The following is a 57,065-nucleotide window of genomic DNA, read 5'->3' on the forward strand; positions in this document are numbered from 1 at the left end:
TTTTCAGATGTTCCTTGAGGATCATGTCGCTCGGCAGGTAGACTTCCCCGTCGGCGATGAAGCGAACCGCCCGGCCGACGGATCGTATGTGCATCGTCTTCGGGATGAAGCCGCTCGCGCCCATCTTGACGGCGCGCTCCACCACCGCGGCGTTCGCCACGCCCGAGAACAGCGCGACGCTGCCCTCGTTGGCTTCGGACACCCGCGCCAGCCCCTTGAGTCCGTCCATGCCCGGGCCGTCGAAATCGACGAGCACCGCGTCGAAGCGCCCGTCGCGGCGGATCAGATCGACCGCGGCGTCCACGCTGGTCGCCGACGCGACGTCGAACCCTTCGTTGCCGGCGAGCGCGGCGGTCAGCATCTCGTTCAACAGCGCATGGTCGTCGACGATGAGAACACGGTACTGGGACACCGCGCCACCATCCATCTGCATCGCTTTGTGCATTTTTCGGGCTCCAAACAACTCAGCGTCAATTTATGACCCGATCAGGCACCTGCAAAGCCGAAAGCAGTTCATCTATCCTTTGCGCTCTTATTGGCCGATAGTTGACAGCAGCGGCGCATCTGCTCCCGCACCCAACACGCCGGTCACTCATGCCCGGCGTTGGCCCGCCTTGCGTCCGGTGGGGAGCAGGCACGAGCGACCGCCCACCACCCGCGGTGTCTGCCGCGGCAGGTCGCCCGAGAGGGCTGGCGGGCGGGCTGCCACCGACGACCCGCAAGCTCGCGCAGGGTGTCGCGGCAATGGTAGGCTGTGCCGGCTGAGCATGGGCTTCGTGACCGGTCCAGCGGGCCGTCAGCCGGCGCCCATGTGCCCGGTGATTGCGCAGGAGACATGTCACGCCCCCCCTGCCCCGCGACGGCCTCCGTGGCGGCGCGCTGCGGGCCCGCCCGTCAGCTCGCGAGTTCGTTTATGCCGCAGAACCGCGTATGGTAATACCGGAAATCCTCGGCCAGGGCGTTGCACGGCGTCAGGGTTTTCCGGCTTCTCTTCTCGCCTCGAACGATATGGAAATCCCCGCAGTCGATCCTGTCGCGTAGGAACTTGTACAGCGTCAAACGGCTGCACCGCGCCGTTTTCGTCATGTCGATATAATCGTTTATACCGTAGCGCCGATCACCCTGGAGAGAGACGATGATGCAAAGAAGCTCCCAAGTCTCGGCGCGCGCCGCATACGCCTTGAGGTAGTCCGTTTCCGCGAGAAAGCGGATCCTGTCGATCTCGTAATGGATCACACTATTCTCGACCAGCTTGCTCAATTCGACCAAAAGACCTTGCTCCAGCATTATAACGGAAAGCACCGGCGTCTCCGCGAGAGCCGTGCAATTTTCGTGAAGAGCGACCACATCGCTAAGCTATATATATTCCAGGACACCTTCCGGGATGGGCGTAGAAATCAATAGATGGGAATGGAAATCCTAGGATGGTTATGACAACAAACGATTTTCGTCCGCGCTCGGAATGGCTTGGCCAGGCTCGGCACCCCCGAAGGTGGCGCAGCAACCGGCGAGTGCCCGCGTCCTCACCGCCCGTGTCGCTCGTTCACCGGCCCGCGATAACGGTCGCCGCGTGCGCTTCGTCGCAGGCGCGTCAGCGTTTCCGCCGCCATGACCCCGCCGGAGACACGCCGGTCGTGCCCCCCGTCCAGCCCGAGCGCACCGGCGCACCACGCGACGGCCTCGCAGGTCGGACGTAACCGCATCGCCTGCGGTTGCGTCGTCGATGGCGTGAATGGCCCGCCCCCGCTCCCGTCCAATGCGCGCGCTTCAGGGCGCCTGATATCGGTGACCACATCCGCCGAAACGTCCCGGCACAGTTCGCCCCGGCGCGACGGGGATCGGTGGCGCGGTGCGCGACCGGCACCGGGCGGCTTTTCGCGCAGTCCGATTTTTTTTCCCCTTTCGACAGTTCGACCAACGATTTAGAGTGTGCAGCCTGCGCCGCCGTGCCCGATCCTGCGCGGGGCCCGTCCCGGCGATGCGCCGGCCTCGCGGGGAGGCCGATGTCGCGCCGGGAGCGCCGCAGCCGCAGGATGCAGGAGGGTCCGTCATCACCGTTCGCATGCCCTTCGCGCTGGCGCGCTACGCGGCCGCCCTGGCGCCGGTCGCCGCGATGCTCACGGTCGGGGCGCTCATCGACCGTCAGCAGGCGATGGAGCGGGGCGCCGACGCCGTCCGGCGGGCGGCGCGGCTCGCTGCGTCGAGCGTGGACCTGCGCCTCGCGGACCTGACCAGCGTCACCCGCTTCTGCGCGACCTCGCCCGCCCTGACCCGGTCGGTCGATATGGCGGCGCTCACGGCGACCTGCGGGCGCTACGCGGCGCAGCTCGGGGCGTGGGTGGTCGTCGTCGAGACGGGCGAGACCCACCGGCAGATCCTCAACACCCGCGCGGACGCTCCGGCGACGCTGCCGGCCTATCCGCGCGACGCGGAGTATCCCGAGCTCCTGCGGCTGGAGGCGGAGACCCGCGCGCGCGGCGAGCCGCAGATCGCGGATGTTTTCATGGGCCCGGTGCTGGACGGCGCCGTCGTTTCGGCGGGGCAGTTCGTGCGGCTCGTCGACGGACGCCGGGCGGTGGTCTATGTCTCCATGGCGGCGCGCGATCTCTCGGCCCAGCTGGACGAACTCGCCGGCGACGAGGGGCTGATCCTCGCGGTGCTCGACACGTCGCGCCGGATCGTGGCGCTGAGCGCGGAGAGCCAATCCTACATGTTCGTCGAGGTGCCGGGATGGCTCGACGACGCCCTCGGCACGGGCGCGGGCGCGGGCGCCGACCTCGAAAGGCCGGGCCCGCCGGAGATCGGCGGCCTGTGGGACGTCGGGCACATGCCGCTGCGCAACGACGGCTGGACCGCGCTCGCCGTGCGCGCCTCCGCCGGCATGGCGCCGTCCTGGGGGCTCGTGTCGATCCCGTCGGGCCTCGCCGTCGTGGGGGTCCTGATCTCGGGCCTCCTCGTCTGGCTCGCCGCCGCGCGGGACCGGGCCGCGACGCGCATGGCGGCGGCGGAGGCCGCGCGGCGCGAGGCCGAGGAGAGCGACCGGCAGAAGTCGCGCCTGCTGGCCTCCGTCGCGCATGACATCCGGGCCCCGCTCGTGAGCCTGATCGGCGCCCTCGACCAGGAGGCGCCCTCGGCGGCGGCCCCGGAGAAGATCGCCGCCGCGCGCGGATCGGCGGAGGCGCTCCTGCAACTGGTCGACGACATTCTGGAACTGTCGTTCCTCGGCGCCGGCGAGTTCACGCTCACCCCCACCCCCAGCGATGTGCGGGAGGTGGCGGAGGCCGTTCTGGTGCCCGCCCGGGCGGCGGCGGAGGCGAAGGGGCTCGACCTGCGCCTCGAGGCGGCGCCGGGGCTGCCCGAAGCGGTGCGCGTCGATCGCGTCCGGCTTCAGCAGGTTCTGGCCAACCTGATCTCGAACGCGATCAAGTACAGCGACCACGGGCGGGTCACGCTGCGGATCACGCAGGAGCGCGCGCGGGGCGACGAGGTCACGCTGCGCTTCGCCGTGGAGGACACGGGCGTCGGCCTCGCCCCCGAGGACATACCGAAGACCCTGCGGGAGTTCGGGCGCCTCGACCGCGACCCGGGGCAGGGCGGCGACGGAACGGGGCTCGGGCTGGCCATCGTGCAGCGCATCCTCGCCGCGATGGGCGCACGGCTCTCGGTCGAGAGCACGCCGGGCGAAGGCTCGACCTTCGCCTTCCGCCTGACGGTCCCGCGGCTCGAGGCGCAGCACATGCCGGACGCGCTCCGCCCGTTCGAGGGCGTCACGATTCTCTATGCCGAGGACGAGCCGGTCATCCGCGACGTCACGACCCGGCGCCTGCAGGACGCCGGCGCGACGGTCGTCGTCGCCAAGGACGGCGTCGAGGCGCTCGCCCGACTCGCGGAGCGGACACCCGATCTGCTGCTTCTGGATCTCCAGATGCCGGAGCTCGACGGGGTCGAGGTGCTGCGGCGGGCGCAGCGCATGACGCAGGCCCGCGCCATCGTCCGTTTCGTGCTGACCTCGCACATCGCCGGGCCGCAGGCGGCGGATGCGCGCGCGGCCGGGGCCGACCTGATCTTCACGAAGCCGGTGCAGGTCCGCGCGATGGCGGCCGCCTTCGACATGCTGCGCGACGCTGCCCCGCGCCCGGCGCCCGCGCCGGAGGTGCAGGCCGCGCCCCCACCCGCGCCGGCGGACGCGCCGGTGCTGGACACGCTCACCTTCCGCGACGTCGTGGGGGATGCAGAGGCGGGCGCCGCGCTACTGGACGAACTGAGCCGGAGCCTGCGCGCGGATATCGCTGCGATCGGGGCCGCGCTCGACGATGGCGACCTGCCCGCGGCGGCGGCGCGCGCGCATCGGGCCTGCGGCGTCTGTCAGGTCACGGGCGCGGTGAAGCTGGCCGGGGCGCTCGGACGTGCCGAACGCGAGGCGCGCGCGGGCGAGCCCACGGCGCTGCGCGCGACGCTCGCCGGGCTTCCGGATCTGCTGGACGCGACGCTCCTGCACATGCGCGGTACGCTGCGGGACGCCGACGGCCGTGGAGAACCGACGGCCTCGTGACTTTTGGACAATGGCGCGATTCGAATCGAAGCGCCCGGCCCTGCCGCCACGTCGCCTGCGTCAGGCGGCGTCGGGCGCCTCGGCCTCGGCGAGGCGCGCGCGCCAGGCCGCGTTGTTGCGCAGGCCGGCGAACAGGGCGAGGTCGAGGTCCTCTCCGGCCGGTGTCCCGCCCAGCGTGGCATCGCAGATCGCCAGCCGCGTGCGCCCGAAGTCCTGCGCGCCCGCGTTCGGCGCGACGAGCACGACGGCCACCTGCGGGTAGAGCGTGCGAAGGCCGCGCAGCGTCTCGTACGCCGCGCCGATGCCGCCCATCGCCTCGAGATCGAGGATCAGGAGGGTCCGCGACAGCATATCCGGCTGGCGCGCGAGCTCGGCCAGCACCTGCGTGGTCGACGTGACGGTTTCGACCGCGCCGAACCGCTCCGCCAGTTCCTCTCGCGCGATGCGAAGAGCGTCCACTGACGGCGCCAGGACGAGAGCGCGCATGTCCCCGGTCGCCGCGGGCCGTGCCGCGGCATCCTCCGTGTCGAGCGTGACGATCCTGTTCATGGCGGTGCTCCACTTCGTGCCCGCGTTCAACGCGGACCTGTGCTCCCGAGTTCACACTCTGACGTAGAAAGGCGCGCAACTCACCTGTGCATAAGTCGCTTCGGCGCGCGTTCGGGGCGGGGTGTATCCTTCGATAGCCGCCACCCCCGAGAGACACGGCCGTCGGGCGCCCGCGTCAGTCGATCGGCAGAAGAACCTCGACGCTCGCGCCCTGCCCGGGCTGCGTGCTCACGCAGACCGCCCCGCCGTGGCCCCGCGCGACCTCGGCGACGACGAACATGCCGAGCCCCGTCCCCGCCGACCCCTTGCCGGACACGTATGGGGTGAACATCGTCCGCTGGAGCGCGGGCGCGATGCCCGGCCCGTTGTCGCGGACGGCGATCCGCGCGTAGCGCCGCGCCGGGTCCAGCGCGCCGACCTGGGGCGGCCCGGCCCCCGCACCCGGCACGGTGTCGAGGGTGAGCACGATCCGCCCCTTGGCGGGATCGACGGCATCGCTGGCGTTTAGCAGCAGATTGAGCGCCACCTGCACGATATCCACCTGCGCGGCGCGAAGGGTGACCGCGGTCTCCGGCAGGTCCAGACGGTGCGTGATCCCCGGCGGCAGCGTCGCGGCGACGAGCTCGATCGCCTTCGCGAGCGGCGCGCGCAGGTCGATCGGCTCCTCGCTCTCGGTCCCCGCCTTGCCGAAGTCCAGCCGCGCGTCGAGGAGCCCGACCGCCTCCTGCACGGTTGCGGTGATGGCGCCCGCGGCGTCGGCCGGGTCGTCCTCGACCCCGGCCTCGATCGCGCTCACGCGCTGCTGGATCAGCCCGAGGAGGTTCTTCAGGTCGTGCGCCGCGCCCGCGGTGAGGGCGTGCACCACCTCGGTCCGCTGCGCGACGCGGAGCCGCTCGCGCAGGCGCGCGCGCTCGGCCTCCGCGCGCAGGCGGTCGGCGATGTCCCACGTGGCGCAGATGATGCCGCCGCCCGACGCAAGGGTGAGCGAGACCTCCTGCAGGACGGGCGTGCCGTCGTCTAGGCGCCGGCCGCGGGCCTCCCCGGTCGAGGACCCGTGGCGCATCAGCACCGGGAAGACCTCGGCCTCGATGCTGGCGACGACCTCGGGCGCGTAGAGGTCGGACCAGTGCAGCCGCGTGACGTCGGCCGCCTCGGCGATGCCGAACATGCGCCGATGGGCCGCGTTCATGAAGGTGTAGCGCCCCTGCGCATCGGTGATCGCGATGCCGTCGCGAGTCTCGCGCAGGGCGATCGCCTTCGCGTCGCGCCGCGTCGCACCCTCGATGATCTCGTCCGGCGCGACCGCCATGCCGCCGATCCGCGTCGGCATTCCGTCATGATCCCGCGCCGTGACCTGCCCGCAAAGCGTAACCGCGACATCCCCGCCAGAGACGTGGCGCAGGTTCAGCGTCACCGCGACCGTCGCGACCCGGCCCGAGAAGAGGCGTGCGCGCGCCCGCTCCGCCGCCGCGAGATCCTCCGCATGGATGAGACCGCGCCAGACCTCCGGCGCGAGGGAGACCGCCTGTGCGTCCCGGCCGAGCAGCTCCATGAAGCGCCCCGAGAGATGCGCCACGTCGGCGCGGTCGATTTCCCAAGTGGCGAAGCCGCTCCGCGCGGGGCGAGCGAGATCGTCGGAGCCGCCCCGGGCGGCGAGATCGGTGTCGGACATGGTGCGCGACTCGTCGATAAGCGGTCATTTGGCACTTCGGTCGGGCACGGCGACCCTTCCGCCACGTTCCGACTTTTTGCGAGCTTAGTCGCGCGATCGATGCGGCACCATACGAAAGGCGTATGTCGTTCGTTTTTCCAGGTTCTATTTTATTTCACGTTTAACTTTCGCTATCTTTTGCCGTCTTTCGCGTGCCGCCCGCCTCCCCATCCCCGACGCCGGCAGCCGCGATCTCCGCCAGGTCGGCCTGCACGAGCGCCTGCACCCGCGGGAGCGCCGCGTCGTGCCCGGCCTCCAGTTCGCGCTGCGCGTGCCGGAAAAGCGCACCGAGCCGCCCGAGGCCGATCATCGCGGCCGCGCCGGCGGCGCGGTGGACGATATCGACCCGCGCCTCCCGCTCGAGGGCCGTGTCGCCCAGCGCGGCGCAGGCGCGCTCCGCCTCCGCGAGCGCCGCCGCGATCATCTTCGCGGCGACGTCGGGGCCCAGCAGCGCGTCGAGTTCGGCGCGGTCGAGCGTGTTCGTCACCCCGTCGAGCTCCGCATCGAGGGCGTCCGGGGCCGCCAAGGGCGCGCCGCTGGTGACCTCCTCGAGCGCCGCGGCGAGGGCCGCGCCGTCCAGCGGCTTCGACAGCATCGCGTCGACGGCCGCGTCGGCCAGCGCGTCCGGCGGGAGCAGGTCCGCGACAGCAGAGACGCAGAGGATCACCGCCGCGCCGGAGCGCTCCGAGGCGCGCATGCGCTGCGCGACCTCGACGCCGGTGAGACCGGGCATCCGGTAATCGAGCACGGCGAGCGCATAGGACCGCCGGTCGGCCATCTCCGCGGCCGTCGCGCCGTCGGCCGCCGTGTCGACGGTGAAGCCCAGCTGCTCCACCATGCGGCGCATCAGCGCCACGTTCACCGGGGCATCGTCGGCCACGAGCGCGGCACCGCCCGCCGGCAGGGCGCGTGCCGGGCGGGCGGAGGGCGCCGCCGGGGACGCGGGGCGCGCGCCCGGGTCGGCGTCGGCCTCGGCCTCGACCAGCGGCAGCGTCGCGCGAAAGCGCGCGCCGCCGTCGGGCGGACGCTCGGCCGTCACCGTCCCGCCGAGCGCGGCCACGATCGCGCGCGCCACCACGAGGCCGAGGCCGTCCTCGCCGTCGTACGGGACGCGCCGGTCGGCGTCGCCGAAGGGGGCGAAGACCTGCTCGTGCGCGACGCGCGCATTGGGCGGGCCGTCGTCGGCCACTTCGAGCGTGAGCACCGTGCGCCCGTCCGCCGCGCGCGCACCGTGATGCAGGGCCACCGTGACCGTGCCGCCCGGCGCGGCCGCGACCGCCTGCCCGACGAGCCCGGAGACGACGCGCGCGAGGGCCGACGCGCAGCCGCGATAGTGGCGCGGCGTGGCCTCTCCGGTGATCTCGAACCGCAGGTCGGTGCGCTGTGCGGCCGCCCGCGACGCCTGCGCGGCGATGGCGTCGCGCGCGATGCCGCTCGGCGCGATGACCGGCGCGTCGCCGGGCGCGTCGGACAGCCGGGTGAAGAGGAGCGCGTCCTCCACCATGGCGCGCAGCCGCGCGCCCGACCCGCGCGCCATGGCGAACAGATGGTCGCGATCCGCCGCGGTCGCCGCCTCGGGCAGCAGGTCCAGCGCGGCGAGCAGCGCGTGCAGCGGGGTCCGCATCTCATGACTGACCGCGGCGACGGCCTGTTCCCGGGCCGGGGGATCGCCCCCGCCGGGCTGGTGCCGGGCCGGCGGCACCGGCTCGCCCTCGACCTCCGCGTCTCCGGCGCGCAGGAACACGGCGAGCAGGCGTTCGCCGCCCGCGCCCTCGATCGGCGTCACCGTCAGGGCCACGCGCCGCCGCCCGGTGGCGCCGTCGCGCATACGGCTGCGCACGGCACCCGCGCCGATCATCGGTGCGATGCGATCCTCGAGAAGGTCGTCCAGCGCGACGGCGCCGCGCGGCGCCCCCTCGCCGTGCGCCGCGACCGGGCGCAGCGCCGGCGCGAGCGCCGCCGCCGCCGGGTTCGCCCGCAGGACCCGGCCCTGCGAATCGGTCACCACGATCCCGTCCGGGGCCGCGTCGACCAGTTGCGCGAGCGCCTCTTCGGATCGACGCGTCCGCCCGCTTCGGCGGGGCACACCCCACCGGGTCGCCGCGGCCAGCAGGCCACCGAGGCCCACGACGCCGGCCAAGACGAGCGGGGCGGCCATCGACGCCGCGACGACGGCCGTCGCCGGCGCGCGGGACCGAGACGGCACGGCCCGCGGCGCAGCGATCGCGGCCCGGGATGCGTCATGCAGGACCGCGCGCCCGTCGCGCACGGGGGCTGAGGCCAGCGCCGCTCCGCCGGCGACGGCGAGAGCCAGCGCGCAGACCAGCGGCGCCGCCCTCCTGTTGCGGCCGGAAGCCCCTGTTTTCCAAGGCATCACGGGCTCACTCTGCCTGAACGATGATGCGCACGGGCGGGCGACTGCCTGCCCCATCCGGGCGGAACGCGACGCAGCGACCTTCGGCCGGACCGGGGGCGGGCCACGGCGGACCGCTGCCGTCGTCGAGCGGCCGCCCCCGACAAGGGGCGTCCGCCCCCGCCGTCACGGGATGTGCGGCCGGCGCGGGGTCTGGCCCCTCTGCACCACGGAGGACCGGGTCATCGCCCGTCCGACCGCCGGAAATCGAGAAAGGAGCGGGCCGGGCCCATGCCGGCGCAGGCGCGAAAATCACCCGGTTCACCGAAAAAAATGTTTGTTGCATGGCTCAATTTCATTGTCGAAAATGGAGGATGCAGATCACGGAACTTCGGACGCCTTGAAGAATTATCTTTAGATAAATTCACTACCAAAGAGTGCTTTCGCTGCAGAAAACCGCGTGCCAGAGATCGTATGCGTTCGTACGGTCCAACCGGCGCAGATCGCAGCGACGACACGGAGCAGACGAGGGCGTCGGCATGGCCGCTTCCACCCCCAAGACACGAGACAGAACTGCGGCCACGGACGCGGAGGCGGCGGGCCGTATCCTGATCGCCGACGACCACCGGATGATCACCGAGGCCGTCGCCCGCCTTCTGGAGCGCACCGGCGGATTCGAGACCACCGTCGTCGGATCGCTGCCCGAGGCGATCCAGACGCTGACCGAGGACACGGGCTACGACCTGCTGCTGCTGGACGTGCGCATGCCCGGGATGAGCGGCCTCGACAGCGTGGAGCGCGTGCTCGCGCGTGCGGGCGACACGAAGGTCGTGCTGTTTTCCGGCGAGGCGGACCGCCGCTTCGTCGCCGGGGCCGTGGAGCTCGGCGTACGGGGCCTCATCCCCAAGACGATGCCGCTCAAGGCGCTGACCAGCGCGCTGCACCTCGTGCTCTCGGGGGAGGTCTTCATGCCCGTCGAGGGCGCCGCGACGGCCGGGTCGATCGACGCCGGCGAGGCCGGGCTGACGCAACTCGAGACGACGATCCTGCGGCTCGCCTCCGACGGGCACACCAATAAGGAGATCGCGCTTCACGTCAATCTCGGCGAAGTCGCCGTGAAGATGCACATGCGCGCGATCTGCCGGAAGCTCGACGCGCGGAACCGCACGCATGCCGCCATGATGGCGCGGAGCCTCGGCATCATCTGACGCACCGCCTCACGCGGCGAGCGCCGCGCGGATCGCGTCGAGCCCGTCGGTCAGCGCCGCGGGGCCCGGTTGCAGGATCAGGGGCGACTTGATCTCGTGGATGCGCCCCGCGGCCACCGCCGGCACCGCGTCGAAGCCGGGACGCGCGGCGATCTTTTCCGGGCGGACCTTCTTGCCGCACCAGGAGGCGAGGATCACCTCCGGCGCGGCGGCGATCACCCGCTCCGGCGTCACGATCCGGTCGCGCGCCGCGCCTTCGGCGGCGAGCTCCGGCAGCGCTTCCTGCCCGCCGGCGATCCCGATCAGCTCCGAGACCCACTTGAGGCCGGAGATCATCGGCTCGTCCCATTCCTCGAAATAGACGACCGGGCGTGGGCGTTCGCGCGCCTCGGCCGCCACCGCCTCCAGCCGGCGCTCGTAGTCGGACGCGAGCCGCTCGGCGCGGGCGCCCTCCCCCACCGTCGCGCCGAGATGGCGGATCATGGCGAGGATGCCGGCCACGTCGCGCTGGTTGTAGCCCATCACCGTGACGCCGGCGCGCAGAAGCTCGGCGGCGATCTCGGCCTGAAGGTCGGAGAAGGTGAGCACCAGATCCGGCTCGAGCGCGAGAATCTTCGGGATATCCGCCGAGGTGAAGGCCGAGACGCGCGGCTTCTCGCGGCGCACGCGCTTCGGCCGGACGGCGTAGCCCGAGACGCCCACGATCCGGTCCTCCGCGCCGAGGAGGTAGAGCGTCTCGACCGTCTCCTCGGTCAGGCAGACGATGCGGTCTGGCGGGAAACGTCGCATCGCCCGCTCACCCGGTCGTGCGCCGCGCCCGCGCGCCGCCGCGGCGGCGGCGCGGCGGCAGGGCGAGCGGCAGGGGCCGCGGCGGCATCCGGGTGGAGGCCACCAGCAGATCGCAGAACACCGCCACCGCGGGCGAGCGCCGTGCGCGCGGCGCGGCGCGGGTGTAGGCCTGCATCGCCTCGCGGCGGTAGTCGCCGTCGCCGGGCAGCGCGCCGAGCCATTGCATGTAGCCGAGCCGGGCCAAATCCGCCGCCCGGTCCGGCGGCAGGGGGCCCACGTCGAGTTGCGAGATCGTCCGGTCCAGAAGCATCGCGCCCTCCGCGCACATGGGGGCGGATGCACCGAAGTCGGGGAGGCCGCCGGCGGGTGTGCCGTCCATCCCGGTCTCTCCGCTCCGGGGCACCCCGCCCGGGTCGAGATCACCGCGGCGCATCGCGCCGGAGATGGCAGGTCTCCTGGCTCGCGGGTCGTCGCTCCGCCGGGCCTTCCCGGGCCTCGGGCCCAGTGGCGTGGTCCGGCCTCGCTCACCGCTCACAGTTGCGGGGGCAGCCGCGGAATTGCCCGGGGGCGCACCGCGTTCCCTTTTCAGCCGACCCGCGCGGGCCGGGCACCATCGCGCGAAGGGTGGCACAGGGGACGCCCCCTGTCCACGCCGAAAGCCTCAGAAGTCGAGGTTCGCCACGTTGAGCGCGTTGTCCTGGATGAACTCGCGCCGCGGCTCGACGACATCGCCCATGAGCTTGGTGAAGAGATCGTCCGCCTCGGCCATGTCCTCGACCCGCACCTGCAGGAGCGTGCGCGCCTCCGGGTCGAGCGTCGTCTCCCAGAGCTGGTCGGGGTTCATCTCTCCGAGCCCCTTGTAGCGCTGGAGCGAGAGCCCGCGCTCGCCCTCCTCGAGGATCGCCTGCAACAGCCCGAGGGGGCCGTAGATGTCCGACTGCCGGTCCTTGCGCACGAGGCGCGCGGGACGGCGGTAGATCTCCTGCAGGGGCGCGGTCATGCCGCCGAGCTTGCGCGCCTCGCCCGAGCGCAGCGCCTGCCCGTCGATCACGCGCACCTCCTCGACCCCGCGGACCACGCGCGAGAGGCGCAGGCCCTTGTCCTGCGTCGGCCGGCCCTGCCAGCCGCGCTCGTATTCCTCGGCGATCAGGTCCAGCCGCTCGGCCACGCGGTTCGCCACGCCCTGAAGGTCGGCGTCGGCCTGCCCCTCCTCGAAGGCGCCGGCGATGGCGGCCTGTTCGAGGATGTGGCGCGGGTAGTGCGTCGGGAAGGCGTCGAGGATGCGGCGCACGTGCCGCGCCTCCTGCACGACGCGCTGAAGATCGGGGCCCGCGATCTCCTCCCCGCTTTCGAGGCGCAGGGTCGCGCCCTCGGTCCCCTGGTCGATCAGGAAGTCTGTCAGCGCCGCCTCGTCCTTGAGATAAACCTCGGACTTGCCGCGCCCGACCTTGTAGAGCGGCGGCTGCGCGATGAAGAGATGCCCGTGCTCGATGAGCTCCGGCATCTGGCGATAGAAGAAGGTCAGCAGCAGCGTCCGGATGTGCGCGCCGTCCACGTCGGCGTCCGTCATGATGACGATCTTGTTGTAGCGCAGCTTCGACAGGTCGAACTCGTCGCGCCCGATCCCGGTGCCGAGCGCCATCACGAGGTTGCCGATCTCCTGGCTCGAGAGCATCCGGTCGAAGCGCGCGCGCTCCACGTTCAGGATCTTGCCTCGGAGCGGCAGCACCGCCTGCGTGCGCCGGTCGCGGCCGGTCTGCGCGCTGCCCCCGGCGCTGTCGCCCTCGACGAGGAAGAGCTCGGTCTTTTCGGGGTCCTTCTCGGAGCAGTCCTTGAGCTTCCCGGCGAGGTAGTTGACGTCCATCGCCGACTTGCGCCGGGTGAGTTCGCGCGCCTTGCGCGCCGCCTCGCGCGCGAGCGCAGCCTCGACGATCTTGCCGACGATCGCCTTGGCCTCGGTCGGGTTCTCCTCGAACCAGAGGGCGAGGCGCTCGTTCATCAGGCTCTCGACCGCCGGGCGCACCTCGGAGCTCACCAGCTTGTCCTTGGTCTGGCTCGAGAACTTCGGGTCCGGCACCTTCACCGAGAGGACGCAGGTCAGCCCCTCGCGCGCGTCGTCGCCCGAGAAGCTCACCTTCTCGCGCTTGGCGATGCCGCTGTCGGCGGCGTAGCGCGTCAGCGTCCGGGTGAGCGCGCCGCGGAACCCGGCGAGGTGCGTGCCCCCGTCGCGCTGCGGGATGTTGTTGGTGAAGGGCAGCACCGTCTCGTGGTAGCTGTCGTTCCACCACATCGCGATCTCGACGCCGATACCGTCGCGCTCGCCCTCGATGTGGACGGGCTCCGACATCAGCGGCTGCTTGTGGCGGTCGAGATACTTCACGAACTCGCGCACGCCGCCCTCGTAGCAGAGCTCGCTCCGGAGCGGCTCGGCCGGGCGGTGATCCTCGAGGATGATGCGCACGCCGGAGTTCAGGAAGGCGAGTTCGCGCAGGCGCCGCTCGAGCGTCTCGAAGGAATAATCGAGGTTCGAGAAGGTATCGAGCGAGGCGAGGAAGCGCACCTCGGTGCCCTGCTTGCCCTCCGCGTCGCCGGTGACGCGCAGGTGCTCGACGGTCTCGCCGCGCTCGAAACGGGCGTAATGCGCCTTGCCGTCGCGCCAGATCCGGAGCTCCAGCCAGTCGGAGAGCGCGTTGACCACCGAGACGCCGACGCCGTGCAGGCCGCCCGAGACCTTGTAGGAGTTCTGGTCGAACTTCCCGCCCGCGTGCAGCTGGGTCATGATGACCTCCGCCGCGCTGACGCCCTCCTCGGCGTGGATCTCCACGGGAACGCCGCGCCCGTTGTCGGCCACCGAGACCGAGCTGTCGGCGTGGATCACGACATGAACGTAGTCCGCGTGGCCGGCGAGCGCCTCGTCGATGCCGTTGTCGACGACCTCGTAGACCATGTGATGCAGGCCCGAGCCGTCGTCGGTGTCGCCGATGTACATGCCCGGCCGCTTGCGGACGGCCTCCAGCCCCTTGAGAACCTTGATGGATTCGGCGCCGTAGTCGCTCGGCGCCGGATTGTCTGCGGCCATGCCCGGAAACCTCTCGATTGGTCCGGCGGTTATAGGCGCTCGCGCCGGGAATGTCACGCGCGCGCGGGCGCTCACCAGACGGGGATGGCGAGCCCCACGAGGATCAGCGCCGCCCCCGCGATCCGGTTCGTCCGCCGCAGCGCCGCGGGCGAGGTGAGCCGCCGCTTCGCCCGGTCCACGAGAAGCGCCACGGCGAGGTTGCAGACGAAGGGCACCGCCATGGAAATCCCGACGATCGCCGCGACGTCGGCCGCCGTGACCCGGGCGAGGTCGAAGAACCCCGGCAGCACGCCCATGTAGAAGAGGATCGCCTTGGGATTGCCGAGGATCGCGGCGAGCCCGGCGAAGAAGCCCGCCCAGAGCCCGGGCCGCGTCAGCCGGCTGTCGGCGCCCACCGCACGGTCGGCGTTGCGGATCACCGTGACGCCGAGCCAGACGAAGACCGCCGCGGCGACGAGGCGCAGCGCGGTCATCGCGCCCGCGTAGCTCGACACGACCCAGGCGAGGCCCATCACCGCGAGCAGCGACCAGAGCGCGTCGCCGATCACCACCCCCGCCGCCAGCGGCCAGGCCCCGCGCACCCCGCCCGCGAGGGTGCGCGCCGTCAGCGCCATCCAGACCGGCCCCGGCGTCAGGAAGAGCGCGAAGACGGCGGCGGCGTAGAGCCCGAGATCGGCAGGCGCGAGGGTCATGCCCCCTGATCGCGCGGGCTCAGGCCGGGTGCAAGCGGCTCTCGCCCCCCGCCTCCGTCACCTCGAGGCGCTGCGCGCGGTCGCCCAGCGCCTCGAAGAGCTCCGCGCCGGTGCCGGTCATCCACGCCTGCGATCCGAGCGCGCAGACCTCGTCGTAGAGCGCCGCGCGGCGGTCGGCGTCGAGATGCGCCGCCACCTCGTCCAGCAGGAGGATCGGCGCCGCGCCCATCTCCCCGGCCAGCGCTCGCGCGTTGGCGAGCACGAGCGAGATCAGGAGCGCCTTCTGCTCCCCGGTCGAGCAGGCCTCCGCCGGCATGTCCTTGGCCGCGTAGCGCGCGGCGAGATCGGCGCGGTGCGGCCCGGTGAGCGTGCGCCCCGCCGCGCGGTCGCGCCCGCGCCCGGCCTCCAGCGCCGGGCCGAGCGCATCGGCCGCCTCCGGCATCTCCTCGGGGTAGGCCACCTCCAGCGCCGCGGTGGGAAAGGCCGTCCCGGCCGCCCGCTGCGCCGCCGCCACGCGGTCGAGCGCCGCGCGCCGCCCGGCGGCGATCGCCGCGCCGCTTTCCGCCATCTGCGACTCGAGCGCGGCGAACCACGCCGGGTCGCGCACGTCGTCCTTCAACAGGCGGTTGCGCTCACGCATGGCCTTTTCGTAGGCAAGCGCGGCCTCGCCGTGCTCGGGAAAGAAGCTGAGCGCGATCCGGTCGAGAAACCGCCGCCGCCCCTCGGCGCCCTCGGTCCAGAGCCGGTCCATCGCCGGCGTCAGCCAGAGCACCCGCGCCAGCCGCCCGAGCGCGAGCTGCGGCGCCGCCTTGCCGTCGATGCGGAGCTCGCGCGCGCCGCCCGCCTCGCACCGCATCTCGACCTCGCGGGCCTGCCCGAAACTTTGCAGAACGCCGCTCACCTTCCAGCCGAGCGCCTCGGGCCTGCGCGCCATCTCCGGCGCCGCCGCGCGCCGCATCCCCCGCCCCGGCGAGAAGAGCGAGACCGCCTCCAGCAGGTTCGTCTTGCCCGCGCCGTTCGGCCCGAAGATCGCCACCGGCCGGGCGTCGGCCACGACCTCCGCGCGCCGGTGCGAGCGGAAATGCGAAAGCGCGAGCCGTGAGAGATGAAGGCCGGACACGCCCCGTCCCTGTCGCTGATCCAGATGGTCCCGCTGCCGGGGCCCCGCCCTTAGCACAGCCCACGCGGGAAGCCCATGAAGCGATCCAGCCCGCCGGCGCGGGGATGGACCGGCGGGGCCCGCGCAGGTTCACACCCGGGCGCCGCCGGCCGGAACGGGGGATGACTTGCGCCAGATCAAGGTCGCGCAATGACGCAGGGTGCACGACCACCCGGGACGCAGCTTCGACGAAGGTGAGATCATGCGCGCCCTGGCGCTCCTGTTCATGGTGATCGGTCTCGCGCCCGCGGCGGCGGAGACGGTCGAGGTCACGCCGCAGTCCGTGACCGAATGGAAACCCGTCTACGGACAGATCGCCACGCGCGACCGGGTGCCGGCGCGGGCGCGGATCGGCGGCACCGTCCGCGCGCTCGAGGTGACCGAGGGCGACCGGGTCGAGGCCGGCGCGCGCATCGCGATGATCGAGGACGACAAGCTCGCCTTCCGGCTCGACGCGCTCGACGCGCGGATCGAGGCGGCCGAGGCACGGCTCGAGACCGCGCAGACCGACCTCGAGCGCGGCGAGCGGCTGCTGGAGCGGGGCGTCATCACCACGCAGCGCCTCGACCAGCTGCGCACCGAGGTTCAGGTGCTGCGCGGGGAGATTTCCAGCCTCTCGTCCGAACGCCTCGTCGTCGAACAGCAGATCGAGGAGGGCGAGGTGCGCGCGCCCGAGACCGGCGTCGTGCTGCGCGTGCCGGTGGCGCGGGGCTCCGTCGTCACGCCCGGCGAAGCGCTCGCCGAGATCGGCGGGGGCGGCGCCTACCTGCGCCTCGCCATCCCCGAGCGCTTCTCCGGCGCGCTCGCCGAGGGCGACACCATCCGCATCGGACAGGACGGCACGGCCGGGACGGGCCGCCTCGTGAAGCTCTATCCCCTGATCGAGGGCGGGCGCGTGCAGGCAGACGTGGAGGTCGAGGGCCTCGACACGCGCTTCGTCGGCCGCCGGGTGCCCGTGCGCCTGCCGGTGGCCGAGCGCGACGCGCTTCTCGTGCCGGAGGCCGCGCTCTTCCGCTCCGGCGGGCTCGACTTCGTGACCGTGGAGACCGCGCAGGGCCGGCTGCGCCGCGCGGTGGTGCCGGGCGCGCGCGTCGCGCGCGACGACCGCACCTGGCGCGAGATCCTGACCGGGCTCTCGGCCGGCGACCGGGTGGTGGTGGACGACCATGAGTGAAGAGCCCTCGGACAAGACGCCGCTCGGCCTCGCCGGGCATCTGACGCGTGCCTTCATCACCTCGCCGCTGACGCCGCTCCTGCTGCTGGCGTCGCTCGCCGTGGGGCTGATCGCGCTCGCGGCGCTCCCGCGCGAGGAGGAGCCGCAGATCTCCGTCCCCCTCGTCGACATCCACGTCGAGGCGCACGGGCTCAGGGCCGAGGACGCGGTCAAGCTCGTCACCGAGCCGCTGGAGACCATCGTCAAGGGCATCAACGCGGTCGAGCACGTCTATTCCGACACGCGCGACGACCGGGTCATGGTGACCGCGCGCTTCGAGGTGGGCGTCTCGCAGGACACCGCGATCCTGCGCGTGCGCGACAAGATCCTCGCCAACATGGACCGCATCCCCGTGGGCATCCCCGAGCCGCTGGTCGTGGGGCGCGGGATCAACGACGTGCCCATCGTCGCGCTCACCTTCTCCGGCGCCTCCGGCGCGGGCGAGGTCGGCGCGGCCGAACTCACCCGCATCGCGCGCGAGGTGGAGGTGCGCCTCGCCCGGATCGAGAACGTCGGGCTCACCTACATGATCGGCGCGACCGACGAGGTACTGCGCGTGGCGCCGGACCCGGAGGGCCTCGCGCTCTACGGCGTCACGCTGCAACAGCTCGCCGCCAAGGTCGAGGGCGCGAACGCCGCCGCGCCCGCGGGCCGGCTGCGCGACGGGGGCGAGCAGATCCCGCTCACCATCGGCGAGACGCTGGCGACGCCGGCCGAGATCGGCAACCTCGAGCTCACCGCGCGCGACGGGCGCACCGTCTACGTGCGCGACGTGGCCGAGGTCTCCTTCGTCACCGACATGGACGAGCACCACGTCGCCACGCTGAGGCGCGGGGCCGACGGCGCCATCGTCCGCGAGCCGGCGGTGACCCTCGCCCTCGCCAAGCGCGCGGGCGCCAACGCGGTCACCGTCGCCGAGGAGATCCTGCACCGGGTCGAGGCGATGGAGGGCCACCTGATCCCCGACAGCGTCGAGGTGGAGGTCACCCGCGACTACGGCGAGACGGCGAGCGAGAAGGCCAACGAGCTTCTCTTCCATCTCTTCCTCGCCACGATCTCCATCGTCGCGCTGGTCTGGCTCGCCATCGGCTGGCGCGAGGCGATCGTCGTGGCGATCGTGATTCCGGTCACCATCCTGCTCACGCTCTTCGCGGCGTGGATCATGGGCTACACGCTCAACCGCGTCTCGCTCTTCGCGCTGATCTTCTCCATCGGCATCCTCGTGGACGACGCCATCGTGGTGATCGAGAACATCGCGCGCCACTGGACCGAGAAGCGCGAGAGCCGCAGCCGCCTCGGCGCCGCGGTGGCGGCGGTGGCGGAGGTGGGCAACCCGACCATCGTGGCGACGCTGACGGTGGTGGTCGCCCTCCTGCCGATGCTCTTCGTCTCGGGGCTGATGGGCCCCTACATGAGCCCGATCCCCGCCAACGCCTCGGCCGCGATGATCTTCTCGTTCTTCGTGGCGGTCATCATCACGCCGTGGCTCATGCTGAAGATCGCCGGGCGCGCGCCCCTCCACCACGGCGAGGCGGGCGGCGCGGGCCATCCCGGCGGGCGCCTCGGCCGGCTCTATGCGCGCATCGCTCGGCCGGTGATCGCGCGGAAGGGGCGCGCGGCGCTCTTCCTCGTCGTGGTGGCGGCGCTCTCCTTCGGCTCGCTCGGGCTTCTCTACACGCAGGACGTGACGGTGAAGCTCCTGCCCTTCGACAACAAGTCGGAGCTCTCCATCGTCGTGGACCTGCCCGAGGGATCGAGCGTGGAGGCGACCGACGCCGTGCTGCAGCGCGCGGCGCGGTTGGCGATGGAGCTGCCGGAGGTGATCTCGGCGCAGACCCACGCAGGCACCGCCGCGCCCTTCAACTTCAACGGGCTGGTGCGGCACTACTACCTGCGCCAGAGGCCCGAGCAGGGCGACGTGCAGGTCAACCTCGAGGCCAAGCACCACCGCGACCGGGTGAGCCACGCCATCGCGCTCGACCTGCGCGCGCGGCTCTCCGCGCTCGACGTGCCCGAGGGCACGGTGCTCAAGGTGGTCGAGCCGCCGCCGGGCCCGCCGGTGATCGCGACGCTTCTCGCAGAGATCTACGGCCCCGACCCCGAGACGCGGCGCGCCGTGGCCGAGAAGGTCCGCGCCGCCTTCGAGGCGACGCCCTTCATCGTGGACGTGGACGACAGCTACGGCGAGCGCGCGCGCCGCCTGCGCGCCGAGCTTCAGGCCACCGACATGGATTTCTACCGTGTGCAGGAGCGCGACGCGCTCGAGACGCTGCGCCTTTTGAACGGGGAGACCACCGTCGGCTACTCACACCGCGGGGAGGGGCGGCGCCCGATCCCCATCGTCATGGCGCGCCCCCGCGCGGAGCGCGTGATGGACGCCGAGACGCTCTCGACCCCGGTCCCGGCGAACGCCCTGCCCGGCGGGCGCGGCGTCGTGGAGCTCGGCGACGTGGTGGCGATCGGGGAGGAGCGCACCTCCTACCCGATCTTCCGGCGCAACGGCTACGACGCGATCATGGTCACCGCCGAGCTCGCCGGGGACTTCGAGGCGCCGCTCTACGGCATGCTCGAGGTGGCCGACCGGCTCGAGGCGATGGACTGGCCCGAGGGGCACGCCCCGCGCATCCGCCTCAACGGCCAGCCGGAGACCACCGAGACGCCCGTGCTGCTCTGGGACGGCGAGTGGGAGGTGACCTGGGTCACCTTCCGCGACATGGGCGCGGCCTTCGCGGTGGCGCTTCTGGGAATCTACATCCTCGTCGTCGCGCAGTTCGGCAGCTTCCGCCTGCCCCTGGTGATCCTGACGCCGGTGCCGCTGACGTTCCTCGGGATCATGGGCGGGCACTGGCTCTTCGGCGCGCCCTTCTCGGCGCCCTCGATGATCGGCTTCATCGCGCTCGCCGGGATCATCGTGCGCAACTCGATCCTGCTCGCCGACTTCATCCGCCACGCCGACCCGGAGGGCCGTGTGACGACCGAGATCCTGATCGAGGCCGGGGCGACGCGCTTCAAGCCGATCCTGCTGACGGCCGTCGCCGCGATGATCGGGGCGAGCGTGATCCTCTTCGACCCGATCTTCCAGGGCCTCGCGCTGTCGCTCCTCTTCGGGCTGGTCTCGTCGACGGCCTTCACCGTTCTGGTGATCCCGGCGATCTACCGCCTCGCCAAGACCTGAGGCACGGCGGACGCGGGGCGGCGGGGCCGCCGCGCGCCGCATGCCCCGCCCGCCGGGAAGAACGAGACCGCCTCCGGACGGGTCGTCCCGCCCGCGCCGGTCGGCCCCAAGATCACCACCGTCCGCGACGACCTCCGCACGCCGGTGCGAGCGGACGCGCGAAAGCGCGAGCCGTGCGGGATGAAGGCCGGCCCCGCCCCCGTCCTTCTTCTTGGTCCAAATATCCCCGCCGGAGGCGACGCCGCGCGCGCGGCGTCCCCGATGCGCGTCACACGCGCATCGGCATCACCACGTAGATCGCGGAAGTGTCGTCGCCCTCGCGCATGAGCGTCGGGTCGCCCGAGGTGTTGAAGAGAAAGACCGCGTTCTCGCGGTCCACCTGCCCCGCGATCTCCTGCAGGTATTTCGCGTTGAAGCCGATCTCGAGGCGCTCGTCCTGATAGGCGACGGGGAGCTCGTCCTCCGCCGCGCCGGCGTCGGGCGCGTTGACCGAGAGGATCAGCCGGTCGTCCTCCATCGTCATCTTCACCGCGCGCGAGCGTTCGGAACTCACGGTGGCGACCCGGTCCACCGCCCGGGCGAAGTCGGTGGCGTCCACCTCGAGCCGGCGGGTGTTGTTCTGCGGGATGACGCGGGCGTAATCGGGGAAGGTGCCGTCGATCACCTTCGACGTCAGCGTGATGTCGGGCGTGGCGAAGCGCACCTTGGTCTCGCTCACCGAGACGGCGATCTCCGTGTCGTCGTCGTCGAGGAGCTTGCGCAGCTCTCCCACGGTCTTGCGCGGCACGATCACGCCCGGCATCTCCTCCGCCCCCGCGGGCAGCGGCGCGTCGATCCGGGCGAGGCGGTGGCCGTCCGTCGCCACGCAGCGCAGCGCGGGGCCCTCCTCGCCCTCGGCGACATGCATGTAGACGCCGTTCAGGTAATAGCGCGTCTCCTCGGTGGAGATGGCGAAGCGCGACTTGTCGAAGAGGCGCCGCAGCACCGGCGCGGGCGCGGCGAAGTTGGCGGTGTACTCCGAGGAGGCCATCACCGGGAAATCCTCCTTCGGCAGCGTGGCCAGCGTGAAATGCGACCGCCCCGCCGAGACCGAGAGGCGCCCCGTCGCCGCGTCGTCGGCCAGCGTGACCAGCGCGCCGTCGGGCAGCTTGCGCACGATCTCGTGGAAGGTGACGGCGCTGACGGTGGTGCCGCCGGCGCGCTCGACGGTGGCCGGCGCGCGGTCCACCACCTCGATGTCGAGATCGGTGGCGCGGAAGCGCACGGCGTCGCCCTCCGCCTCGATCAGCACGTTGGCGAGGATCGGGATGGTGTTGCGCCGTTCCACGACCGATTGCGCCTGCGCCACGGCCCTGAGCAGCGCGCCGCGCTCGATGCTGATCTTCATGCCCCTGTCCCTCCGTTCCGGCCGGAAGCCCACCCTACCGGCTCGGCCCCGCCGCACAACAGTTTCGCCGAGTTGTCTGCCGGATGGAGGCAGCGGTCAAGGCCGCCCCCGGGCGATGACGCCCGTCAGGGCGGAAGAGCGCGGGGTCTCAGCCCTCGAGCGCGCGGCGCAGGATCTCCAGGTCCTCGGCGATCTGGCTGTCGGCGGCGCGCAACTCCTCGATGCGCTTGACCCCGTGCATCACGGTGGTGTGGTCCCGCCCGCCGAAGCTCCGCCCGATCTCGGGCAGCGAACGCGCGGTGAGCTGCTTGGCGAGATACATCGCCACCTGCCGCGGCCGGGCGAGGCTGCGCACCCGCTTCGGCCCGATCAGGTCCGACAGGCGGATGTTGTAGTGCTCGCTCACCTTGCGCTGGATCTCCTCGACGGTGACCTTGCGCTCCGAGGCGCGCAGGATGTCGGCGAGGCAGTCCTGCGCGAGGTCCATGTCGATCGTCCGGCCCACGAGCGAGGCGAAGGCGAAGAGCCGCGTCAGCGCCCCCTCGAGCACGCGGACGTTGGTCGAGATGCGCAGCGCGAGAAACTCCAGCACGCCCGGCTCCAGCCGCAGGTCCGGGTAGAGCGCGCGGTGCTGCTCCACCTTGGACTGCAGGATGCCGAGGCGCAGCTCGTAGTCGGTCGGGTGCAGGTCGACGACGAGGCCGCACTGCAACCGGCTCTTGATGCGGTCCTCGAGGTGCTTGATCTCGCCCGGCGAGCGGTCGCCGGAGATGATGATCTGCTTCTGCCCGTCCACGAGCGCGTTGAAGGTGTGGAAGAACTCCTCCTGCGTGCTGTCCTTGCCGGCGATGAACTGCACGTCGTCCACCATCAGCACGTCGACCGAGCGGAAGAGCTCCTTGAAGTCGATCATCTTCTTTTCGCGCAGCGCCTGGATGAAGCGGTACATGAACTGCTCGGCCGACAGATAGAGCACGTTGAGCTCCGGCCGCGTCTCGCGCAGCTCCCAGGCGATGGCGTGCATCAGGTGCGTCTTGCCGAGGCCGACGCCCCCGTAGAGGAAGAGGGGGTTGAAGGTCACCGTGCCCCCCTCGGCGACGCGGCGCGCCGCGGCGTGTGCGAGTTCGTTCGGCTTGCCGACCACGAAGGTGTCGAAGCGGAAGCGCGCGTCGAGCGGCGCGCCGTGCAGCGCCTCGTCGCGCGGGGCGGCGGCGGCCGCGGGCTCGGCCTCCGGCGCAGGGGCGTCGGGCGCGGGCGCGCCAGAGGCGGCGGGGGCCTGCCGCGGCGCGCCGCCGCTCGGCACGGTGAAGCGGACGCGCCGCACGTCCGAATCGGCGGCCGCGATCTGATGCAGGAGGAGATCGCCGAAGTTGTCCGAGACGTAGGTGCCCATGAAGTTGGTGGGCACGTGGAAGGTCGCCACCCCGTCGGACACGCCCGCGAAGGAGAGCGGCTTGATCCAGTTCAGGTAGTTGTTCTTGCCGACGGTGCGTTCCAGCGTCGCCTGAAGCTGACCCCACTCTTCCTGCGTCATCACGGTCCGACTGTGCCCCATCTCTCGACTCCCTCGCTGCCGCCGGCGCCCTACCGGCCGCTGTCGCGCGCCTGTCAGCCAGAGGGGGCGCCGGGTCGGCACCGGCCGCGGACACGGATACCGGGCGGGCGGCGCCGGAACAGCGGCCCGTGGATTCCGTGTCGCGCACGCGGCGGTGCACCGTCGGGCTGGCTCGACGAGAGCGCAAAGCTCCGAACCGCAAACCGCGGCTTACCCTGAACGGGTGGACGATCCGGTCCGTCCCCTTGGACCGTTCCCGTCCGACCTGTCCCCCCAGGCGATGTGACTCGCAGGGCTGAAGTTACCAATCGGGCGCGCGCGCCGGCAACTGAACTTGTCGCTTGACTCGTCGCGCCCGGCTAAAGAATCCGCGCCGCCGCAGCGCGCCCCCTCCGAAAGAAAAGGGCGCCCCGCACCGGGACGCCCTGTCGTTTCAAGGCCTTGGCGTGTGCCGTTCGCCGGCTCAGCCCAGCGCCTTCACCCGCTTGGCGAGGCGCGATATCTTTCGCGCCGCCGTGTTCTTGTGCATCACGCCCTTCGTCACGCCGCGCATGATCTCGGGCTGCGCGGCGCGCAGCGCCGCGGCTGCCGCGGCCTGATCACCCGAGGCGATGGCCTCCTCGACCTTGCGCAGGAAGGTGCGGATGCGCGAGCGGCGCGCGCGGTTGACGTCGTAGCGTTTCTGGTTCTGGCGGGCGCGCTTGCGCGCCTGGGGCGTGTTCGCCATGGGGTCGGATCCTCCGGGCTCGTCATGATCTCGTTCCGGCACGCGACGCCCTGCGCCGCCCCGTCCGGGGCGGACCGACTCCTGCCTGAGCGGGCACCACGCGCATGTCTCCGGCGCGCTTAGCGCAGCGCGCCGGAAAAGGAAAGCCCCCGCGGGATCAGCGGTCGCGGAACTGCGCCTCGCGCTTCTCGAGGAAGGCCGACATGCCCTCCGCCTGATCCTCGGTCGAGAAGAGCGCGTGGAAGAGCCGGCGCTCGAATCGCATCCCCTCGGCGAGGGAGGTCTCCTCGGCGCGGTTCACCGCCTCCTTGACCGCCATCGTCGTCAGCATCGACTTCTCGGCGATCTTCTGCGCGGCGGCCTGCGCCTCCTCCATCAGGTTCTTGGCCGGCACCACGCGGCTGACGAGGCCCGCGCGCTCGGCTTCCTCGGCGGGCATGAAGCGGCCCGTCAGGTGCATGTCCATGCTCTTGGCCTTGCCCACCATGCGGGTCAGGCGCTGCGTGCCGCCGATCCCGGCGATGACGCCGAGGTTGATCTCGGGCTGGCCGAACTTGGCCGAGTCGGCGGCGATGATGAAGTCGCACATCATGGCGAGCTCGCAGCCCCCGCCGAGCGCGTAGCCCGACACCGCGGCGATCACCGGCTTGCGGACGCGGGCGATCGCCTCATGCTCGGTGCCGAAGAAATCGGAGAGATACATCTCCACGAAGCTCTTCTGCGACATCTCCTTGATGTCGGCGCCCGCGGCGAAGGCCTTGGACGAGCCGGTGAGCACGATGCAGCGCACCTTGTCGTTGGTGTCCGCCTCCCTGAGCGCGCGCGCCAGCTCGCCCAGAAGCTGCGAGTTGAGCGCGTTCATCGCGTCGGGCCGGTTCAGCTTGATGGTGGCGACGTGGTCTTCGGTCTCGACGACGATCGTCTCGTAGGCCATGGAGCTGGCTCCGCTGGTGTCGGTCAAGAGCCCTTGCTAGCACTCTCGCGCAGCGGTTCAAGCTAAGTCTGGCAGGCCGGACAGTAGAAACTCGACCGCCCGGACTGCACGATCCGGCGCACGGTGCCGCCGCAGCCCTCCCGCCGGCAGGGCGCGCCTTCGCGGCCGTAGACGTCGAAGGTGTGCTGGAAATAGCCCAGTTCGCCGTCCGCCTGCCGGTAGTCGCGCAGCGACGAGCCGCCCGCCGCGATCGCGTCCGTGAGCACGGCGCGGATCGCCGGCACCAGCGCCGCCAGACGCCGCGCCGCGACGCGATGCGCGCGGCGCACGGGCGAGAGGCCGGCGCGGTAAAGCGCCTCGCAGACGTAGATGTTGCCCAGCCCGGCCACGACGCCCTGATCGAGGAGCGCGGCCTTCATCGGCGTGCGCCGTCCCTTGAGCCGCGCCACGAGATAGTCCTCCGAGAAGCCGTTGCCGAGCGGCTCGGGCCCCAACCCGGCGAGGAGCTTGTGGCCCTCGACCTCCGGCGTCGGGATCAGGTCCATCGCCCCGAAGCGGCGCGGGTCGTTGAAGGTGATCCGCGCGCCGCCCTCCATCTCGAGGACGACGTGATCGTGCGCCGAGGCGGCGGGGTGGTCCTGCACGAAGTCCCCGAGCATTCGCCCCGAGACCAGTATCCGCCCCGACATGCCGAGATGCACGAGCCATGTCTCGCCCGTGTCCAGATCGGCCAGCAGGTATTTCGACCGCCGCCCGAGGTGCAGCACCCGCGCGCCGGCGAGCCGCGCGCCCATGCCCTCGGGCAGCGGCCAGCGCAGGTCCGGCCGGCGCACCTCGGCCGTCAGGATGCGGCGCCCCTCCATCACGGGGGCGAGGCCCCGGCGGACCGTCTCGACCTCGGGCAATTCGGGCATGCGGGCTCCTTCGTCGCGGCCGCGCGGCACGGGGGCGCATTGCAGGCCCCCGCGGGCGCTTTATAAAAAGGCCGAACCACAGGCACGGCAAGGCCCCCATGACCGATCAGACGAGCGACAGCGCCGAGGCGACCACGCACTTCGGTTTCGACACGGTGCCCGAAGCGGAGAAGGCCGGCCGCGTGCGCGGCGTCTTCACCTCGGTCGCGAACCGCTACGACCTGATGAACGACCTGATGTCCGCGGGCATCCACCGCGCCTGGAAGGACGCGATGATGGACTGTCTCGCGCCACGGCCGGGGCAGCACCTGCTCGACGTGGCCGGCGGCACGGGCGACATCGCCTTCCGCTTCCTGCGCCGGGCCGGCGACGCGCGCGCCACCGTGCTCGACCTGACCGAGTCGATGCTGGCCGAGGGCCGCGCCCGCGCCGAGGCGCAGAGTCTCGACGACCGGCTCGACTGGCTCGTGGGGGACGCGATGGCGCTGCCCTTTCCGGACGCGAGCTTCGACGTCTACACCATCAGCTTCGGCATTCGGAACGTCACCCGCCCCGAGGACGCGCTCGCCGAGGCGTTCCGCGTGCTGCGCCCCGGCGGGCGGCTCATGGTGCTCGAGTTCTCGCAGGTGGCGGTGCCCGCGCTGCAATGGGCCTACGACCGCTATTCCTTCAACGTGATCCCCTGGATCGGCGAGATCGTGACCCGCGACCGGGCGAGCTATCAGTACCTCGTCGAATCGATCCGGCGCTTCCCCGATCAGGAGCGCTTCCTCGACATGATCCGCGCGGCCGGCTTCGAGCAGGCGAAATACCGCAACCTGACCATCGGCGTCGCGGCGCTGCACTCCGGCTGGAAGCTCTGAGGTGCGGGGCCCTCACAACATCTGGCGGCTGATCCGCACCGGCGCCACCTTCGAGCGCACCGGCGCGATGGGCGCGGTCCTCGACGCGATGGAGGCGCCGCGCCCGCTGCGCGTCGCCGCGCGCGTGCTCGGCTGGCCCTTCAAGTGGCTGGGCTACCCGGGCGACCCGGCGATGCCGCCGATCACCCGCGCGCTCACGGCGCTCGGCCCCGCCTACATCAAGTTCGGACAGGTGCTCTCGACCCGGCCCGACGTGGTGGGTCAGGAGCTCGCCGATCAGTTGCGCGTGCTGCAGGACCGGCTGCCGCCCTTCACCGTCGAGGACGCCAAGGCCACCATCCGCGCCGAGCTCGACGTGGAGCCGGACGCGACCTTCGAAAGCTTCGGCGAACCGGTCGCCGCCGCCTCGCTCGCGCAGGTGCATCAGGCCCGGCTCGCCACCACCGGCGAGCGCGTCGCGGTCAAGGTGCTGCGGCCGGGGATCGAGCGCGCCTTCCGCCGCGACATCGACGCCTTCTATTTCGCCGCGCGGGTGGTCGAACTGCTGTCGCCCGCCTCGCGCCGGCTGAAGCCGATGGACGTGATCGGCCACTTCGAGAGCGTCGTTCTCGGCGAGCTCGACCTGCGCCTCGAAAGCGCCGCCGCCTCGGAATTCGCCGCCAACACCAAGGACGATCCGGGCTTTCAGGTGCCGCGCATCGTCTGGCCGCTGTCGGGGCGGCGGGTGATGACGCTCGGCTGGGCCGAAGGCGTGCCGCTCGGCGACAACGCGGCGCTGGACGCGGCCGGGCACGACCGCCGCGCGCTGTCGGAACGGGTGCTGCAGCTCTTCCTGCGCCACGCGCTGCGCGACGGCTACTTTCACGGCGACATGCACCAGGGCAACATGAAGGTGGCGCCGAACGGCGACATCATCGCCTACGATTTCGGCATCATGGGCTACATCGACCCCTACACCCGTCGGGTCTACGCCGAGATCCTCTACGGTTTCATCCGGCGCGATTACCTGCGCGTCGCCGAGGTGCATTTCGAGGCGGGCTACGTGCCCCCGGACCGGGACGTGCACGAGTTCGCCCGCGCGCTCCGCTCCGTGGGCGAGCCGATCTTCGGCATGGACGCGACGCGCATCTCGATGGGGCGGCTCCTCGCGTATCTCTTCGAGGTGACCGAAAAGTTCGGCATGGAGACGCGGACCGAGCTCATCCTGCTGCAGCGCACCATGGTCGTGGTGGAGGGCGTCGCCCGCTCGCTCGACCCGCGGATGAACATCTGGGAGGTCGCGCGCCCCGTGGTCGAGGACTACATCCAGGAAAGCATCGGCCCCCGCGCCGTCGTGCGCGATCTGCGCGAGACGGCCCGCGTGCTCACCCGATTCGGACCGCGGCTGCCGGGGCTCGTGGAGAGCGCGCTGATCCGTCAGGCGGACCCGCCGAAGGACCCGGAGCCGCCGCGCCGCTGGCAGCCGGCCCTCTGGGCCGGGCTCGGCGCCGCGGCCGGGGCGGCGGCCGTCCTGTCGCTCGGCCTTCTGTAGCGGCGCGCCTCGGGGGCCGAGCAGGGCGCGCCCGGCCCGCCGGATCGAAGGGCGCGAACGCGTTTGCCTCGCCCGCCTGCACGGCGCGGCTTCGCGTCGCGCGCCGTGCCCGGGCCCGACGGTCGGGCCGCAGCCGGCGCGGGCCGGCGCCCCGCTGCGGGAGGGGCGGCCGGGACCCGGCCGCCCCGAAGCCCGCGCGGTGCGCGAGCAGCCGGTCAGGTATCGTCGCTCGCCGCGACCGCGACGACGGTCGCGACGCCGCCGATGATCGCCCAGACCGGGACGGTCGGCACAGCCTGGGAGGAGACGACCGGTTTGTCCGCCTTGGCGAAGGGATCGCTCGTGTCGGCGAGCGCCGGCGCCGCCGCGCCGAGGGTGAGCGCCGCGGTGGCGGCGAGCGTGGTGAAGGTCTTCATTGTGATCTCCTGATGTCGCGTTGCAGTCTATTGGGTGAAGGCGTCGTCCGAGACGCCCGGCCCGCCCGCGTCGCGCGGGAACCGTCGCGAGGTCGACCCGCGACGATCGAAGGCGCCGCCGGCGGCGGTCGCGCCCTGCACATGAGCGGCGTTTCGGCGCGTATGGAGATGGGCGGCCCCCCGGTCATGCAGCGCGGACCGCGGGCCGCTCGCCAGCGCCGCGTGCAGTCCGTCCGTAGCGGCCGCGACGGGCCGCGGTCCCGCAGCGCGACACAGCCGGGGGCGCGACGCCCCTCTGCACGGTCGCGGTCGGCGGCATGGCTCTGCCGGAGGGTCGGCGCAGCGGGCGGGCGAAGTCGCCGCGACGCGGAGGCGGGCGCGATCGCGGCGCCAGCCGGTCGGCCCCGGCGCACATCGGTGGCAACCGCGCCACGGCCGAGGATCTCCGCCGCGCGGCGCGGAGGCCCCTACCCGCGGGCGGGGCCGACGCTGCGCCCCGTCGTCTCGAACTGATCCGCATCGCACGGCCCCGGCGGTGATCCATCCACCGAACCTACCTTCATGGCATTACCAAATCGTTAAGCGCGGTCGCCTCGCCGGGGGACGCTCGCGGGCCCGGCGCCTCCGACCGCTAGCGCCGCATCGCCCGGAGCGCGCGCTCCGACACATCCGCCACCTCCTGGAGACGCAGGCCGTGCGGTCGAGTCGACCCCCGACATCACGCCGGGATCGGCCGACGACAGCCGGCTCCCGGACGCACCCTGCCCTGAGAGCAGGACGCGGTCCGGGCCGGCCAGGCCGGCGCCGCTGACCCGACGCACGGACCTCCGTTCAAAGCACCGGGCGCCCCGAGATCCTTGAAATGCTGCGACGCACACTCACTGCCTCGTGATCCCGACCACGCCCCGTCCCGATGATCACGGGTGAAGCCGCGGCCAGGCCCGTGATAGGCCCACGCTTCCAAAACCGTTTGCCTCTCAAACCAGCTCGCGCTCGCTCCCATCTTTTAGTTATGTGTACCGAGGAACGAGCCGCCCAAGCCGACCGACCACATCCGTGTGCCACGCATCGCCAAAGCCGTATTCACACGAACAAGCGATCGACAGCCCATACCGAGCGGCGCCACGTTCAGGCCAGAATTTCCCCGAACTGCTTCAAGTCCATGATCCCCGCCGGAGATATAACTGAATCGGGCACCGCTCCCTCGGCATGTTTCTCGACAAGCTTGCGGATGTGCTTGGCCGATCCGTCACGCGCACGTGACACCAACAGCGCGATATCCTCCTCCGATGTATAATCTTCGCCGGGCGTTCCGAGCAACTTGGCTTGTTCACGCCGTGTCTGCGACTTGCGGACCACATACTGCGAGCCGAACTCGGGATCGATCCCGCTGTCGTTGAGTTCCTGTGCCCCAACCGGCTCATAGCCGAAGGCTTCATTGTATTCTTTGAAGTACGCCTCGGCGAATTCGATATCTTCCTTTGTGAACCAATTGCGCCATTCGCCGTGTTTACCCTTCCTCTGGATATGAGACACCCAGGAGGTCGAAAGGTCCGTCGGCCCGACCTTGCGCCCCAAGACCTGCCGAAGGCCGGAATAATCACCCGCCGCGTAGTCCTCGAAATGGATGACGCAGAAATCGTACTTGAAACGCAACGCAACAAGGCGCTTCAATATCGCGCGATAGATATCCCAATTGAGCGAGGAAATACCCAGTCCGTCGGCTTGCTTGTGTAGCTGCAATACCGAGATCGAGCCTGGATCCCGCTCCTTCGCCTCGATCATCTTGACGAACTCCGCCAAAGCCTGCTCGCCGAACGAGAGCGGGTCGATCATCGGGCGGAACAGAAGTTCGCTGACCATCAGGTCTTTCACGTCGCGGACCAGCAGGATTCTTTTGTCGAACCATTCCATGTGGAAGTCCGATTTGCTGGCCAAAAGGCGTGACGCCATGATTTTCGTCACGAAGGTCGCACTGAAATCGTAATTCCGCAGCTTCCTTATGGGCCACGGCATCTGCGGCTCGAATATGGAGTAACATGTCTCATCCCCGGACAAGGCCGCCCGACAACTGTTGTAAATCGCTGTGCTGCCAGATTTCGCCGGTGCGACGATGGCTAGTTTCATTAGTGCTCTCCTGACAAGATTGCAAGGCATGAAGCCGAGCAACAAGCCAAATACTTCTTATGACTCGTTTCAGAAGCTTTCCATTGTGTAGTCAAAAAAGGCGAAGTCTTCTTCAAAAATTTCAGCAACGAATTTTATGAACTTCGGATGCTGTTTTATGAAGGAAGTGAAGTCTCGTTTCTCCGTTCCTTTTTGTAACTCATGATACATTCCGGGAACAGGGATCCCGAGCTGCTCGAGAACGGACCTGGCGTTTACCTCATAGTGCTCGAACTTTATTACTTTGAGCTGATCAAGTGGGATTCCACGGACAAAGCTTAACTGTGTACTGAACCCCCAAAAATTTGGATAGCCGGCCTTGAAGTCATTGTAAAAATCAATGAAGTCTTCGAAGGATCTGTTCTTGCTGTATCTGCCAAAAAGGAAATTAGAGCCTTTCAGCCAGGATCGGTCTGTGTAATAAAACTCATAAAACACCGATGCGAACCAATCATAGGGATCGCGGCAAACAACTATATAACTCCAATCCCTGTCGACTATTGCGCTGACCTTATTCTCGATTTCGCAGAATTTGGCGTGTTGCATGCCTTTGAAGTGCCAAGTCGCCTGCCACCCGTCGCCTTGAAACGTTGGTGTTCCTGGGCCGCGCAAGCCATCTTGCGTGAATTCAGACAGAATCCGAGTCAATGACGACCCGCCGGTCTTGTAGATGTGAATGAGGGCAATTTTATAGTCGGGACACAGTATCATTTTCTCACTTTCCCGCTTTCTTCAAAGCTTGCTTCCTGATCATCGGATAACCGCTCACCAAGAATTCCCTCTATTTGCTCACGGCCCGCGCGAATATTGCGCGGGTCACCGCAAGGCTCTTGTCCGGGTCGCGCTGAAGCGTTTCATGCACAACCTCGCGCAGCATGGTCTGCGTGCCGACGTTCTGGCCCTCGGACCATGGCCACGACATGGAACCTCTGCGGAATCGATACAGAAACCCCGCCTCGGGCAGCAGGACCCCGCGATATCCGCGGCCTTGGAAGTCCAGCCAGAAGATCCAGTCATCCCCCTCGCCGTTGCGGCGGGTGGCGTCGAAGCCGATCTCGGACAGGATCTCGGTCCGGATGAGCGCCGTCATCCGGTAGTCGTTTTCCAGAACATGCATGTAATCGCCCAGAAGGTGCCGCAGCACCAGCTCGCTGGTTTCACCGAAATTTCGCCGCTGGGGGATCACGGCGTCGGGCTGCCGGGGCGACTCGTTCCAGGCCTCCAGCATGTGCTCCAGAAGCTCCGGCGCGAACAGGTCGTCGGTGTCGAGGAAAATCGCCAAGGGCGTTTCGCACGCTTCGATCAGGGTGTTGCGGCTGGCCAGCAGCCCGGCGTTGGGTTGGCGCAGGATCGTACAATCCGGCAGCACGGCCTCGGCATACGCGAACCACGGTTGATGGCTTTCGGGTGTGCCATCGTCACAGATCAGCACTCTGGGAATTCCTGCTGTCTGCGCGACAAGACTGTCCACGGTTTCCATGAATTCGTGGTTGGGCTTGTAAGCCGGTATGAGCACCGTAACATCGGCGATCGAGGCTTTCCGGCGGGGCATCGCGTGGGCACGCCACCCGCGCTTGCGGTCGCGCGCCTCGGCGTAGGTTTCGCCCAGGTTCCCGGCCACCGTGTCTGGATTCAGTGTCGCGCGACAATGCTCCTGCACCCGACTGACGATCCGTGAGGCGTCGGACAGGATCGCCTCGAAGTGACCCTGAATTTCACGCACGGAGCGCATCTGGGAGTCGAGAATATGGCGCTGCATGTCCTCCGGGAAGAATTCGGCCATGGCCGTCCCGCGCCGGACCAACGGTACCTGCCCCGCGTCGATGGACTCGATGCAGGCATAAGAAAAGGTCTCATCCGTGCCCAGATGAGGGCTTATCGCGCCGGGCTGGAGCAGGTCGAGCACCACCTCGCGGGGCTTGAAATCGGAATAAAGCAGTTTGTCGCGCAGCTCCGGCCGCAGGCGCTTACGGCAATATTCGATGATGTCAGGTTCTCGGAAAGGGGTGAAGCCGACCCGGCCGATTAACTCGATGCGCCGGAGCGGCTGAACCGAATGCAGAACATTCGCGGCATATATGAGCTTGTCTATGCCCTTTTGGACCGAGAGGCGTCCGACATACTGGACCTGGTCGAGGATTGGGGGATTTGTTGTCGCGGGATTGCGAAAGGCGTATGGTTCCCTCACGATCCGGATTTCGGACTCGATTCCAAGGGTTTTCAAGCGCGCGGCGCTGGCGCCGGATGGGGCGATCACCACGTCGCTGATCCGCATTTGCTGTCGCTCGGCCACTCCGTTCGCGCGCGCCCATTGAGGATAACCAATCTGATCCGCCTCGAAGATGACCTCGCTCAAGCCATGGTGAAACGTCGAAAACAGGCGTCTTTCCGCACCCGCGCGCGTCTGGAGCGCCTGGAACAACGCAAGACACGGCGCCTGCCAGTCCGTCGCCTCGATCACGTCGATGTCGTGATCCTCTATTACCTGCATCAGACGTGACGCGAGATAATGGGACACCGTCTGAAAGTGCGAGGCGCTTGGGAATTGCGTGTGCACCGTGCGATCATTGATGAGCTCGATATGAACTTTGTCTTCGTCGAACGGCGCAACGGAAGCCGGCGGCACGAAGGTCTCCGCGTCCCGAAACGTGAACAGGAAGACATCATGGCCTTGCGCTTTCAGCGCCGGGACCATGTAGTCGAGGTAGGTCGCGATTCCGCCAGCCGGAAACAGCGGCGTTTCGCTGGATACGAAGAGGAGCCGCATCACGTTACGTCCAGCGACAGGTCGAAAAGATTGAAGACGTAGCCGCCGTGGGGCGGGAGAAACAAGATCAGGCGCAGCGATGCGGCTTGGCGTATGGATTGCGCGAGCGAATCGTCGAGGCTGGCGGGCTGCTCATGATGCATGACCGCTGTGGTGACGGGTACATGACCTACGTCGATATCTTCGTAATGGCCATTTTTGAAACCGCATCGTAGGGCGACTCTGACAGTATTTGCATGACCGGGCGAACGCGAGTCCGGGAAGGCGAAGTTCGACAGCAATCGGATGGTCAATGTGGAGCCCGTTTTGATGGGTTTCTTGTCCACATCGCTTTCGACTGTGACCCAGCGCGGTGGTTGCGCGCCCGTGACGACAGGGTGAACAATCAGTCTTGGTGATTTCGAGGTATGATCGAGATCGGATGTCGTGACCGTATGGGCAGGATCGAAGGCCATTACGACCCAGCACGCCCCGTCCAACGCCTCGAACCCGGCCCACACGCCATTCGAAAAATCGACGTAAGGCTCTACGGCTTTCGAAGGAATGCTCTTCTGGCCGGTGAAAAGCCGACTGAATCCATTCTGAAGGGCCGCCGCCGCTGCGGCGGAGGTAACGGGTTCGGCGCCCGGATGGCAAGCGTTCTCGGCCGCCAGGAGCTGGTGCAACCGCTGTATTCCTTCTTTCAACACGTCTTTTCTCGACGTCAATTTATCGACACTCTCCGAGGTCACGCGGCACCTCCGCAACTCGATCGTCTCGCACTATACGCGCAGTTGTGCAGCTTCGCCGGTGTATCGAGGAAATTTCCCTGCTGAACGACTGGCACGGGCACGTGGACGCAGCTTCAGGTTGTAAGCACGAGTTCGTGTTGTCAAGGATGCGCGGCCGTGGAAGAGGGCCGAGGATGCGCTTTGCGCGGCGGACGGCTGGGCTCCCGTGGGCGCCTGTGGTACCGGGGGATACGCCTCCGGCGGGGATATTTGGACCAAGAAGAAGGGCCGCGGACGTGACCCTCTGGACCCTCGGCTCGATCAACGCCGATTACGCCTATCGCGTGCCGCGCCTGCCCGCCCCGGGGGAGACCCTCGCGGCGGAAGGGCTCATGCGCGGGCTCGGCGGGAAGGGCGCGAACCTCTCGGTCGCGGCGGCGCGGGCGGCGGCGCGGGTCGTGCACGTGGGCGCGGTGGGCCCGGACGGGCGCTGGGCGGTCGAGCGGCTGATGGAATACGGCGTCGACGTGCGCCATGTCGCCGAGGTGGGCGAGGTGACGGGCCACGCGGTGATCGCCGTGGCCCCGGACGGGGAGAACAGCATCCTGATCTGGCCCGGCGCCAACGCCGCCATCCCCGAGGCGGTGCGCGACGCGCCGCTCGCCGAGGCGCGGGTGGGCGACCGGGCCGTGGCGCAGAACGAGACGAACGGGCAGGGGGGCTGGCTCGCCACGGCGAAGCGGATGGGGCTTTCCACCGCCTATGTCGCCGCGCCCTTCGATCCGCAGGCGGTGGGCGCGGTGCTCGACGTGCTGGATCTCCTGATCCTCAACGCGGTGGAGGCGGAGCAGCTCGAGGCGGCGCTGGGCCGGCGGGTCGGGGATCTGGGCGTGCGTGACGTCTTGGTGACCATGGGCGCCGAGGGGTGCCGGTGGCACGGGGCCGAGGGGGAGCGGAGCTTCCCGGCCCCGAAGGTCGAGGTGGTCGACACCACCGGCGCGGGCGACACCTTCGCGGGCTATGTCCTCGCCGGGCTCGACCGGGGGCTGCCGATGGTGCAGGCGATCGGGCAGGCGCAGGTGGCGGCGGCGCTGATGGTGGCGCGGCGGGGCACGGCCGACGCGATCCCCGACCTGAAGGAGGTGCAGGACGCGCGGCTCGCGCCGTAGCGGGGTGTGTCACGCCGGGCGCGGCGGAAGGGCGGGCGCGGCGCGCCAGACGCCCGCGGCCATGCAGGCGCTCGCCGCGACGAAATAGGCCGCGATGCCGAGGAACTGCGTCTCGATGCCGAGGCCGGCGTCGATCAGCGTGCCCGTGAGGCCCGGCCCGACCGCCGAGCCGAGCACCATGATCGCCGCCGCCATCGCCTTGATCGCGCCGAGGTGGCGCGTGCCGTAGAACTCGGCCCAGAAGGCGTTGGGCAGCGTCGCGTTCGCTCCCGTCGTCGCCGCCATCAGAACGAGCCCCGGCAGGGCGAGCGCCGGCGTCGGCGCGAGCGCGAGCAGCAGGAAGGCGCCCACCATCGGCAGCTGGAACCACGGCATGAGCCGCGCGGTGCCCAGCCGGTCGAGGGCCCAGCCCGAGAGCAGCATCGCCGCGACCGAGGTGGCGGTGTAGACCGGGAAGAGCGCCACGAGGTCGAGATGCGTCCAGCCCTTCACCTCGGCGAAATGGACCTGCTGGAAGAAGAAGGCGGTGGTGAAGGCGGGCGGCCCGAGCAGCGCGGGCGCCATGCACCAGAAGAGCCAGTGGCGCACGGCCGCGCCTCGCGTCCAATGTGCCGCGCCCATGCCGAGGGTCGCCGTGCTCTCGGCCGCCATGCTCGCGGGCAGCCGCTCGCGCCGCAGCAGCGCGAGGAGGAGGGGAATCCCGGCGAGCGCCACCGCCGCCGCCACGACCCAGAGCGCGCGCCAGTCGAAGAGGCCCATCGCGGCGACGAAGATCAGCGGCAGGAAGGCCTCGCCCCCCGCGACGCCGAGGGTCGCGGTGGAGAGCGCGCGGCCCCGCGCGGCGACGAACCAGCGCGCCATGGCGACGAGGGCGATGTGGCTCGTCATGCCCTGCCCCGCGAAGCGCAGCAGGAACACGGCGACCGGCAGCGCCCAGACCGCAGGCACCGCCGCCATGACGAGGCAGGCCCCGGCCAGCAGCGCCAGCACCGCCGCGCCGAGCGCGCGGGCGCGGAACCGGTCGGTCAGCACGCCGGCGTAGAGCATCGCCAGCGCCGAGGCGCCGGTGCCGGCGGTGTAGATCAGCCCCCACGCGCCGTGCGAAAGGCTGAACTCCGCCCGGATCTCGCCCGCGAAGACCGCGATGAAGAAGGTCTGCCCGAAGCTCGACAGGAAGGCGAGCAGCACCCCGGCGGCGAGCCAGGGCGCGTTCGCCCGGAGGAAGCGCAGATATCCCATGCCTCCCCTTGGGCCGCGCGCGCGCGGGACGCAAGGCGCGGGCGCGCCGCCACAAGGCCCTTGCGCGCGGCGCTGGCCTGCTGTTGACAAGCGCGTGACCGGGCTAAACTTTGACTCCAGCCAATCGAGGGAGAGACCCATGACCCTGAGAGCCACCACGCTGTTCCTGGCCGCGACGCTCGCCGCGCCGGCCGTCGCGCAGGAGGCCGGCGATCCGGCCGCGGGCGAGAACCTGTTCAACCGCTGCAAGGCCTGCCACATGATCCAGAGCCCCGACGGCGAGATGATCGTGCGCGGCGGTCAGGTCGGCCCGAACCTCTACGGCGTGATCGGCGGTCCGGCTGCCGAGGTCGAGGGCTTCCGCTACGGCGACGGCATCCTAAAGGCCGCGGAGATGGGCCTCGAGTGGACGCAGGAGAACTTCGTCGCCTACAGCCAGGACCCGCAGGGTTTCCTGCGTGACTTCACCGGCGACAGCGGCGTGCGCTCCAAGATGGCCTTCCGCCTGCAGGACGGGAACGAGGACATCTACGCCTATCTCATGCAGGTGGCCGGCGACGGCGCCGCCGGCGAGAGCTGAGCGCAACGCGCTTTCAAGGCGAGACGCCGCGCCCGGGTCCGGGGGCGGCGTTTTTTCTTTCCCGTGTCGTCATGTGGCACGCTAGCCACCGACGTCGCGCGCCTGCCGCGTGACGCCGAAGACGCGCCCGACGAGGTCGAAGATCGTTTCGGCCCGCGTCACGGGCGATTCGGTCGCGAGCACGGTGTCGCCCGGGTTCACCAGCACGTTGCGCGCGGCGAAGAGCCCGTCGGCGCTCGTCAGGTCGAAGGTCAGGATCACCTGCCGCTGCGTCGGCCCGGGCGTGCGGCCGACGTCCTCCGGCGCGAATTCGCGCAGGATCAACAGGCCCTCCGGGTCGGCGCGCTGGTCCGAGAGACCGCCCATCAGCGAGACCGCCTCGAGCGCGGAGACGTCCTCTTCGGGGAAGGGGATGAGATCCTCGGTCCCCGCGGCGCCCAGCGCGGTGAAGTGGCGCGGATCCTCCTCCACCACGATGGTGTCGCCGCCGCGCAGGCGGGTGTTCCGCCGCGCCTCGGCGAAGAGGCTTTCGGCGCGGATCTCGTAGGTCTCGCCCTCGCGCATGAGCCGGACGAGGGGGTTCTGCAGGCTCTCGCGGATGCCGCCGGCCGCGGCGAGGACGCTGAGTATCGAGGTGTCGCGCGAGCTCAGCGGATACCGGCCCGGCGCGCTCACGCCCGAGACGATGTCCACCGCGTTCCCGCTGCCCTGTTCGACGCTGAGCTGCACCTGGACCGAGGGCGCGATCCCCTCGAGCGCATCCTGCACGCGCGCGCGGGCCTCCTGCGGCGTGGCCCCGGCGAGATCAACCTCCCCGGCGTAGGGCAGGAAGACGCGGCCCGAGGGCATGACCTCCGCGCCCTCCAGAACCGCGTTGCGCCGGGCCGGCGACGTCAGCAGCGAGTTGTCCTGACTGTCCCAGATCACCAGCGTGACGCGATCCCCCGGCCGGATCAGCGCCGAGGACGGCCCGCGCGTGGCCGGCAGCCATCGGCCGCTGCCGCTCCGCCCCGTGGCCGGCCACGCGGCAAGCTCCGGGACCATCGCGCGGGTCACCTCGACGACCTGAAACCCGGGATCCTCCCCCCCGCGCGCCTCCACAATCTCGGAGCGCAGGGCCGCGCCCTGCGGCAGGCTGCAACCCGCGACGAGCACGGCAGCGGCCAGAACCAGAAAAGCATGAAGCCCCTTCGGCACGTCGGCGTCCTTCCCGGAACCGGCGGCCGGGGCCGCCGTGTGATCGCTCGAACGATAGCCTATACAATATTAAAGAGATCACAACGCCGGTATTTCGTGCTATGGTTGCAGTCAGTGCCTTTGGTGCAACAGGGCAGGCATGACCCCGGCGAAGCGTGTTTTCGACATCCTGGTCGCGCTGGCCCTCGCCCTGCTGCTGGCGCCGGTGATCCTTGCCGTGGCCGCTGCGGTGCGGTGGCGCGACGGGGCGCCGGTCCTGTATCGCTCCGAGCGAATGCAGGCGCCGGGGCGGCCGTTCACGCTGTGGAAATTCCGCACGATGACGCCCGCGGACCGCGACTCGGGCGTCTCCGGCGGGGACAAGGCGGGCCGGATCACGCCGACCGGCCGGGTGCTGCGGCGCTGGCGGCTCGACGAACTGCCGCAGCTCTGGAACGTGCTGCGCGGCGACATGAGCCTCGTCGGCCCGCGCCCGCCGCTGCGGCGCTACGTGGCGGCCTTCCCGGAGCTCTACGCCGAAGTGCTGCGCGCCCGGCCCGGGGTCACTGGACTGGCTACGCGCGTCTATCATACCGAGGAGGAGCGCCTGCTCGCCGCCTGCCGCACGCCGCGCGAGACGGACGCCGTCTACATGCGCCGCTGCGTGCCCCGCAAGGCGCGGCTGGACCGGATCTACCGCGCGCGGCGCACGCTCTGCCTCGATGCATGGCTCATGCTGGCGACCGTCGTGCGGCGCCTGCCCGTCGTCCCGCGCCGCCGCGCGTCCCGCCGCCGGCCGCGACGCCGAGCGGGCGCCGTCGCAGTGGGCAGGCGGGCGCCTCGGGGCAGCAACCTGTGATTGTTTTTAGGTATTCCCTCACACGTTTACCGTTTATTCACGAACACCGGCCATTCGACAGGTGAGCGCCCGGTCCGGCCCTGTGGCGGCAGCTTCGGCTGCGCCCGCGGCCCCCGGACACCGGCGCGGGGCTGTTGGTGGATCGCGATGCTCTATGACCTGTGCACGACCCTCGACCGCTCGCGGAAGAGCCTCGTGCTGCTCGCGATCGACATCCTCGCCATGGGCGGCGCCTTCGCCGCGGCGGTCGCGCTGACGACGGCGGGGCGGTCTGCCCCGCTCCACGCCGGCGAGGCGGTCGCGACGCTGCTCGCCATGCTCGCGGTCGGCGTGGCCGTCACGATTCGTCGCAGCTTGCACCGGATCAAGCTGAACGCCTACGAGATGCAGGGCCTGCCCGGCACCTCGGCGGTCGCCCTCGGCATGGGGGCCGCCGGCGGCGCCGCCCACGCGCTCCACCCCGGCACGCTCCCGCCGCAGATCGTCGTGCTGCAGCCGATGATCTTTCTCGTCCTGTCGGTCGCCGCGCGGCTCGGGCTGCGCTCCGTCGTGCTCTGGATCTACCGCACCGGGACCGCGCGCACGCGGCTCCTGATCTACGGCGCGGGGCAGACGGGCCAGCAGCTCGTCTCGGCGCTGCGCACCGACGACACGCTGACGCCGGTGGCCTTCGTCGACGACAACCCCACACTGCAGAGCCTGAGCGTCGCCGGCCTCGCGGTGCACGCGCCGCTCCAGCTCGCGCAGCTGATCCGGAGCGAGCGAATCGATCGCGTGGTCCTCGCGATGCCGTCGGCGGGACGTCCCGCGCAGGCCCGGATCGCGCGGCGCGTGCGCGCGCTGGGCTGCGAGGTGCAGACGCTTCCCTCCTTCGCGCAGCTCGTGCTCGACGAGGCGCGGGAGACGCCGGCGCAGCGCGTCGAACTCGCGCAGCTCATAGGCCCCGACCGGGTCGAGATGGACCTGCCGGGATCGGCGGAGGCCTACAGCGGGCGCTCGGTCCTCGTGACCGGCGCGGGCGGATCGATCGGGGCCGAGCTCTGCCGCCAGCTCCTGCGCGCCGGGGCGTCCCGCCTCGTGCTGCTCGATCACAGCGAGCCCGCGCTCCACACCATCGCCCGCGAACTCGAGGAGGTCGCCGCCGGAACGGAGATCGTGCCGGTGCTCGGCTCGGCCGGCGAGCCCGGGCTCGCCGCGCGCGCCCTCGCCGACAACGCGGTGCAGGTCGTCCTGCACGCCGCCGCCTACAAGCACGTCGTGCTCGTCGAGGCGAACGCGACCGAGGGGCTGCGCAACAATGTGCTGGCGACGCGCACCATGGCCGCCGCCGCCCGCGACGCGGGGGTGGACCGCTTCATCCTCGTGTCCTCGGACAAGGCGGTGCGGCCCGCCGGGCTGATGGGCGCCTCCAAGCGCCTCGCGGAGCTCGTCGTGCAGGATCTCGCCGAACGGCCCGGGAACACCCGCTTTTCCATCGTGCGCTTCGGCAACGTGATCGGCTCCTCCGGGTCCGTCATCCCGCTCTTCGAGGAGCAGATCGCGCGCGGCGGCCCGGTCACGGTCACCGATCCGGACGTCAAACGCTACTTCATGACCACGACCGAGGCGGTCCGGCTCGTCCTGCTCGCCGGCGCCTCCGCCCGCGGCGGCGACGTCTTCGTGCTCGACATGGGCGATCCGGTTCCGATCCGGCGGCTCGCGCGGCAGATGATCGAGGGCGCGGGATACACGGTCCGCGACGCGCAGACGCCCGACGGCGATATCGCGATCGAGTTCACCGGCCTCCGGGACGGCGAAAAGCTGGAGGAGGAGCTCCTGATCGGGCAGGACATGCTGGCGACGCCCCACCCCAAGATCCTCCGCGCCGAGGAACGCGGCCTCTCGGAGCTGGAGACCGCGAGCGCGCTGCAGGAGATCCGCAAGGCCGTCGCGGCGCAGGACGACGCCGCGGCGGCGACGGCCGCGCGCCGCTGGATCGACGTCTGCGACCGCCGCGCGCCCGAGCCCGGCAACGCGCCCGCACACGGCCCCGGACCCGGCATCGCCGCCGAGTGACCGCCGCGCGCGTCAGAAGCGGAGAACGCGCAGCGTCACATGTCCGATCAGATCGCCCGCCCACTGCCGCGAGGCCACCGCGCGCCCGGCGCCGTCGATCATGTAGGTGTTCACGATCTCCCGCCCGTCGCGGCCGGTGCAGGATTCGACGACCGGCGTCGCGGTGCGCGCGCGACCGCCCACGGTGACGCGCTGCGCCGCGCCCGGCGTCACGCGGCAGTCGAAGGCGAGCGCCCGGACCTCGTCGGCGGCATTCAGAAACCGCATGACCCGCTGCGCCGCGCCGGCGCGCCGCGCGGCGATCAGGGCCTGCACCGCCGCGACGTCGGACGACATCAGGTCGCCGCCGAGGCCGCGCGTCGCGATCAGCACGCCGTCGCGCAGGGCGATCGTCTGCCGCGCGCGGGTGGCGAAGGTCGTCGCCGGCCCGCTCTCCTCGATCCCGATCAGGATGGCCGGCGCGCCGGTCGCGCTGAACCGCGTGTAGAGCAGCGGGCGCGTGGTGGCCTCCAGCGCGGCCGCCCGCTCGGCCGGTCCGATCTCGGCGGGCCGGGCCACCGCGCCGCCCGTGCGCTGCGCGAGGACGCCCTGCGCGATCTCCCGCAGCGCCGTCGCCCGGTCGGCGCCCGGACCGGAGCCGCAGGCGGCGAGCGTCGCCGCGGCGAGGACCGCCGCCCAGGGCCGCGCGCGCGGGATCATCGCCAGAACCTCCCCCAGCTCGCGGCCAGGTCGGGGCCGTGATTGTCGCGCACCGTCTCGTAGAGGCGGTCGCGCAGGTTCAGCCGCGCGCCGCCGTCCCGCGTCAGGGACTGGATGGTGACGGTGTTGGTCGCGCGCGACGGCCGGTTCGCGACCGCGCTGAGCGGAACCGTCAGCCGGATGCCCTTGTCGAAGGAGCCTTCGCCGAACGCCTCGAAGGGCGCGTCCGTCACCGTGGCATAGGCGCCCACGCGCCAGCCGTTGGGAAACTCCCGGTCGAGCGCGACCGTCATCCCCCAGTCGCCGGCGAGATAGCGCCCCGCGTCGATCCGGGCGTGAAAGCCATCGCCGAAAGCATGGTAGAGCGACAGATGCCCGTTGAGCCGCGGGATCGTGCCGCCCGGCGTGTCCCGGTCGCGCAGGCCGAACCCCTGCGTGAAGGCGCGCGGCTGCACGAGGTTGAGCTCCGCGCCGAGCGCCGTGCGGCTGTCCACCGGCTTCCAGAGAAGCTCCTCGGAGAGGCCGGCGTACATCGTCTCGAGGTAGCCAGCGGTAACCCGGGTGTAGAGGTCGCGCGCCGGCCGCCCGAACCGCGCGAGCGTCAGGTGCTCGATCGCCGGGTCGCCCCGGGCCGCGTAGAGCCGCCGGTCGGTGCGCACGTAGGGCAGCCCGGACTCGCCGTCGCGGGTGACGGAATCGAGCGTCCCGCCCAGCTTTTTCGTCAACGCGCCCGACAGCACGAGCCCCGGCCGGAGGTGATAGGCGAGCGCGCCGCGGGCGCCCAGGTCGGCCCGCGCCGGGTTGTCCGGGTCGAAGACGCCGAGCTGCACGTAGGGCCCGATCGACCAGTCGAGGCGCGGGTGGAGATCGGGCGCGGGCGCCGGGGCGCGGCGCCAGCCGTCGGCGATCTCCGCCCGCGTGCGCATCTCGGCCGCCGCCGCGGTCTCGAGGCGCTCGAGGTCGCTGCGCCGCAGGGTCACGGCGCTGGTCTCCATGCCGCGCTCGACCGGCACGATCACGAATTCCTCGACCGAGGGCGGCAGCGCGCGCGTCATCGCCCGCGCGGTGCGTCCGATGGCCTGCGGCACGGCGCCGTAGGTCGGGTTGCGCAGCCGGACCGTCGCGCGGCGCGCCTCGAGCGACAGTCCCTCCAGCACCAGATCGTCGCGCGCCATGAGCTCGGCCAGCGTGCGCCGCGCCGCGCCGGCGGCCTCGCGATCCTCGGTCCAGCCGAGGTCACGCGCGCTCTCGCGCGGGCGCACCGCGACCGGATACGACGCGGGCTCCAGCCCGCCCGGCGTCCCCGTCGTCCGCGGGTTGAAATGCAGCGTGACCTGCGCGCCGAGCTCCGTTCCGTAGGCGTGGTAGAGCGAGAGCTGCGTGCCGTTGTCGAAGCGGTAATCGAGCCCGACGTTCCACGGCGACGCGCCGTCGAAATCCCCGGCCCGTCGTTCCTCCTCGTAGTCGTCGGAGGAGTATTCCGCCTTGAACGTCAAGCGGCGCGAGGGCGACCAGGCGAGGCCGCCGAACGCCGCGACATCGCCCCGGAACCAGCGGTCGTGGGTGGGCACGCCCCCTTCCCCGAGCAGCTCGGAGAACGCCGGGCGCTCGCCCGTGGAGCCGAAGGCGCCCCGGCCCCCGAAGCGGCCCCAGCCGACGCCCCCCGTCACCCGGAGGCCGGGCGCGACGGCCTTGGTCGCGACGAGGTATTCCCCGCCGTAGAGCGCCGTGCCGACGAAATCCTGCAGCCCGATCAGCACCGCGGGGCGACGCGGACCTTCGGTCAGGATCCGGTAGCGCAGGTCGAAACTGCGGTCGTAGTAACGCGGCGCGGTCCAGTCGTCCGGGCGGAAGCCTTCGATCGCGACGTAGCGGAACGCCGCCGAGAGCCTCGGCGTGATCTGGAAGCGCAGCGTGGCGCGCAGATCGCCGCCGACGGTGGCGAGGGTGTTGGAAATCGTCGCGTCCGGGGTCGTCTCCGCCGTCGGCATCTCCACGAGGCCCGGCACGCCGTAGAGGTTGAACCCGGTCGCGCCGTCCTGCGCCGCCCCCCGTCCGGCCCAGAGCAGGGCCGTGCACCCCATGGCGACGAGCAGCCCGCGACGCACGCGGCGGTTTCGGAATACGGGCGCTGTCATGGCGGTGCTCACCCTGCCGACCGCATACCGTGCTATTGCAGCGTTTAATGCAAGTCAAGGTTGTGCATCGCCCTCTGCGAATTGCGCAGCGGTCGCCGTGCGGCGGCGCCGCCTCCGATCCGGGGGACCGCCTCGGCGCTCCGTCCCGGAGGCCCCGCGTCGACGCCTGAACAGCCGCCCCGTCGGACCGCCGCGGTCGCCGGTTGTGCGCGCAGGACGATTGGGGTTTTACTTCGCGCATGACGACTGCGCTTCTGACCCATGCCGACGCGCTCGGCCACGTCACGCCGCCCGGCCATCCCGAGCAGGTGGCGCGGCTCGAGCATGTGCTGCACGCGCTCGAGGGGATGGACCTGATGCGCGTGACGGCGCCGATGGCCGCCGAGGACGACCTGCTGCGCGTCCACCCCGAGAGCTACCTCGAGATGCTGCGGCTCAACGCCCCGAGCGAGGGCTTCGCCGAGCTCGACCCGGACACCTTCCTGTCGCCCGGCTCCGTCGAGGCGGCGTGGCGCGGCGCGGGGGCGGCCACGCGGGCGGTGGACCTCGTGGCGGGGGGCGAGGCGACCAACGCCTTCTCGGCGATGCGCCCGCCCGGCCATCACGCGGAGACGGAGACGCCGATGGGCTTCTGCCTGCTCGGCAACGCGGCGCTCGCCGCGCGGCACGCGCTCGACCATCACGGCATGGGGCGCGTCGCGGTGGTGGATTTCGACGTCCACCACGGCAACGGCACGCAGGACATCCTCTGGGACGAGCCGAACGCGCTCTTCGTGTCCTCGCACCAGATGCCGCTCTGGCCCGGCACCGGCAAACCCGACGAGACCGGCGCCTACGGCAACGTCATGAACGTGCCGCTCGCGCCGGGCACCGACGGGGCGCGGATGCGCGAGGTCTACACCGGGGAGGTCTTTCCGCGCCTGCGCGCCTTCGCGCCGGAGATGATCGTCGTCTCGGCCGGCTTCGACGCGCATCTCGCCGATCCGCTGGCGCATCTGGAGTGGCTGGAGGAGGACTTCGCCTGGCTCACGCGGGAGCTCTGCGCGCTGGCCGACGCGATCTGCGGCGGGCGTCTGGTCTCCGTCCTCGAAGGGGGATACGACCTCGAGGCGCTGGCGCGGAGCGCGCGGGCGCATGTGAGCGAACTGAAGGAGGCCGCGGGATGACCGAGGCGACGCCGGTGGCGGAGATGAGCTTCGAGGAGGCGATGCGCGAGCTCGAGGCCGTGGTGACCAAGCTCGAGCGGGGCGACGTCGCGCTGGAGGACTCGATCCGGCTCTACGAGCGCGGCGCGGAGCTCAAGGCGCGCTGCGAGGCCAAGCTCAAGGAGGCCGAGGAGAAGGTGGCGCAGATCACCCTCGACGGGCAGGGCCAGCCCACGGGGACCACGCCGGCCGGGGACGTCTGAGTGTTCCGCGAACGGCTCGACGCGGCGGCCGGGGCGGTCGGTGCGCATCTCGCGCGGGCGCTGGCCGACTACGGCGACCTGCCGGTGGCGCAGGCGATGGCCTACGCCGCGGGCGGCGGCAAGCGGCTCCGCGGCTTTCTCGTGCTCGAGAGCGCGCGGCTTTCGGGGGTCGCCGAGGCGCGCGCCCTCTGGCCCGCCGCGGCGATCGAGGCGGTGCATGCCTACAGCCTCGTGCACGACGATCTGCCCTGCATGGACGACGACGACATGCGCCGTGGCCAGCCGACGGTCCACCTGAAGTGGGACGAGGCGACGGCGGTGCTCGCCGGCGACGCGCTGCAGAGCGCGGCCTTCGAGATGGTGCTCCGCGAGGAATGCCACCCGGACGCCGCGGTGCGCGCCGATCTCGCGCTGACGCTGGCGCGGGCGGCAGGGGCGCACGGCATGGTGCGCGGTCAGGCGCTCGACATCGCGGCGGAGGCGGCGGAGACGCCGCTCGGCCTGGCCGAGGTGGAGGCGCTGCAGGCGGGCAAGACCGGCGCGCTCTTCGGCTGGGCGGCGGAGGCGGGGGCGCGCCTCGCGCGTGGCGACGTGACGCCGTTCACCGCCTATGCCGCGGCGCTGGGCCTCGCCTTCCAGATCGCGGACGATCTTCTGGACGTGGAGGGCGACGCGGCGGCCGCCGGCAAGCGGCTCCGGAAGGACGCCGAGGCGGGCAAGGCGACCTTCGTCTCGCTTCTCGGCGTCGACGGCGCGCGGGCGCGGGCGAACGAGCTCGCCGAGCGGGCCTGCGACGCCGTGGCGCCCTTCGGGGACGACGCGGCAACCTTGCAGGCGCTGGCACGCTTCATTATTTCCCGCGAGACGTGACCCGGGAGGCGCCAGCATGAGCCAAGGCCCCGAGACGCCCCTGCTCGACCGGGTGCGCACACCCTCCGACCTCAAGGGATACTCCGACGCGGAGCTCTCGACCCTCGCCGACGAGCTGCGCGCGGAGACCATCGCCGCCGTCAGCCAGACGGGCGGGCACCTCGGCGCCGGGCTCGGCGTTGTGGAGCTGACGGTCGCGCTGCACACGGTCTTCGACGCGCCGCGCGACAAGATCATCTGGGACGTCAGCCATCAGTCCTATCCCCACAAGATCCTGACCGGCCGGCGGGAGCGGATGCACACGATCCGCCAGAAGGACGGGCTCTCGGGCTTCACCAAGCGCTCGGAAAGCCCCTACGACCCCTTCGGCGCGGCCCATTCCTCCACCTCGATCAGCGCGGCGCTCGGCTTCAAGGTGGCCGCCGACCTCGGCGGCGACGCGCCGGTGGGCCACGGCGACTCGATCGCCGTGATCGGCGACGGCGCGATGAGTGCGGGCATGGCCTACGAGGCGATGAACCACGCCGGCGATCAGGGCCGGCGGCTGATCGTGATCCTCAACGACAACGAGATGTCGATCGCGCCGCCGGTGGGGGCGATGTCGCGCTACCTCTCCCGGCTCTACGCCGAGGCGCCCTTCCAGGACCTCAAGGACGCCGCCAAGGGGGCCGTCAGCCTGCTGCCGCCGCCCTTCCGCGAGGGGGCGAAGCGGGCGCGCGACCTGCTGAAGGGGATGGCCGTCGGCGGCACGCTCTTCGAGGCGCTCGGGTTTTCCTACATCGGCCCGATCGACGGGCACGACATGGACCAGCTCCTGCCGATCCTGCGCACCGTGAAGGCGCGCGCCGACGGGCCGGTGCTGATCCATGCGATCACGCAGAAGGGCAAGGGCTACCGCCCGGCCGAAAGCGCGCCGGACCGCGGCCACGCGCGCGCGAAGTTCGACGTCGCCACCGGCGAGCAGAAGAAGGCGCCGTCCAACGCGCCGGCCTACACCAAGGTCTTCGCCCGGAGCCTCATCGACGAGGCGTCGCGCGACAGTCGCGTCTGCGCCGTCACCGCGGCGATGCCGGACGGCACCGGCCTCGACCTCTTCGCGGAGCGGTTCCCGTCGCGCTGCTTCGACGTCGGCATCGCCGAGCAGCACGGGGTCACCTTCTGCGCCGGGCTCGCGGCAGGGGGGATGCGGCCCTTCGCGGCGATCTACTCGACCTTCCTGCAGCGTGGCTACGACCAGGTCGTGCACGACGTGGCGATCCAGCGCCTGCCGGTGCGCTTCGCCATCGACCGCGCCGGGCTGGTGGGCGCCGACGGCGCGACGCACGCAGGCAGCTACGACGTCGCCTATCTCTCGAACCTGCCGGGCTTCACCGTCATGGCGGCGGCCGACGAGGCGGAACTGGTGCACATGGTCGCCACCGCCGTGCGCCACGACGAGGGGCCCATCGCCTTCCGCTACCCGCGGGGGGAGGGCGTCGGCGTCGAGATGCCGGAGCGGGGCATGCCGCTGGAGATCGGCAAGGGCCGCATGATCCGCGAGGGCGGGCGCGTGGCGATCCTGTCCTTCGGCACGCGCCTGAAGGAGGTGCTGGAGGCGGCCGAGGCGCTCGAGGCGCGCGGCATCGCGCCGACGGTGGCCGACGCGCGCTTCGCCAAGCCGCTGGACCGCGAGCTGATCCTCACCCTCGCCCGCGAGCACGAGGCGCTGATCACCGTCGAGGAGGGCGCCGTGGGCGGCTTCGGCAGCCACGTCGCGCAGCTTCTGGCCGAGGAAGGGGTCTTCGACGCCGGGCTGAAATACCGCTCGATGGTGCTGCCCGACGTCTTCATCGACCAGGCCAAGCCCGGGGAGATGTACGCCGTCGCCGGGATGAACGCTGACCACATCGAGGCCAAGGTCCTCTCGGTGCTCGACGTCGCACAGGTCGCCGGCCGTCGGGCCTGAGCGCCGGCCAAGGGATTTGCAAATCCCTTGGCCAAGCGTCTTGCAAGACGCTTGCGCCGCGCGGCTTGCAGCCGGCGCGGCGCCGTCCTAGCCCTTACGTAAGGTCAGGAGGGCAGGACGATGGATTTCACCGAACGGACACCGATCGAAGCGGGCTTCGCCCCGGTCTTTCGCGAGCGGGTGGCGCCGGAGCTCGACCGGCTGGAGGCGGAGCGGCAAGCGCTCCTGGCGACGGCGAAACAGCGGCTCGGGATCGTGGCGGCGGCCTGGGCCGTGCTCTCGGCGCTCGCCGTCTGGAGCGGGACGGGCGACGTCTGGGTCGCGCCGGTCGTCCTCGCGCTCTTCGCGGGCGTCGCCGGCTATTTCATCTGGAATAGCCTCGCGCGGCGGTGGGGCGGATCGCTCGCCGCGGCGGTCATGCCGGCGGTCTGCGACTTCCTCGGCGATCTTTCCTACGACCGGGAGGCGCGCGACCGCTTCCCGCTCGACCGGGCCGTGGCGCTGGGCCTGATCGACGAGCACAACCGCGTCTCGCTGCAGGACCGGCTCGAGGGGCGCTACCGCGACACGGAGTTCGAGGTGGTCGAGGCGCATCTGCGCCGCCGCACCCGGGGCGGCGGCGAGGACGACGACACGAAGGAGACGACCGTCTTCAAGGGGCTCCTCTTCCGCATCTCGACCCCGGAGCCGGCGCCGACGCCGATTCTGATCGCCCGCGACCATGGCAAGCTCGGCAATGCCATCGGCTCCTTCTTCGCCGAGGGGTTCGGACGCAAGATGCCGAAGGTCGAGGTCGATCACCCGGAGTTCGAGACACACTTCGAACTGCACGCCGAGGACGCGGCGGCGGCGCGGGACTACCTGCCGCCCGCGTTTCTCGACAACCTGCTCGCCATCGCGCGGGAGGAAAGCGACCGCGCGGGCGATCGCGCGATGAAGGGCATGACCGCCGGCTTCCGGCGCGACTCCTTCTACCTCGCGCTCGCGCGGGACGCGGAGTTCCTGGAGATGGGCGGGCTGACGCAGCCGGTGGCGGACGTCGCGCCCGAGGTGCACAAGGTCTTTCACGATATCGCGCTGGTGCGCCGGATCATCGACCGGCTGCACGGCGACGCGCCGTCGGTGTGAGCCTCAGCCGCCCGCGGCGCGGATCGCGCGCAGACCCGCGCGGTAGTCGGGGTAGAGGAGCCGCACGCCCAGCTCCGCCTCGATCCGGTCGTTCCGCACGCGCTTCGACTCGGAGTAGAAGCTCGCCGCCATGGGCGAAAGCTCCGCCGCCTCGAAGGGGATCTCGGGCGGCGCGGGCACGCCCAGTAGTTCGGCGGCGCAGGCGATCACGTCCTGCGGCGGGGCGGGCGCGTCGTCGGCGAGGTTGTAGACCGCGCCGGGATCGGGCCGCGCCATGGAGGCGGCGAGCACCTGCGCGATGTCGTCCACGTGGATACGGCTGAAGACCTGCCCCTCCTTGACGATCCGCCGCGCGGTGCCGGCGCGCAGCCGGTCGAAGGCGCTGCGCCCCGGTCCGTAGATCCCGGCGAGGCGGAAGATGTGCAGCGGCAGGCCCGGCACCCCGGCCCAGGCTTGCTCGGCGGCGACGCGGCGGCGGCCGCGTTCGGTCGCGGGGGCGAGCGGCGTCGCCTCGTCCACCCAGCCGCCCCGATGGTCGCCGTAGACCCCGGTGGTCGAGAGATAGCCCGCCCAGGCGAGGCGCGGCGCGGCGGCGGCGATGGCCGCGCCCGCCTGCCGCAGCACCGGGTCGCCCTCGGCGTCCGGGCCGACCGACGAGAGGAGATGCGTGGCCTCGGCGAGCGCCGGCGCGAGGTCGGAGCCCGGCCAGACGAGGGGCTCCACCCCCTCCGCCGCGAGCGCCTCGGCCTTCTCCGCGCTGCGGGTCGTGCCGATGATTCGCCAGCCCTCCGGGCGCAGCAACCGGGCGAGCGCGCGGGCCGAGTAGCCGTGCCCGAGGGAAAGAAGAACGCGATCCATGGGCCCCTCTTGGCGCCCGCGGGCCGCGCGTGCAAGCGTTGCGCGCACCGCCGGGCACGCCCGCCCCCGCCGGGCGGCGCGCTCAGGCGGCGCCGCTCTCGGCCTCGGCCTCCTCCTGCTCGGCGAGTTCCTGCGACCATTCCTGCGCTGCCTCCAGCGCCACCGGCGAGGAGGTCGGCATGACGCCGACGTAGGCGCCGGTCTCGTCCACGGGCACGCCCGGGCGGCGCGTCATGCGCCAGCCGGCGTAGAGCGCCGTCGCCGCGAAGAGCACCAGCAGCACGACCCAGAAGAAGGCGCTGCCGCCGGCCTCCATCGCCGCGCCCGCGGCGAGCGGGCCGAGGATCGCGCCCAGCCCGTAGGTGAAGACGAGCCCGCCAGAGGCCGCCGGCATGTCCTCGATCTCGAGGAAGTCGTTCGTGTAGGCGATGAAGAGCGAGTAGAGGGGGTTCGCCATGCCGCCCATGACGAAGGCCGCCACGAGGAGCGGCGCGAGCGATCCGTGCGAGACGAAGCCGAGCGCGCTCGCCGCCGCGCCGATCGCCGCGAGGCCGAGGATCAGCACCCGCCGGTCCATCCGGTCCGAGAGCCAGCCCACCGGGAACTGGAAGACGGCGCTGCCCACGAAGATCATCGCCACGAAAAGCGCGATGCCGTCCACCGAGAGCCCGGCCTGCGCGCCGTAGACCGAGGCCATGCCGAACTGCGCCGCGAAGACGCCCCCGAGCAGGAAGACGCCCACCGTGCCGAGCGGCGAACTGGCGTAGAGCCGGCGCAGGCTCATCGGCTTCGTCGTCTCCGCCGCCGGCAGCGGCACCGCCGACAGGAGGATCGGCCCGAAGGAGAGCGAGACGAGGATCGACGCCCCGATGAAGAGCGCGGGCCCCGCCGCGTCCGCGACGGTCACCAGCCACTGCGCGAGGATCATCCCCGCCATCTGCGCCAGCATGTAGGCCGACAGGAGCTTGCCCCGCATCTCGTTGGTGGCGGCGTTGTTCAGCCAGCTCTCGGCGGTGACGTAGACCCCCGACATGCAGAAGCCGATGGCGATGCGCAGCAGCGTCCAGGCCCAGGGCTCGGCGATCAGCGGGAAGGCGATCAGCCCCGCCGACATGAAGGAGCCCAGCGCGGCGAAGACGCGAACGTGGCCCACGCTCCGGATCAGGCGCGGGGCGAGCTGCGCGCCCGAGAGGAAGCCGAAGAAATAGCCGGCGGTGACGACCGAGAGCGCGGCGGAGTCGAAGCCCTCGATGTCGCCGCGCACGCCCATCAGCGTGGCGTGCATGCCGTTGCCGATCATGATGAGCGCCATGCCGAACAACAGCGCCCAGACGCCGCCCAGAACCTGAAGCATCGAGGCACTCCTTCGACGGGCGGCGCGCGGGCCGGCGTGGGTCACCGGCACGCCAATCCGATTCCGCGCCCTGCGTCAATGCATGTCCGGCGGCGCGCGCCCGCCGCGCGTGCCCTGCGGCACAGCTGCATCGCGGGGCCGGCCCGGGTCACTCCGCCCCGGATCACTCCGCCCCGGCTCACTCGGCCCCGACTTACTCAGCGTAGTCGGAGCCCTCCGCGTCGAGGAGCGCGCGCAGCTCCGCGAGGTGACGCTCGCCCGCGCCGGGATAGGCCTCCAGCTGCTGCGCGGTCGTCTCGGCCACGGCCTCGGACAGGATCGAGAGCGGCCGGCCCGTCCAGAGCGCGCGCAGGTAGGTCGCCGCGGCGCGTTCGAAGTAATAGAGCCGGTCGAAGGTCTCGCCCACGGTCGCGCCGATGGCCAGAACCCCGTGGTTGCCCATCAGGAGGATCGTCGTCTTCGGATCGTCGAGGAGCCGGGCGCAGCGCGCGCCCTCGTCCTCGAAGGCGAGCCCGCCGTAGCCTCGGTCCACCGCCACCCGGTCGAAGAACATGCAGGCGTTCTGATCGATCGGCGGCAGGGTCGGGTCCTCGAGACAGGCGAGCGCCGTGGCGTAGGGCGAATGCACGTGCATCACGCAGCGCGCCCGCGGCACCGCCCGGTGCACCGCGCCATGCAGGCCCCAGGCCGTCGGGTCCGGCGCGTCCGGACGCTCCAGCGTCTCGGGATCGCCCGCGTCCACCTCGATCAGGTCGGAGGCGCGGATGCGCGCGAAATGCATGTGGTTCGGATTGACGAGAAAGCGCCGGCCCTCCGGGTCGAGCGCGACCGAGAAGTGATTGGCGACGCCCTCGTGCATGTCGAGGCGCGCGGTCCAGCGGAAGGCGGCGGCGAGATCGGCGCGCACCTCGCGCGGGTCGGTCTCGATCGTGCGGTGGGGCGCGGTCATCGCGGTCTCTCCTCGGGCGGCCCTGGCCAGCGGCGCGTCCCGCGGGACCACGCGCCGGCCTCTTCGGCGCGGCAGCTTGATCGCGCCGGGCGGAGGTGTCAACGTGAGCGCCACTCGCCTGCCGCGCCCCGACCCCGGATCGCCCGATGCCCGACGCCGCGACGGATGTCGCCACCCCGGACCTGCCCGCGCCGCGCGCCTTCCGCGATCCGGAGGCGGCGGTCGCGCATCTCTCGGCGCTCTACCGGGAGGCCACGGAATTCCTCGCCGCGCGGTTCGAGGCCTGCCTGCGAGACGGCCACCCGGGCCGCCGGGTGCGCGCCTTCTACCCGGAAATCCGCCTCGCCACGACGAGCTTCGCCGAAGTGGACAGCCGCCTCGCCTTCGGGCACGTCGCCGCGCCGGGCCCCTACGCGACGACCGTCACGCGGCCCGATCTCTTCGCCGGCTACCTGCGCCAGCAGCTCGAGCTTTTGATCCGCAACCACGACACCGCCGTCGAGATCGGCCTCTCCGACACGCCGATCCCGGTGCATTTCGCGGTGGCCGACCGCCCCGGCCTGACGGTGCCGCAGGAGGGCGCGGCGCGCTTCCCGCTGCGCGACGTTTTCGACGTGCCCGACCTCGCCGCAACGAACGACGACATCGTCAACGGCCTCGCGCAGCCCGGCCCGGACGGCGCGCGCCCGCTCGCGCCCTTCACCGCGCAGCGGGTGGACTACTCGCTCGCCCGGCTGACGCATTACACGGCGACCGATCCCGCGCATTTCCAGGCGCATGTCCTCTTCACCAACTACCAGTTCTACGTCGCCGAGTTCGAGGCGCTGGCGCGGGCGAAGCTCGCCGATCCCGAGAGCGGCTACACCAGCTTCGTCGCCCCCGGCGACGCGGAGATCACGGCGCCCGACGCCGAGCTCGACGCGCCCGCGAAGACGCCGCAGATGCCGGCCTACCACCTGAAGCGCGCGGACGGGCGGGGCATCACGCTGGTCAACATCGGCGTCGGCCCCTCCAACGCCAAGACGGCGACCGACCACATCGCCGTGCTGCGCCCGCACGCCTGGGTCATGGTCGGGCACTGCGCGGGGCTGCGGAACTCGCAGAGCCTCGGGGATTTCGTGCTCGCCCACGCCTACTTGCGCGAGGACCGGGTGCTCGACGACGATCTGCCGGTCTGGGTGCCGATCCCGGCGCTCGCCGAGATCCAGATCGCGCTTGAGCGCGCCGTGGCCGAGGAGACCGCGCTCGAGGGCTACGACGTCAAGCGCATCATGCGCACCGGCACCGTGGCGAGCGTCGACAACCGCAACTGGGAGCTCCGCGAACACACCGGCCCGGTGCAGCGGCTGAGCCAGTCGCGCGCCGTCGCCCTCGACATGGAAAGCGCGACCGTCGCCGCCAACGGCTTCCGCTTCCGCGTGCCCTACGGCACGCTTCTCTGCGTCTCGGACAAGCCGCTGCAGGGCGAGCTCAAGCTGCCCGGCATGGCCTCGGAGTTCTACACCACGCAGGTCGCGCGGCACCTGCGGATCGGCGTGCGCGCGATGGAGCTGATCGCGGCGATGCCGCTCGAACGCATCCACAGCCGCAAGCTGCGCAGCTTCGAGGAGACGGCCTTTCTCTGATGCGCCGCCGACGCGCCGGGCGGAAAAATCGTAATATTCCTTGCGCGGCGGCCCTATTTGTTGTGTTTGACTGCAACATGAAGTTTAAATCGACGGATCGGGGCCCAGACGCAGGGGCAGTGAAGGGAGACCGAAAATGGCCAAGGCAATGACCAAGACCCAGCTCGTGGCCGCGCTCGCGGACGAAATGGGCAGCGACAAGAAGACCGCGGGAACCGCGCTCGACGCCGTGTGCAACGTGATCACCCGCGAGGTCGCCGACGGCGGCGCGGTGACGCTGCCCGGCGTGGGCAAGTTCTACCTGCGCGAGCGCCCCGAGCGGATGGTGCGCAACCCCGCCACGGGCGAGCAGCTCAAGAAAGAGGCCGACAAGCAGGTGAAGGTCACCATCGCCAAGGCCCTCAAGGACAGCGCCAACGGCTGACCGCCACCGCCCGGCGGGGCAAGGGGCCGCCGCGGGCGGCCCTTTTCATGTCCCGGCGGCGCCGGAGAATTTTCGTACGAAAATTCTCCCTTTCGGGGGGTGCTCCCGTCGGCCGGGGGCGCCGGAAGGACATCTTTCGTACGAAAGATGTCCGGGTCCGCGGCAGCGGAGGGAGCGGCGAGATGGATCTGCGCGCGGCCGGCATGGGGCTCGCCTTCGCCGTGATGTGGTCCTCGGCCTTCTCCGCGGGGCGCATCATCTCGACCGCGGCGCCGCCGCTGACGGCGCTGTCGATCCGCTTCTTCATCGCCGGCGCCATCGGCGTCGCGCTCGCCCGGGCGCTCGGGCAGAGCTGGCGGCTGACCCCGGCGCAGTGGCGCGCCACGGTGGTCTTCGGCGTCTGCCAGAACGCGCTCTATCTCGGGCTCTACTGGGTGGCCTTCCAGACGCTCGAGGCCTCGCTCGCCGCGATCATCGCCTCCACGATGCCGCTGCTCGTCGCGCTCGCGGGCTGGCTCGTGCTGGGCGAGCGGCTCGCGCCGCTCGGCGTCGCGGGGCTTCTGGCCGGGTTCGCCGGCGTCGCGCTCATCATGGGCGCGCGCGTCCAGGGGGGCGCGGACCCATTCGGCGTGACGCTCTGCGTGATCGGCGTCCTCGCGCTCGCCGTGGCGACGCTGACCATGCGCGGCGTCTCCTCGGGGGGCAATTTCCTGATGGTCGTGGGGCTGCAGATGGTCGTGGGCGCCGTGGCGCTCCTGCCTTTCGCGCTGGCGCTGGAAGAGATCGCCGTCGACTGGTCCTGGCGGCTCGGGCTCGCCTATCTCTACACGATCCTCGTGCCGGGCCTCGCCGCGACGCTGGTCTGGTTCCTGCTCGTCCACCGCATCGGCGCGGTGAAGGCGGCGACCTTCCACTTCCTGAACCCCTTCCTCGGCGTGGCGATCGCCGCCGCGCTCCTCGGCGAGCGGCTCGGTCCGCTCGACCTTGTGGGCGTCACGGTGATCGCCTTCGGCATCCTCGCCGTGCAGCTCTCGAAACAGCGCACCGTGGCGCGCGCGCGGCCCTAGCTCAGCACCGCGAGCAGCCCGGTCAGCGTGACGAAGGCGCCCGCCGTCGCGCCCAGCAGCGCGAGCGAGGCGATGCCCTCGTGCCCGTAGTCCTGCGCGAGCAGCGCATAGATCCCGAACATCGGCACCGCGGCCGAGAGGATCACCGCCATCCGCAGGTCCGGGTCGAGGATCGTGAGCCCACCGAGCGCCGGCAGCGCCACGAGCGCCAGCGCCGTGAGCGCCGGGTGCACCAGGAGCTTGCCGGCGACGATCTCGGTGGCGAGCGCGCGGTTGCCCTTCACCGGCAGCCCGACGAGCGAGCCGCCGATCACGAAGAGCGCGATCGCCCCCGTGGACTGCGCCAGCAGGTCGAGAAGCCGCGTCACGCCCGAGGGCAGCGAGAGCCCGGTGAGCGAGACCGCGACGCCCGCCAGAAGGCCCAGCACCATCGGCCGCCGCGCCACCTCGACCACCGCGCGCCGCGCCCGGGTGCGCAGCCGCGCGCCGCTGCGCGGCCGCGAGCTTTCCAGCAGCAAGAGCGTCAGCGGGATCAGCACGAAGGTCTCCACCACGAGGTTCATGGCGAGGATCAGCCCCGCCTTCTCGGGGAGGAGCAGCAGCATCAGCGGATAGCCGACGTATCCCGAGTTGGGGCAGGTGGAGCCCATCACCGCGATCGCCTTGCGCGCCGGCCCGGTGCCACGCGCCGTGTGCCAGGCCCAGGTCGCCGCGATCGTCGCCAGGCCGCCGGCGAGAAAGACCGAGAGATACGCGGGGCTCAGCGTCTCGGTCACCGACTGCTCGGCCACCGCGGTGAAGAGAAGCGCCGGCAACGCCACGTTCATCACGAAGAGCCCGAGCGCGCGCATGTCCGACGGCGCGAAGGGGCCGAGGCGCACCGACCCGTATCCCAGCGCCACGAGCGCGAAGATCGGAAAGGTGATGGCGAGGATTTCGAGCACGCGCTAGCCGAGCGGGCCCCGCGCGCCCCCCGTCTGCGCCCGGTCCAGAAGCAGGTGGTCGAGCAGGGCGCAGGCCATCATCGCCTCGCCCACCGGCACGGCGCGAATCCCGACGCAGGGATCGTGCC

At 71.0% G+C, this 57,065-nt stretch carries 47 protein-coding genes and 1 riboswitch (1 of these 48 running past the window's edge); of the genes, 18 read left to right on the plus strand and 29 right to left on the minus strand.

The features are described 5' to 3' along the window. Positions 1-445, minus strand: a 445-nt coding sequence (locus DRV84_RS05810; RefSeq protein ID WP_147298836.1) for a response regulator, incomplete at its 3' end; no start/stop codon positions are given. A gap of 449 nt (positions 446-894) precedes the next feature. Beyond that, complete coding sequence (locus tag DRV84_RS05815; protein WP_158547754.1) at positions 895-1,347, minus strand: hypothetical protein; 453 nt, start codon at positions 1,345-1,347, stop codon at positions 895-897. A 715-nt stretch (positions 1,348-2,062) separates the two neighbouring features. Here DRV84_RS05815 and DRV84_RS05820 point away from each other — a divergent pair. After that, on the plus strand, positions 2,063-4,552 hold the full coding sequence (locus DRV84_RS05820; protein ID WP_158547755.1) for a hybrid sensor histidine kinase/response regulator: 2,490 nt from the start codon (positions 2,063-2,065) through the stop codon (positions 4,550-4,552). Positions 4,553-4,612: 60 nt separating this feature from the next. On the opposite strand, the gene DRV84_RS05825 is transcribed toward DRV84_RS05820, so the two are convergent. The 3 genes from DRV84_RS05825 to DRV84_RS05835 all read right to left on the minus strand — a co-directional run bounded on the left by DRV84_RS05825 (position 4,613) and on the right by DRV84_RS05835 (position 8,970). Then, entirely contained in the window at positions 4,613-5,101 is a 489-nt protein-coding gene (locus tag DRV84_RS05825; RefSeq protein WP_115978945.1) for a hypothetical protein, read from the minus strand. A 175-nt stretch (positions 5,102-5,276) separates the two neighbouring features. Then, positions 5,277-6,773 (minus strand): ATP-binding protein, encoded by a 1,497-nt coding sequence (locus DRV84_RS05830; protein ID WP_115978946.1) that lies wholly within the window; start codon positions 6,771-6,773, stop codon positions 5,277-5,279. A 160-nt stretch (positions 6,774-6,933) separates the two neighbouring features. Then, on the minus strand, positions 6,934-8,970 hold the full coding sequence (locus tag DRV84_RS05835) for a hybrid sensor histidine kinase/response regulator (RefSeq protein WP_158547756.1): 2,037 nt from the start codon (positions 8,968-8,970) through the stop codon (positions 6,934-6,936). Between the two features lie 734 nt (positions 8,971-9,704). Here DRV84_RS05835 and DRV84_RS05840 point away from each other — a divergent pair. Further along, positions 9,705-10,373, plus strand: coding sequence for a response regulator transcription factor (locus DRV84_RS05840; RefSeq protein WP_115978948.1), 669 nt, complete (start codon positions 9,705-9,707; stop codon positions 10,371-10,373). A 9-nt stretch (positions 10,374-10,382) separates the two neighbouring features. On the opposite strand, the gene DRV84_RS05845 is transcribed toward DRV84_RS05840, so the two are convergent. The 5 genes from DRV84_RS05845 to recF form a co-directional block, all read right to left on the minus strand. Then, on the minus strand, positions 10,383-11,162 hold the full coding sequence (locus DRV84_RS05845; protein ID WP_115978949.1) for a cobalamin-binding protein: 780 nt from the start codon (positions 11,160-11,162) through the stop codon (positions 10,383-10,385). 7 nt (positions 11,163-11,169) lie between these two features. Next, positions 11,170-11,541, minus strand: a complete 372-nt coding sequence (locus tag DRV84_RS05850) for a hypothetical protein (RefSeq protein ID WP_115978950.1) — start codon at positions 11,539-11,541, stop codon at positions 11,170-11,172. 49 nt (positions 11,542-11,590) lie between these two features. Next, a riboswitch (cobalamin riboswitch) is annotated at positions 11,591-11,792 on the minus strand. Positions 11,793-11,823: 31 nt separating this feature from the next. Further along, positions 11,824-14,241, minus strand: coding sequence for a DNA topoisomerase (ATP-hydrolyzing) subunit B (gyrB, locus tag DRV84_RS05855; RefSeq protein ID WP_115978951.1), 2,418 nt, complete (start codon positions 14,239-14,241; stop codon positions 11,824-11,826). Between the two features lie 71 nt (positions 14,242-14,312). Continuing rightward, positions 14,313-14,933: a LysE family translocator gene (locus DRV84_RS05860; RefSeq protein ID WP_115978952.1), complete on the minus strand. Its 621-nt coding sequence runs from the start codon at positions 14,931-14,933 to the stop codon at positions 14,313-14,315. A 19-nt stretch (positions 14,934-14,952) separates the two neighbouring features. Further along, the gene (gene recF / locus DRV84_RS05865) at positions 14,953-16,053 is read right to left on the minus strand and encodes a DNA replication/repair protein RecF (RefSeq protein ID WP_115978953.1); all 1,101 of its coding nucleotides are present in this window, start codon (positions 16,051-16,053) and stop codon (positions 14,953-14,955) included. A 199-nt stretch (positions 16,054-16,252) separates the two neighbouring features. Between recF and DRV84_RS05870 the strand changes: the two genes are divergently transcribed. Both DRV84_RS05870 and DRV84_RS05875 read left to right on the plus strand, forming a co-directional pair. Further along, the gene (locus DRV84_RS05870; RefSeq protein WP_239994995.1) at positions 16,253-17,266 is read left to right on the plus strand and encodes an efflux RND transporter periplasmic adaptor subunit; all 1,014 of its coding nucleotides are present in this window, start codon (positions 16,253-16,255) and stop codon (positions 17,264-17,266) included. After that, positions 17,259-20,480, plus strand: coding sequence for an efflux RND transporter permease subunit (locus DRV84_RS05875; protein WP_115978954.1), 3,222 nt, complete (start codon positions 17,259-17,261; stop codon positions 20,478-20,480). Before DRV84_RS05870 ends, DRV84_RS05875 begins: the two co-directional genes overlap by 8 nt. Before the next feature lie 268 nt (positions 20,481-20,748). Here the strand turns inward: DRV84_RS05875 and dnaN are convergent, their stop codons facing one another. From dnaN to mutM, 5 genes are all read right to left on the minus strand, one after another. After that, positions 20,749-21,867: a DNA polymerase III subunit beta gene (gene dnaN / locus DRV84_RS05880; RefSeq protein WP_115978955.1), complete on the minus strand. Its 1,119-nt coding sequence runs from the start codon at positions 21,865-21,867 to the stop codon at positions 20,749-20,751. Between the two features lie 148 nt (positions 21,868-22,015). After that, positions 22,016-23,401 carry a chromosomal replication initiator protein DnaA gene (dnaA, locus tag DRV84_RS05885; protein WP_239995006.1) on the minus strand — a complete coding sequence of 462 codons (1,386 nt, stop codon included), beginning with the start codon at positions 23,399-23,401 and terminating at the stop codon, positions 22,016-22,018. Positions 23,402-23,885: 484 nt separating this feature from the next. Further along, complete coding sequence (rpsT, locus tag DRV84_RS05890; RefSeq protein WP_115978957.1) at positions 23,886-24,149, minus strand: 30S ribosomal protein S20; 264 nt, start codon at positions 24,147-24,149, stop codon at positions 23,886-23,888. Positions 24,150-24,306: 157 nt separating this feature from the next. Beyond that, on the minus strand, positions 24,307-25,083 hold the full coding sequence (locus tag DRV84_RS05895) for an enoyl-CoA hydratase (protein WP_115978958.1): 777 nt from the start codon (positions 25,081-25,083) through the stop codon (positions 24,307-24,309). Between the two features lie 62 nt (positions 25,084-25,145). Next, positions 25,146-25,997: a bifunctional DNA-formamidopyrimidine glycosylase/DNA-(apurinic or apyrimidinic site) lyase gene (gene mutM / locus DRV84_RS05900; RefSeq protein WP_115978959.1), complete on the minus strand. Its 852-nt coding sequence runs from the start codon at positions 25,995-25,997 to the stop codon at positions 25,146-25,148. 98 nt (positions 25,998-26,095) lie between these two features. On the opposite strand from mutM, the gene ubiE reads away from it, so the two are divergent. Beyond that, positions 26,096-26,860 (plus strand): bifunctional demethylmenaquinone methyltransferase/2-methoxy-6-polyprenyl-1,4-benzoquinol methylase UbiE, encoded by a 765-nt coding sequence (gene ubiE / locus DRV84_RS05905; RefSeq protein ID WP_115978960.1) that lies wholly within the window; start codon positions 26,096-26,098, stop codon positions 26,858-26,860. A gap of 1 nt (position 26,861) precedes the next feature. Continuing rightward, positions 26,862-28,391 (plus strand): 2-polyprenylphenol 6-hydroxylase, encoded by a 1,530-nt coding sequence (gene ubiB / locus DRV84_RS05910; protein WP_115978961.1) that lies wholly within the window; start codon positions 26,862-26,864, stop codon positions 28,389-28,391. 215 nt (positions 28,392-28,606) lie between these two features. Here ubiB and DRV84_RS05915 read toward each other — a convergent pair whose 3' ends face one another. From DRV84_RS05915 to DRV84_RS15415, 5 genes are all read right to left on the minus strand, one after another. Continuing rightward, positions 28,607-28,807 (minus strand): hypothetical protein, encoded by a 201-nt coding sequence (locus tag DRV84_RS05915; RefSeq protein WP_115978962.1) that lies wholly within the window; start codon positions 28,805-28,807, stop codon positions 28,607-28,609. A 1,128-nt stretch (positions 28,808-29,935) separates the two neighbouring features. Next, a complete protein-coding gene (locus DRV84_RS05920) occupies positions 29,936-30,934 on the minus strand; it encodes a sulfotransferase domain-containing protein (protein WP_147298838.1) in 999 nt (332 codons plus the stop codon). Positions 30,935-31,003: 69 nt separating this feature from the next. Next, positions 31,004-31,684, minus strand: a complete 681-nt coding sequence (locus DRV84_RS05925; RefSeq protein WP_115978964.1) for a sulfotransferase family 2 domain-containing protein — start codon at positions 31,682-31,684, stop codon at positions 31,004-31,006. Positions 31,685-31,754: 70 nt separating this feature from the next. Next, a complete protein-coding gene (locus tag DRV84_RS05930) occupies positions 31,755-33,740 on the minus strand; it encodes a glycosyltransferase (RefSeq protein WP_115978965.1) in 1,986 nt (661 codons plus the stop codon). Next, complete coding sequence (locus DRV84_RS15415; protein ID WP_147298839.1) at positions 33,740-34,471, minus strand: hypothetical protein; 732 nt, start codon at positions 34,469-34,471, stop codon at positions 33,740-33,742. Before DRV84_RS15415 ends, DRV84_RS05930 begins: the two co-directional genes overlap by 1 nt. A gap of 275 nt (positions 34,472-34,746) precedes the next feature. On the opposite strand from DRV84_RS15415, the gene DRV84_RS05935 reads away from it, so the two are divergent. Further along, the gene (locus DRV84_RS05935) at positions 34,747-35,619 is read left to right on the plus strand and encodes a PfkB family carbohydrate kinase (protein WP_115978966.1); all 873 of its coding nucleotides are present in this window, start codon (positions 34,747-34,749) and stop codon (positions 35,617-35,619) included. 9 nt (positions 35,620-35,628) lie between these two features. On the opposite strand, the gene DRV84_RS05940 is transcribed toward DRV84_RS05935, so the two are convergent. Beyond that, complete coding sequence (locus DRV84_RS05940) at positions 35,629-36,858, minus strand: MFS transporter (RefSeq protein WP_115978967.1); 1,230 nt, start codon at positions 36,856-36,858, stop codon at positions 35,629-35,631. Positions 36,859-36,997: 139 nt separating this feature from the next. Here DRV84_RS05940 and DRV84_RS05945 point away from each other — a divergent pair, with 139 nt between their 5' ends. Continuing rightward, entirely contained in the window at positions 36,998-37,438 is a 441-nt protein-coding gene (locus DRV84_RS05945) for a c-type cytochrome (RefSeq protein ID WP_115978968.1), read from the plus strand. A gap of 81 nt (positions 37,439-37,519) precedes the next feature. Here the strand turns inward: DRV84_RS05945 and DRV84_RS05950 are convergent, their stop codons facing one another. Continuing rightward, the gene (locus DRV84_RS05950) at positions 37,520-38,635 is read right to left on the minus strand and encodes a polysaccharide biosynthesis/export family protein (RefSeq protein WP_239994996.1); all 1,116 of its coding nucleotides are present in this window, start codon (positions 38,633-38,635) and stop codon (positions 37,520-37,522) included. Between the two features lie 139 nt (positions 38,636-38,774). Between DRV84_RS05950 and DRV84_RS05955 the strand changes: the two genes are divergently transcribed. Beyond that, positions 38,775-39,473: a sugar transferase gene (locus tag DRV84_RS05955; RefSeq protein ID WP_115978969.1), complete on the plus strand. Its 699-nt coding sequence runs from the start codon at positions 38,775-38,777 to the stop codon at positions 39,471-39,473. Positions 39,474-39,620: 147 nt separating this feature from the next. After that, complete coding sequence (locus DRV84_RS05960; RefSeq protein WP_115978970.1) at positions 39,621-41,528, plus strand: nucleoside-diphosphate sugar epimerase/dehydratase; 1,908 nt, start codon at positions 39,621-39,623, stop codon at positions 41,526-41,528. A 12-nt stretch (positions 41,529-41,540) separates the two neighbouring features. Here DRV84_RS05960 and DRV84_RS05965 read toward each other — a convergent pair whose 3' ends face one another. Both DRV84_RS05965 and DRV84_RS05970 read right to left on the minus strand, forming a co-directional pair. Further along, complete coding sequence (locus DRV84_RS05965) at positions 41,541-42,227, minus strand: YjbF family lipoprotein (protein ID WP_115978971.1); 687 nt, start codon at positions 42,225-42,227, stop codon at positions 41,541-41,543. After that, entirely contained in the window at positions 42,224-44,365 is a 2,142-nt protein-coding gene (locus tag DRV84_RS05970) for a YjbH domain-containing protein (RefSeq protein WP_115978972.1), read from the minus strand. Before DRV84_RS05970 ends, DRV84_RS05965 begins: the two co-directional genes overlap by 4 nt. A 239-nt stretch (positions 44,366-44,604) precedes the next feature. On the opposite strand from DRV84_RS05970, the gene DRV84_RS05975 reads away from it, so the two are divergent. The 5 genes from DRV84_RS05975 (at position 44,605) to DRV84_RS05995 (ending at position 49,716) form a co-directional block, all read left to right on the plus strand. Then, positions 44,605-45,531: a histone deacetylase family protein gene (locus DRV84_RS05975; RefSeq protein ID WP_115978973.1), complete on the plus strand. Its 927-nt coding sequence runs from the start codon at positions 44,605-44,607 to the stop codon at positions 45,529-45,531. After that, entirely contained in the window at positions 45,528-45,773 is a 246-nt protein-coding gene (locus DRV84_RS05980) for an exodeoxyribonuclease VII small subunit (protein ID WP_115978974.1), read from the plus strand. Before DRV84_RS05975 ends, DRV84_RS05980 begins: the two co-directional genes overlap by 4 nt. Then, positions 45,774-46,643 (plus strand): polyprenyl synthetase family protein, encoded by an 870-nt coding sequence (locus DRV84_RS05985; RefSeq protein ID WP_239994997.1) that lies wholly within the window; start codon positions 45,774-45,776, stop codon positions 46,641-46,643. Positions 46,644-46,659: 16 nt separating this feature from the next. Continuing rightward, on the plus strand, positions 46,660-48,588 hold the full coding sequence (gene dxs / locus DRV84_RS05990) for a 1-deoxy-D-xylulose-5-phosphate synthase (RefSeq protein WP_115978975.1): 1,929 nt from the start codon (positions 46,660-46,662) through the stop codon (positions 48,586-48,588). A gap of 120 nt (positions 48,589-48,708) precedes the next feature. Next, complete coding sequence (locus tag DRV84_RS05995; protein WP_115978976.1) at positions 48,709-49,716, plus strand: DUF3137 domain-containing protein; 1,008 nt, start codon at positions 48,709-48,711, stop codon at positions 49,714-49,716. 3 nt (positions 49,717-49,719) lie between these two features. Here DRV84_RS05995 and DRV84_RS06000 read toward each other — a convergent pair whose 3' ends face one another. From DRV84_RS06000 to DRV84_RS06010, 3 genes are all read right to left on the minus strand, one after another. Further along, positions 49,720-50,574, minus strand: a complete 855-nt coding sequence (locus DRV84_RS06000; protein WP_115978977.1) for an SDR family oxidoreductase — start codon at positions 50,572-50,574, stop codon at positions 49,720-49,722. Positions 50,575-50,656: 82 nt separating this feature from the next. After that, entirely contained in the window at positions 50,657-51,928 is a 1,272-nt protein-coding gene (locus DRV84_RS06005) for an MFS transporter (protein WP_115978978.1), read from the minus strand. Between the two features lie 193 nt (positions 51,929-52,121). Beyond that, positions 52,122-52,877, minus strand: coding sequence for a class II aldolase and adducin N-terminal domain-containing protein (locus DRV84_RS06010; RefSeq protein ID WP_115978979.1), 756 nt, complete (start codon positions 52,875-52,877; stop codon positions 52,122-52,124). Between the two features lie 146 nt (positions 52,878-53,023). Here DRV84_RS06010 and DRV84_RS06015 point away from each other — a divergent pair, with 146 nt between their 5' ends. The 3 genes from DRV84_RS06015 to DRV84_RS06025 all read left to right on the plus strand — a co-directional run bounded on the left by DRV84_RS06015 (position 53,024) and on the right by DRV84_RS06025 (position 55,993). Continuing rightward, a complete protein-coding gene (locus DRV84_RS06015; protein ID WP_115978980.1) occupies positions 53,024-54,502 on the plus strand; it encodes an AMP nucleosidase in 1,479 nt (492 codons plus the stop codon). Positions 54,503-54,638: 136 nt separating this feature from the next. Further along, positions 54,639-54,926 carry an HU family DNA-binding protein gene (locus tag DRV84_RS06020; RefSeq protein ID WP_115978981.1) on the plus strand — a complete coding sequence of 96 codons (288 nt, stop codon included), beginning with the start codon at positions 54,639-54,641 and terminating at the stop codon, positions 54,924-54,926. 182 nt (positions 54,927-55,108) lie between these two features. Continuing rightward, the gene (locus DRV84_RS06025; RefSeq protein WP_115978982.1) at positions 55,109-55,993 is read left to right on the plus strand and encodes a DMT family transporter; all 885 of its coding nucleotides are present in this window, start codon (positions 55,109-55,111) and stop codon (positions 55,991-55,993) included. Here the strand turns inward: DRV84_RS06025 and DRV84_RS06030 are convergent. Next, the gene (locus DRV84_RS06030) at positions 55,990-56,937 is read right to left on the minus strand and encodes an AEC family transporter (RefSeq protein WP_115978983.1); all 948 of its coding nucleotides are present in this window, start codon (positions 56,935-56,937) and stop codon (positions 55,990-55,992) included. The two genes, DRV84_RS06025 and DRV84_RS06030, sit on opposite strands and share 4 nt — an antisense overlap. A gap of 3 nt (positions 56,938-56,940) precedes the next feature. Continuing rightward, on the minus strand, positions 56,941-57,065 hold the end of the coding sequence (aroC, locus tag DRV84_RS06035) for a chorismate synthase (protein ID WP_115978984.1). 979 nt of this gene lie beyond the right edge of the window; 125 of the gene's 1,104 nt are visible here — the last part of the coding sequence; the start codon falls outside the window, past its right edge — the gene reads right to left on this strand; its stop codon occupies positions 56,941-56,943.

It is taken from the genome of Rhodosalinus sediminis (assembly GCF_003385555.1).
GTDB classification, from domain to species: Bacteria; Pseudomonadota; Alphaproteobacteria; order Rhodobacterales; family Rhodobacteraceae; genus Rhodosalinus; species Rhodosalinus sediminis.

Excerpts from the sequence above, each read along its gene's own strand:
- DRV84_RS05820 (WP_158547755.1), top strand. The coding sequence starts at position 2,063 with ATGCCCTTCGCGCTGGCGCGCTACGCGGCCGCCCTGGCGCCGGTCGCC.
- DRV84_RS05825 (WP_115978945.1), bottom strand. The coding sequence starts at position 5,101 with ATGAACAGGATCGTCACGCTCGACACGGAGGATGCCGCGGCACGGCCC.
- DRV84_RS05830 (WP_115978946.1), bottom strand. The coding sequence starts at position 6,773 with ATGTCCGACACCGATCTCGCCGCCCGGGGCGGCTCCGACGATCTCGCT.
- DRV84_RS05835 (WP_158547756.1), bottom strand. The coding sequence starts at position 8,970 with ATGGCCGCCCCGCTCGTCTTGGCCGGCGTCGTGGGCCTCGGTGGCCTG.
- DRV84_RS05840 (WP_115978948.1), top strand. The coding sequence starts at position 9,705 with ATGGCCGCTTCCACCCCCAAGACACGAGACAGAACTGCGGCCACGGAC.
- DRV84_RS05845 (WP_115978949.1), bottom strand. The coding sequence starts at position 11,162 with ATGCGACGTTTCCCGCCAGACCGCATCGTCTGCCTGACCGAGGAGACG.
- DRV84_RS05850 (WP_115978950.1), bottom strand. The coding sequence starts at position 11,541 with ATGGACGGCACACCCGCCGGCGGCCTCCCCGACTTCGGTGCATCCGCC.
- gyrB (WP_115978951.1), bottom strand. The coding sequence starts at position 14,241 with ATGGCCGCAGACAATCCGGCGCCGAGCGACTACGGCGCCGAATCCATC.
- DRV84_RS05860 (WP_115978952.1), bottom strand. The coding sequence starts at position 14,933 with ATGACCCTCGCGCCTGCCGATCTCGGGCTCTACGCCGCCGCCGTCTTC.
- DRV84_RS05875 (WP_115978954.1), top strand. The coding sequence starts at position 17,259 with ATGAGTGAAGAGCCCTCGGACAAGACGCCGCTCGGCCTCGCCGGGCAT.
- dnaN (WP_115978955.1), bottom strand. The coding sequence starts at position 21,867 with ATGAAGATCAGCATCGAGCGCGGCGCGCTGCTCAGGGCCGTGGCGCAG.
- dnaA (WP_239995006.1), bottom strand. The coding sequence starts at position 23,401 with ATGACGCAGGAAGAGTGGGGTCAGCTTCAGGCGACGCTGGAACGCACC.
- rpsT (WP_115978957.1), bottom strand. The coding sequence starts at position 24,149 with ATGGCGAACACGCCCCAGGCGCGCAAGCGCGCCCGCCAGAACCAGAAA.
- DRV84_RS05895 (WP_115978958.1), bottom strand. The coding sequence starts at position 25,083 with ATGGCCTACGAGACGATCGTCGTCGAGACCGAAGACCACGTCGCCACC.
- mutM (WP_115978959.1), bottom strand. The coding sequence starts at position 25,997 with ATGCCCGAATTGCCCGAGGTCGAGACGGTCCGCCGGGGCCTCGCCCCC.
- ubiE (WP_115978960.1), top strand. The coding sequence starts at position 26,096 with ATGACCGATCAGACGAGCGACAGCGCCGAGGCGACCACGCACTTCGGT.
- DRV84_RS05915 (WP_115978962.1), bottom strand. The coding sequence starts at position 28,807 with ATGAAGACCTTCACCACGCTCGCCGCCACCGCGGCGCTCACCCTCGGC.
- DRV84_RS05920 (WP_147298838.1), bottom strand. The coding sequence starts at position 30,934 with ATGAAACTAGCCATCGTCGCACCGGCGAAATCTGGCAGCACAGCGATT.
- DRV84_RS05925 (WP_115978964.1), bottom strand. The coding sequence starts at position 31,684 with ATGATACTGTGTCCCGACTATAAAATTGCCCTCATTCACATCTACAAG.
- DRV84_RS05930 (WP_115978965.1), bottom strand. The coding sequence starts at position 33,740 with ATGCGGCTCCTCTTCGTATCCAGCGAAACGCCGCTGTTTCCGGCTGGC.
- DRV84_RS05940 (WP_115978967.1), bottom strand. The coding sequence starts at position 36,858 with ATGGGATATCTGCGCTTCCTCCGGGCGAACGCGCCCTGGCTCGCCGCC.
- DRV84_RS05945 (WP_115978968.1), top strand. The coding sequence starts at position 36,998 with ATGACCCTGAGAGCCACCACGCTGTTCCTGGCCGCGACGCTCGCCGCG.
- DRV84_RS05955 (WP_115978969.1), top strand. The coding sequence starts at position 38,775 with ATGACCCCGGCGAAGCGTGTTTTCGACATCCTGGTCGCGCTGGCCCTC.
- DRV84_RS05960 (WP_115978970.1), top strand. The coding sequence starts at position 39,621 with ATGCTCTATGACCTGTGCACGACCCTCGACCGCTCGCGGAAGAGCCTC.
- DRV84_RS05965 (WP_115978971.1), bottom strand. The coding sequence starts at position 42,227 with ATGATCCCGCGCGCGCGGCCCTGGGCGGCGGTCCTCGCCGCGGCGACG.
- DRV84_RS05970 (WP_115978972.1), bottom strand. The coding sequence starts at position 44,365 with ATGACAGCGCCCGTATTCCGAAACCGCCGCGTGCGTCGCGGGCTGCTC.
- DRV84_RS05975 (WP_115978973.1), top strand. The coding sequence starts at position 44,605 with ATGACGACTGCGCTTCTGACCCATGCCGACGCGCTCGGCCACGTCACG.
- DRV84_RS05980 (WP_115978974.1), top strand. The coding sequence starts at position 45,528 with ATGACCGAGGCGACGCCGGTGGCGGAGATGAGCTTCGAGGAGGCGATG.
- dxs (WP_115978975.1), top strand. The coding sequence starts at position 46,660 with ATGAGCCAAGGCCCCGAGACGCCCCTGCTCGACCGGGTGCGCACACCC.
- DRV84_RS05995 (WP_115978976.1), top strand. The coding sequence starts at position 48,709 with ATGGATTTCACCGAACGGACACCGATCGAAGCGGGCTTCGCCCCGGTC.
- DRV84_RS06000 (WP_115978977.1), bottom strand. The coding sequence starts at position 50,574 with ATGGATCGCGTTCTTCTTTCCCTCGGGCACGGCTACTCGGCCCGCGCG.
- DRV84_RS06005 (WP_115978978.1), bottom strand. The coding sequence starts at position 51,928 with ATGCTTCAGGTTCTGGGCGGCGTCTGGGCGCTGTTGTTCGGCATGGCG.
- DRV84_RS06010 (WP_115978979.1), bottom strand. The coding sequence starts at position 52,877 with ATGACCGCGCCCCACCGCACGATCGAGACCGACCCGCGCGAGGTGCGC.
- DRV84_RS06015 (WP_115978980.1), top strand. The coding sequence starts at position 53,024 with ATGCCCGACGCCGCGACGGATGTCGCCACCCCGGACCTGCCCGCGCCG.
- DRV84_RS06020 (WP_115978981.1), top strand. The coding sequence starts at position 54,639 with ATGGCCAAGGCAATGACCAAGACCCAGCTCGTGGCCGCGCTCGCGGAC.
- DRV84_RS06025 (WP_115978982.1), top strand. The coding sequence starts at position 55,109 with ATGGATCTGCGCGCGGCCGGCATGGGGCTCGCCTTCGCCGTGATGTGG.